This is a genomic window from Nonomuraea purpurea (genome assembly GCF_042650645.1).
Classification (GTDB): domain Bacteria; phylum Actinomycetota; class Actinomycetes; order Streptosporangiales; family Streptosporangiaceae; genus Nonomuraea; species Nonomuraea purpurea.
This window is the reverse complement of the sequence record NZ_JBHSBI010000038.1, coordinates 54,941-109,788: the sequence shown is the minus strand read 5'-3', so window position 1 is coordinate 109,788 and position 54,848 is coordinate 54,941. Positions and strand designations below refer to the sequence as shown.

Genomic DNA, 54,848 nt, shown 5'->3' with positions numbered 1-54,848 from the left:
TCGGCCCAGCGGCGCCACCCGGCCGGGGCCGTTCCCCTGGCGTCGATCTCGGCGGCGACGGCTCGGGTGAGCAGCTCGCGTTCCAGGGCGGTCATGACGCTCGGGCCGGTGAACGGGGCGCGGCCGCAGGCCACCAGATGGTCTGGCACGTCGATGAGGTCCAGCAGGTCGGCGTACCGTTCGGCCAGCAGGCCCTCGGGGAGGCCGAGCGCGTCGGGGGAGACGGCCTCGGCGGGGGCGCCTTCCAGGTCGTCGTTGATCTCGGCGTCGGCGGCGCGGTCCCAGCGCAGGGTCTGGTCCCGGTACGGCTCCGCGCGGGTGTGGTGGTCTCTGAGCAGGTGTCCGACCTGGTGGAGCAGCCACCAGCCGAGTTCGGGGACGGGGGTGTCGGCGGTGGAGCCGGGGTTCAGGTGGACGTTCCAGTTCTCGTCGGAGGGAAGGCGCGGCGAGGCGGCCGGGTCGATCAGCGGGGTGAGGGCGAAAAGGGCGGAGGTGAGGTACGGGGCGCGCGCGGCGGCCCAGAGCCGTGCCGCGGCGAAACGTTCCTGGGCGTTCATGGCATGAGTCCCGCGGAGCGGAGGATCGGCGTCAGCTCCAGCACCGTCGTGGGCAGGACCGCGCCGTGCGGGCGGCGGACGGCCAGGGCGCGGGCCGCGCCGGCCGCCACGTCGGGGGTGCGCCGGGCCACCCGGCCGATGAGCGTCCAGGCCCGCTGCCAGGAGTCCGCGCCCCCGTCGGCGCTCACGTGGGCGACGACCGAGCCCAGAACGGCGTGCACCCGGTCCACCCGGTCGGGCAGCGGCGCGGCCGGGTCGGCGAGCAGCGTCTCGGGATCGGGCAGGTCGAGGTCGCGCAGCCAGGACAGGAACTCGAACCCGGCCGCCTCCCCGACCGCCCCGATCACCAGCTCGGCCCGCACCCGCTCAGCTCCAGCCCCAGAGGCCCAGGTCCAGGTCCAGGCTACGGCGGTTGCCGCGAGCTCCCACGTACGGGGGCTCGGCCAGCCGCGCGCGGCCCCGTCGGGCACCGCCAGCACGAGCTCCGGCCGTACCCGCAGGAACGCCCCCACCAAGGCCCGCGCCCGTGCCGGGCCGGCGGGGTCGGGGTCCCACCGCATCGGGGGCGGAGCGGCGAAGCCGGCGGTGAAGCCCTCCGCCACGGAGGCGGCGCTGACCGTCCAGTCCAGGTGGATCAGCCGGTTGGCCAGCGGCGCCGACAGGTCCCACCCGTCCGCCGCCTGCTCGGGAGGGTTGGCCGCGGCCACGACGCGGACCGACGGCGGCAGCGCCAGGTCCCCGACGGCCCGCTCCAGCACCACCCGCAACATCGCGGCCTGCACGGCGGGCGGCGCGGTGGTGAGCTCGTCCAGGAAGAGGATCCCGGACCCGGCCGAGGCCAGCCGGGTGGCCCACCGGGGCGGCGCGAACCAGGTCTCCCCGTCGCGCAGCACCGGCAGCCCGGCGAAGTCGCTCGGCTCCCTGATCGAGCCCACCACGACCTCGACCGGCAGCCCGAGCCGGTCGCCGAGTGCCTGCACGGCCGACGTCTTCCCGGTCCCCGGCGCTCCCCAAAGGATCACCGGCAGGTTCGCCGCGACGGCGACGGACAACGCATCCATGAACACCCCTGAGCGTCAACTTTGATTGACCCGATGAGGGTCAACGTAGGTTGACGGAAGGGATTCTGTCAAATCTCCAGGACGAGCTTGCCGACGAAGTCGCCGCTCTCGATCAGCGCGTGCGCCTTGGCTGCCTCGGCCAGCGGAAAGATCCGGTCCACGTGCGGGGCCAGCTTCCCGTCCGCCGCCAGCGCGGCCAGCTCCGCCAGCGCGGCGTGGTCGGGTTCCACGCTGAACGAGCCGAACCGCAGCCCTGCCTCCGCGTACGCCGCCTCGTCGGCGGGCGTCATCCCCGCGGCCCCGATGAACGCGCCCCCGGGCCGGAGCGCCGGCAGCGACCGGGCCGGATAGTCGCCGCCCACCAGGTCGAACACCACGTCCACGTCCGGCACGGCGTCGGCGAAGTCGACACTGGTGTAGTCGATCACCTCGTCCGCTCCGAGGCCGCGCACGAACGCGTGCTTGGCCGCCCGAGTCGTGCCGATCACGTACCCGCCGCGCAGTTTGGCGAGCTGCACGGCCATATGCCCGACCCCGCCCGCCGCCGCGTGGACGAGCACCCGCTGCCCGGAGGAGACGTCGGCGATGTCGGAAAAAGCCTGCCATGCGGTCAGCCCCGGCATCGCCAGCGCCGCCGCCCGCGCGTGGTCGACGCCGGACGGCTTGCGGGCCAGCTGCCGCGGCCTGGCCACCACGTACTCGGCGTAGGCCCCGGCGTAGAGGGGGAAGTTGACCATGCCGAAGACCTCGTCGCCGGGCTTGAATCGGCCGACGTAGCCGCCGATTTCCTCCACGACGCCCGACACGTCCCAGCCGGGGATCAGGGGCGGCTCGGTGTAGTCCGGCGGGTACGGGGTGCGCCGCAGCTTCCAGTCCGGCGGATTCACCGCTGCGGCCCGCACCCGCACCAGCACCTCGTGCGGTCGGGGGACGGGCCGCGGCACCTCGGCGAGCTCCAGCACCTCGGGCTCGCCGAAGGAGCGATAAACGATGGCACGCATGTTCTCTGTCATGCCGCCCATGCTGGCCGCGGCCGGTACCCATTGTGAAGAAGGCACCTGTTTGGTATTCAGGTACCTGATGGATACCACCTTTCCCGACCTCAGGAAGTATGGCGGCGCCGACGCGTTCCTGCGCGCCTGCAAGCCCCGCACCGTGCTCGACATCTTCACCGGCAAGTGGACGGGGCTGGTGATGGGCGCGCTGCTCGACGGGCCCAGGCGGTTCAACGAGCTGCGCAGGATGCTCGACGGCATCACCCAGAAGATGTTGTCGCAGAATCTGCGCACCCTGGAACGCGACGGCCTGGTCACCCGCACCGTCTACCCGACGATCCCGCCCCGCGTGGAGTACGAGCTCACCGGCCTCGGCCACAGCGCCATGGGCGTCCTGCGGGCGATCGGAGACTGGGCCGGCGAGCACGCCGACGACGTCCTCACCGCCAGGCAGACCTACGACGAACGCGCCCGCGAACCGGTCAGGGCCGTCTGAGCCGGACGCCACCCGCTGCCCACGAAGACCGCGCGCAGGCGTACTGTCAGGGAGTGGACGTCGCCGACCTGAGCCCCGCGCAGGCCCGGGAGCGCTTCCGCGCCGGTCAGCGGGCGCCGACCGCGGGCTGGTGCCGGGGCTGGACGCAGGCCAACCTGATCGCCGTGCCCAAGGCGCTGCGGTACGAACTGCTGCTGTTCGCCCACCACAACCCCCAGGCGTGCCCCGTGCTCGACGTGGGAGAGCCCGGCGCCTGGGCCACCCGGCTGTTCCCCGGCGACCTCCGTACCGACCTGCCCGGATACCGGCTCTACCGCGACGGCGTGCCGGTGGCCGACCTCGACGACGTGGTGGCCGAGTGGCGCGCGGACCTGGTGCCGTTCCTCATCGGCTGCAGCTTCACCTTCGAGCGGGCCCTGCTGGCCGAGGGGGTGCCGGTGCGGCACCTGGAAATGGGGACGAACGTGCCGATGTACCTCACGAACGTACCGTGCAGGGCCGCGGGCCGGCTGTCAGGGCCGCTGGTCGTGTCGATGCGGCCGGTGCCGCGCGACCTCGTCCCGGTCGCCGTCGAGGTGACCGGGCGCTACCCGATGGTGCACGGCTCGCCCGTGCACACCGGCGACCCGGCCGCGATCGGGATCCGCGACCTCGGCGAGCCGGACTTCGGCGACCCCGTCGAGGTGCGGACGGGGGAGGTGCCGCTGTTCTGGGCGTGCGGGGTGACGCCGCAGGCGGCGATCATGGCCAGCGGCGTCGAGTACGCGATCGGCCATCTGCCGGGGCACATGGCGATCACGGACGCGCGAGATGAGGACTACCGAGTGGCTTGACGCCGGCACGTCTCGGCCGACCGCGGTATGCCCGCCGCCGTGAGCTGTTCCCCCACGGACGGCGCGCCCCGCCGGTTGTCGATCTCCAGATGCGGGACGACCGGCGGCTCGTCCACCCGGATGTTCCTCAGGTAGTCGTCGAAGGCCGCCAGCTTGCCCGCGTCCTTCCCGAACCCCCTGGTCACCAGGCGCTCGAGCAGCGTCGGGCCGTCGGAACGCACCCACAGCAGCCGCACCTGCGGGCCGCCCAGCTCCGCCACCCACCGCTCCCACCGGGCCGCGTCGTGCACCTGGGCGGTGAACGGGCCGTCGAGCAGCACCGGGCAGCCGTGGCCGCGGATCTGCCCGGCGAGTCTGGTCAGGCCCGCGTATTCGTGCCGTTTGACGTGCTCGTCATACCAGGGACCCTCGCGCTCGCCGTCCGGCCTGCCATGGTCACGCAGGACCTGGGCCACGAAATCGCCGTACACCGTGTCCTTGTCGAGCAGGGCGGGCACGGGGGACAGGCGCTCCAGCAGCGCGGCCGCGACCGTGGACTTGCCCGCCCCCGGCGGGCCGCTGACCACCCACACAGTGCTCATGCGATCACCGTATACGCGGATTTGCGTACACCGACGCCTCGTCTCAGCGGACGACTCCCGGGGCGTCCCCGGCCAGACTCCTTGACCATGCTGACCGTCTTGACCAGGGCGTTCCGGGTGCCGGAGCTGCGTAAGAAACTGCTGTTCACACTGGGGCTGATCGCCCTGTTCCGCCTGGGGCAGACCCTGCCGTCGCCGGGCGTGGACGTGGTGGCCGTGCGGGAGTGCGTGGGGTCCGCCAAGGGCGGCGTGTTCGACATGATGCAGATGCTCAGCGGGGGCGCGATGCTGCAACTGTCGGTGTTCGCGCTGGGCGTCATGCCGTACATCACGGCCAGCATCATCATGCAGCTCCTGGCCGTGGTCGTGCCCCGGCTGGAGACCCTCAGGAAGGAGGGGCAGCGGGGACAGGCCAAGATCACGCAGTTCACCCGTTACCTGACCGTCGGGCTCGCCGTGCTGAACGCGGGCACGGTCGTCGCACTGGCCCGCACCGGACAGCTCCTGCCCGGCTGCACCCGGCCGCTGCTGCGGGACGACAGCCTGCTCGGCGTCCTCGTGATCGTGATGACCATGGTCGCGGGCGCGTGCGTGGTCATGTGGCTGGGCGAGCTGATCACCGACCGGGGGATCGGGAACGGCATGTCCATCCTGATGTTCACCCAGGTCGTCGCCGTCTTCCCCGGCTACATGGCCAGGATCTTCGTGCTCACGCCCTTCGGGTTCGTGGTGATGATCGTGTCGGGGCTGTTCCTGGTGGCGGCCGTGGTGTTCGTGGAGCAGGCGCAGCGGCGGATCCCGGTGCAGTACGCCAAGAGGATGCTGGGACGGCGGATGTACGGGGGGAGCAGCACGTACATCCCGATGAAGGTCAACCAGGCGGGCATCGTGCCGGTCATCTTCACCACGTCCCTGCTGTACCTGCCCACGCTGGTCGCGCCGCTGGCGGGCGGCGAGGTGGAGGCGTGGGTCGCCCGCTACCTGGCCTCCGGCACGCATCCGCTCTACATGATCGTGTACGTGCTGTTCATCGCGGCCTTCGCCTACTTCTACGTGTCGATCACCTTCAACCCCGTGGAGGTGGCGGATAACATGCGGCGCTTCGGGGGGTTCGTCCCCGGCATCCGGCCTGGGCGGCCGACAGCCGAGTACCTGGCGTTCGTCCTGTCCCGGCTGACCGCGCCGGGGGCGGTCTACCTGGGGGCGCTGGCGCTGCTGCCGCTGGTGGCGTTCGCGATCCTGCGCGATCCCGGGACCCAGCAGAACTTTCCGTTCGGCGGCACCAGCGTGTTGATCATGGTGGGGGTGGGGCTCGAGACGGTCAAGCAGATCGAATCCCAGCTCCAGCAGCGCAACTACGAAGGCTTTCTGCGGTAAGAGGGCTCGTGCCGGATCGGCTCAGATCGGCGGGGCGAGGCCCGCTCGGATGGCGAACACCACGAGCTGAGCCCGATCCCTCGCCCTGAGCTTGACCATGGCGCGGCTGACGTGGGTGCGCACGGTGTCGGGGCTGATCACCAACTCCCTGGCGATCTCGTCGTTCGACCTGCCGGTGGCCACCCACGCCACCAGCTCCCGCTCACGGGGCGTCAGCGTCTCCATCCCCTCGACCGGCTCGGCGCCGTGCCGCCCGAACAGGCCGACGACCTTGCGCGTGATCGCCGGTGACAACAGCGCCTCTCCGGCCGCCACCACGCGCACGGCGTTGAGCAGCTCGTCGGGGGCGCTGTCCTTGAGCACGAACCCGCTGGCCCCGGCCTGGAGGGCGGCGAAGACGTACTCGTCGACGGCGAACGTCGTCACCACGACGATCCGCGTGGCCCGCAACTCCGGATCGCCCGCGATCGCCCGCAGCGCGGCCAGGCCGTCCATGCCGGGCATGCGGATGTCGAGGAGCAGCACGTCGGGACGGGTCCGCCGGATCAACGCCACCGCCGCGCCACCGTCACCCGCCTCGCCGACGCACTCCATGCCGGGCTCCCGCTCCAGCAACGCCCGCAACCCCATCCGCACCACGGCCTGATCATCGGCCACCGCCACCCTGATCACCCCGCCCGGCGGGGCCGGGGTCTGCTGCGGGGACGGGCCGTCGGAAGGTGTGGGGCCGTTATGAGGGGTCACGTTGCGACCTGCGGGAACGTGGCCACCACCCGGAAGCCGCCGCCTTCGCGGGGTCCGGCGGCGAAGTGGCCGCCGGCCTCCGTGACCCGGGCGCGCATCCCGGCCAGCCCGCGCCCCTCGTCCGCGCCCGTCCATCCCACGCCCCGGTCGGCCACCTCCAGCATGAACGCCTCCCGCTCTCCGCCCGCCCGGACCAGCGCCCTGGTCGGGCCGGCGTGGCGCAGTACGTTGGTCAGCGACTCGCGCACCACCCGGTAGACGGTCCCCTGGAGGTGGGAGGGCACGACGAGGTCGGCGGGTTCGACGTCCACGGGCAGCCCGGCGGCCCGGACGCCCTCGATGAGGCTCGGCAGGTCGCCGCCCGGCGGGTCGATCCCGTCGAGCGCGGCCCGCAACTGGGCGAGCGCCGTCGTACTGGTCTCCCGGATCGCCCGCAACGAGGCCCGCGCCTGCTCAGGGTCGTCGTCGAGGGTGACGAGCGCGATCCCGGCCTGCATGGCGATGGCCGCCAGCCCGTGACCGGCCGCGTCATGCACCTCCCCGGCGATCCTGGCCCGCTCCGACGCCACCACATCCGCCCCGCCCGCCTCGCCCGCGAACCTGGGCGTCCAGTGCGCAGGTTCGGTTGTCCCTTCCGCAGGGGTCGGGCGCTCGCGGGAGGGGCGGACCGTCGTGAGGTGGGCGCTGTGCGCGGCGGGGATGCACCACGGCGACGCCGCGCGACGCCCGGCCTCCGCGTCAGCCCATCGCGCCTCGACGGCGCCCGGGGACGTACCGCTGGATGGGGGTCCGTCGGGTTGGCCTAAGGGGGTGTGGCCGCCCACAAGGGCGGCGGAGTGGCGAGGTGGTGTGGCGGGTGGTTGGTGGGTGGAGTCGGCTTGGAGGGCGGGGGGTTCGGCGTCGGCGGCGGCTGCCGCGGCGGCGGCGCGGGCCTGGGCGAGGCCGTTGAAGGACCAGGGGACGGCCAGCCAGCCCGCCCAGGCCAGCATCACCACGACCGGGATGTCTCCGAGGCGGGTCAGCCGGGAGAGGGCGGCGAGCGGCCGGCGCAGGCGATCGCTCCCGCGCGGCGGGCAGCCGCCCCTGTGCGTGTGCTCGGTCACCATCCCCCACCAGGCCCAGGCTCGTACAGGCTTGATCCTAGCGAGCTTTCACACCGTGCGGCTCGCCCGCGGGCCGTTCGGACCCCAGAAGATGATCTTGATTGGGGCGACCTCGAGAAGATAGGGCGCGGTCAGCTCAGTCCGCTGGTCAGCCAGCGCAGCGGGTTGTCGTGGGTGATCAGGCGGATGGTGTCCTCGCCGGTCCCGGCCTCGCGCAGGCGCGGCAGCAGGGCGTGGAACAGGTGGGCGTAGCCGGGGCCGCCGTACCGCTGGACCTGGCTCACCCGGTTGAGCCCGGTGCTGAGCAGCAGGCGTTCGGCGTGGCCGTCCTCGATGAGGGCGAGCGCGGTCCTGGCCGCCTGGTCCGGGCCTGCGCCGAGGGAGCTCAGGGACACGTACGCCCCGGTTTCGGCGATCTTCCTGGCGGTGGCCGGGTCCGAGCCCGACAGGCCGACGGCCACACGGGGGCCCGGCAGGTTCTGGCCGAGGAGGATCTCCAGCAGGTCCAGCCCGTTCTGGCCGTGGGTGGCGACGGGCAGGCGCGACTGCGAGGAGGCCTGGGCGGCGGCCACCAGGCAGCGCTCCTCGCGCGGCGTCAGCTCGGCGCCCCAGGAGCCGACCTCGCCGATCACGCCGGGGAAGACCCCCGTGCCGTCGATGCCGTTGAGGATGTCCTCCAGCAGCAGCCTGGTGAGGGTGTCCACGTCGGAGTCGTCCACGTTCGTGAACGGCTGGGCGAACAGCCCGGTCGAGGCGATCACCGGCACCCGGCTGCCCGCCGCGACGCGGGCCAGGGTGGCGGCGTCGCGGCCCATGCCCATGCAGGAGAGTTCGACCACCAGGCCGAGCTGATCGGACTGCCGCAGCTCGCGGAGTTCGGCGGTGACGGTCGTCTCCTCGTCGAGCCAGCGGTGCGGGTCGGAGTCGATGCCGACCGCCCAGCGCATGTCGGTGCGCAGGTGCTCGTGGGGGAGCACGGCGCCGTTGACGGCGGCCGCGCGTACAGGACCTGTGACGGTACGGAGCAGAACCTCGGGCATAGCCGACATTAACCGATGTTTGCCGCAAGAAGCCTGTTCAGGCATGAAATTTTACCCCCCGTCGCGTTTGGTGGTTTGCTCGTCGCCTGCAACTGACCACGGGAGCCGGACCGTATCCTGGGTGGCACACCGACTGCCGGGGGGAATTGTGCAGATTCAGAACTCCGACACCGGCGACGCCGACGTGATGAAGGACGAGGCCGCCGGCCGTTCTAGCGTGCCCGAGCGTCGTACGGGCATCCACGGATGGCTTGACGGCGTCAGGTCCACCCGGACGGGCGCGCTCACGCTGAAGATCGTGATCGGCGTGATCGGCACCATCATGGTGGTGGGCGGTCTGATCATGGTGCCGCTCCCCGGGCCGGGGTGGCTGGTGGTGTTCGCGGGGCTGGCGGTGCTGGCGACGGAGTTCCACTGGGCGCACAAGGTGCTGGAGTTCGGCAAGCGGACGCTGCACGCCTGGACGGAGTGGTACAAGCTGCAGGGCTGGTTCGTCCGCATCGTCGTGTTCATCGTCACCGCGGCCGCGGCCGCGGTGATCGTGTACTGCGGGCTGCTGACGATCGGCGTCGACGTCATCGAGATCGCCCGGCGGTTCATCTAGACCCGGTGGTTATCGCGCGGGAAAACCCGGGATTCCGCGCTCTATTCTGCGGGGCGTGATCGCCGAAATCGCCCTCGCACTGTCCCTGACGCTTTCCGGCCAGGCCGCGTTGCCGGTGGCCGCCCGCGCGGATCTGGCCCTCCCGGGCACTTCTGGCGTGAAATACCGTGAAAAAGCGGGAGATCCGGTACGCCTGACCGCCTACGGTCTCGGCACCAAGCGCACCTACCTCAGGTCCACGACCGGCGACGGCTTCGCCTGGGAGAAGACCCTCTCCGAGATCTCCGTCGCCCCCGGCGGCCGGCTGACGGCGGGCGTGCCCACGTCGTACCGGTCGGGCTATGACACCCTGGTCGTCACCGACCGGGTCTCCGGCGCCACCAGCAGGATCCGCACGGTCAAAAAGCCGCAGACCGCCTCCTACGCCTCGTGGTCGCGCGACGGCAAGAAGGTCGCCCTCACGGTCGAGCACAAGGAGGCGGGAAAGTGGCGGGTGATCGGGTTCACGGTGGTCGACGTGGCCGCCAAGAGCGCGCGCACCGTCCGAGTCACCGGCCTGCCCCCGAACGCCGGCTTCTGGTGGAGCCCCGACGGCAACCTCGTCTCGATGCACGGTACGGGCCTGCGCATCTACCGGCCGGACGACGGCGCGGTCGTGCGCACCTACGCGGGCATCGGCCGGCCGACAGGGCCCGAGGACTCGTTCGCGCCCTCGGGCAAGCGGCTGACCACGTGGTGCCCGTCGCGCTTCAAGGAGCAGGTCTGCCTGATCGACCCGGCCGCAGGCAGGATCGTCCGGCGGATCGACGTCCGTCCTGAGGCGATGTTCGGCTGGTGGGACGAGAGCCACCTCATCGCCGCCATGGCCCACGGGAACGCCTACAGGCTGGTGGTGCTCGACCTCGACGGGAAGACCACGCGCATTCTGGCGGACGTGCCCGCCAAGACGTGGTCGGGAGAACTCTGGCTCTCTTTCACCAGGAACTCAAAGGTATAGGCCGGTGCCGTGGTCGGTCTCCTGGGTGGCCACGGCGTGCAGGTCGCGCTCGCGCATCACCAGGTAGACCTTGGCGTGCACCTCCACCTCGTACTGCTCCTCCGGGTTGAACAGCACCTTGTCGCCCACCTTGACCGAGCGTACGTTCGTGCCGACGCCGCAGACCTCGCCCCAGGCCAGGCGGTTGGCCATCTTGACCGTCGCGGGGATGACGATCCCGGAGCCGCTGCGCCGCTCCTCGGCCTCCTGCTCCAGCCGGATCATGACCCGGTCGTGCAGCATCTGAATCTCGAACTTGGGCTCTACCACAGGCCCAAGTTTACGAGCCGCGGGAGAGGCCCCGGGACGGTCGGCGCTCCTATCCGGCCGGTCCCCGCCGTGACAGGATGAGGTCATGATCATGGCCTTCGGCGAGACGGGCTGGCAATGGCTGAACGCCCCGCGCCAATGGACCGCCGACGACGGCCTCAGCCTGTTCTGCGACCCCGGCACCGACCTGTGGCGCAAGACCCACTACGGCTACACCTACGACACCGCCCACATCTTCGCCCGGCCCGCCACCGGCGACCTGCGGCTCACGGTGACCTTCTCCGGCGACTACGCCGAGCAGTACGACCAGGCCGGAGCCGTGCTCAGGATCGACCAGGAGAACTGGATCAAGGCGGGCGTGGAGTACGTCGACGGCGGATTCCACCTCAGCACGGTCGTGACCCGCTCGTTCTCGGACTGGTCGGTGCTGCCGGTGGAGGTCCTGGCCGAGCGGGTGACGTTCGAGCTGGAGCGCGCGGGCGACGCGGTGACCGTGCGCTACGGGCTGAACGACGAGCCGCCGCGGGCCATGCTCCGCCTGGCCTACTTACCGCCCGGCGGCCCGGTGCTGGCCGGCGCCATGGCCGCCGCCCCCGTCGGCAAGGGCTTCGCCGTGCGGTTCCGCGACATCCGGATCACCGCCCCCTGCTAAGGGCAGCCCCCGCCGACGTTGTCGGTGCCGCATGAGAAGGTGTGCACCATGAGCGACGCGGAAGCCCGGGTTCTCAATGCCATCGACGCGGCCGAAACCGTCCGGTTGCTGGCCGAGACCGTCAGCGTGCCCAGCATCACCGGCTCCGACGCCGAGTCCGACCTGCAGCACCGCTTCGCCCGCCTGCTCACCGAGGCGGGCATGGACGTCGACGTCTGGAAGCTCGACCTCGCCGACCTGACCGGCCGTCCCGGCTTCCCCGGCACCGAGGCGCCCAGGGCCGAGGGGTACGGCGTCGCCGCCGTGAGCGCGGGCGAGGGGCCGCCCGCGCTGGCGCTTCAGGGCCACGTCGACGTCGTCCCCACCGGCGACCTGGCCAAATGGGCGGGCAGCGACCCGTTCGCCGCCCGGATCACCGGCGACGTACTCCACGGCAGGGGCGCCTGCGACATGAAGGCCGGGCTCGTCGCCAACCTGGCCGTCGCCAGGGCGCTGCGCAGGTCCGGGGTCAGGCTGGCCAGGCCGCTGGCTGTCCACTGCGTGATCAGCGAGGAGGACGGCGGGCTCGGCGCGTTCGCCACCCTGGCCAGAGGCCACACGGCCGAGGCCGCGGTCATCACCGAGCCGACCAGCGGCGCGGTCATCACGGCCAACGCGGGGGCGCTGACGTTCCGGCTGGAGATCGCCGGACGGGCCGCCCACGGCGCCACGCGCTACGAGGGGGTCAGCGCGATCGAGGTGTTCTGGCCGGTGTTCGAGGCGATCAGACGCCTGGAGGCCGAACGCAACAGCGACGTGCCCGGCGTCTTCGCGGGCAACCCGATGCCGTACCCGATCGAGGTCGGCGCCGTGCGTGCGGGCGACTGGGCCAGCAGCGTGCCCGACCTGCTGATCGCCGAGGGGCGGCTCGGGGTCCGGCTCGACGAGGACCCGGCGCCGGCCAGGGCCGCCTTCGAGGAGACGATCGCCGGCGTCGCGCACCCCTGGCTGCGGGAGCACCCACCGGTGGTCACGTGGCCGGGCGGCCAGTTCGCCAGCGGCCGGCTGCCCGCGGGGCACGTGCTGCTCGACGAGGTCACACGGGCGGTGGCCGACGTCACGGGCCGGGCTCCCGCCGAGTCTGCGGCGCCGTACGGGAGCGATCTGCGGCTGTACGCGGCGGGCGGGATCCCGACCCTGCACTACGGGCCCGGCGACGTACGGTTCGCGCACGCGCCGAGGGAACAGGTCGACCTGCGGGAGCTCCACGAGGTCACCCGCGCCCTGGCCCTCCTCACCGTCCGCCGCTGCGGCACCCTCTGACAGACCGACGGCGGCTCAGCAAGGGGCTGCGACGGGAGGGCCAGGAGAGCGCCCATGTGTCTCAACACCCCGCGTGTGGAGGGTTCTGGACGAGTTGAGGAGCGGTACGACCGCCCGAGGGCCGAAGCAGGCCTTTTCACGCTGGCCGGCTGAGCTGTAGGCCTCGGGCGCTTGCTGAGCTGCGCTGAGGTACTGGCCCGGTGCTGGCTGGGCCGCATCGAAGCCCTGGTTACCGTGCCGACCGGCTTGGTTGCGCCGAGATGCCGAGACCGGTCGACTGAGTCCTCACTGAGATGCCGAGATCGGTGCAGGCTGGGCCGCTGCTGGGATGCCAGAGTTGGCTGGTTGAGCGCCGCAGAGATGCCGCTGGGATTGCTGCCGGGGAGGTTGGGGGTGGTCGGTTGGGCCCTCCGCCAAGATGTCGGGATTCTGGGTCGACCGAGTCGGGCGGACGCGGTGATGCGGTGGCGGGGCTCCGGAACGCGGGTTGAGGAGGACAGTGTCGGTGTCCGGCGGATATTTTCGCTCGCATGTTCCACTCGAAAATGTAAACTCTTGGTAGTGTTGTGATTACATATCGTGGAGGTTTGGGCAGGATGCAGGCTGAGTTGCAGGCTGGGCGGTGCGTACGTCGATGCCGCCGCCTGACCGGGGGCGGTGCGTGAGCAAACTCACGGCGACCGCTCCCTGCATCGCTCACGCCGCCACGGTGGAGGTAACGGGCGAGGTCGTCCGGCAGCCGCCGCCTGGTGGAGGCGATTGTGGCGACCTGGTCGCGGAATGCGGGTGCGCGCACCGACGCCGAGTGGGACGCGCTACGCGCAGTGCTGCCAGACCGGGTGACCTCGGCGGAAGTCCGCAACCGGACCCGGCAGATCCGCGTGTATCTCAACGAGCACGGCACGCTCCCTGCCGATCTGACCGAACTGGAGGAGCCCCCCGCCTGCGCGGCACAAATCGTGCTGGCGGCGGCTGACAGGCAACTGATCACGCTGGAGCGCGCTGGGGGCCGGAGCGCTCGGTTGCGGGTGCGGCTTCCCCTGACCGAGTTTCCCGCCTCCCGTGCGGACTGGGCCTGGCACATGCTGCCGATAATGTTGCCGCCGACCGTCCCGGCAGAGGCGACGCTGTGCACGCCCACCTTGCGGGTGGCAGAGGGCCGGGTGCACGTGGATCTGCCGTTCCGGACCCCGATCGGGTTTGCACCCGCCACCGGTCACGTGGTCGCGTGTGGCTTCGACTGGGGCCTCAACACGCTGCTGACCGGCGCGGCAGGGCAGCTGGCCGACGGTCGGGTGATCTCCGACGGGCGACCGCTGGTATATGATGCTGCACCGGCTACGGGCGGGGCGTGAACACCTGGCTGCCAAGCACGAGCATCTGGAACGGCTGCTGGCGGGTATCACCGCCGCCGACTCCCGCTACGCCGCGTTGAGTGCGGCCTGCCTGCGCGTCAGCGTCGAACACGAGCGCGTGTGTGCCCGCATCCGCCGTCTGAACAGGGCGCTGGCCTGGTCGGCGGCCCGGTGGGCGGTCGATCAGGCCGTCGCCGTCGGGGCGACGGTCATTTACCTGGAAGACCTGGCCACCCTGGAAACACGCGGACGCCGGTCGAGGGTGAACGCGCGCCTGTCAGGGCAGGTGCGCGGAAAGATCGTCGAGGCGGTCCGGCACCTGGCCGCCAAGCACGCCATCGCCGTGGTCACCGTCCCCGCACGCGGCACCTCCCGATATTGCCCTCGCTGCGGAGAAGGCACCTCGCCGCTCAAGCACTGCCCGGCGCCCGACCGGCTCGCCGAACGGGGCTGGAAGTGGGCGTACTGCCCGGCCTGCGGCCTGTCCTGCGATCGGGACTGGGCCGCGGCCGAGCGGATCGTCGCACGTGGTCTGCTGGCCCAGCACGCCACCCGCACTAACCGGGCCACCGGAGCCCGCACCATCTCCAAGGTCGTGGAGGGGAACGTGGCCCGCGCCCGCTGGACGCGTACGCCTGCCCGGGTGACCCGGCGCGCCCGCCGCACCCGAATCGACCTGCATCCCCGCCCGGCAGCGCGGGACAGATCCAAGAACCGTCCCACCCCGAAACGACCGAAACGCACCCGCAGCAACGCGATGAACACGTCGATGACCTCCAGCCGTGTGCCCGACCGGCGCACGGTGCCCGCCCTGCCGCCCACTGGCGGTGGACAGCGTCCGGCGGGCCATGCACCCAAGCCGGGACGGCCCGAGCCGCACCGGACAGGGCATGTCAGGAATTCGCACCACCGGACCGGCTTCCACCACGCCAAAGCCACCCCCGTGCTCAGCCTCGCCAAGCCCGGGGCAGCCCAAAGCAGGCCACGCCCGTCCGAGCTTCCTGATTCATACAGGGAACTACAGCGAATTCAAGACGCTAGAACCCTCCCCTGACCTCCACGATCTCGGCGAGGGGGAACTCCAGGTAGTCGCCCGCCTCCTCGCACCAGGCGTCCAGCGCGCCGCCCTTGAGCTCGCCGTGGCTGATCGTGGCGGTCAGCCCGTCGGTCAGGGTGATGCCCGCCCGTACGCCGCGGTCGACCACGAACCCCAGCAGCGACTGCTGGGCCGTCGGCAGCCTGGTCGCCATCCTGCCGATGACGGCCCAGGTGCGGCCGTTCTTCTCCGCGTCGGGGCGGTCGGTGGCGAGCAGGCGGCGGGCGTGCTCGTACGGGTCGGGCGTGGGCTCGCCCACCATGTAGGGGGGCGCCTCCAGTTCGTCGAGGTAGTCGGCCACCTCCGCCACCTGGCCGCCCGGCAGCAGGACCAGCTTGCCGTGGTGCGGCTCCTCGGCCCTGACCCGGTGGATGATGGTGATCTCGCCGCTGTCGGAGACCGGCACGGGGGAGTAGCCGTTCTCGCGCAGCAGCGCCAGCGTGCGTTCGGAGTCGGCTGCGCTCACCAGCACCGTGGGCGCCAGCAGCCGCAGTCCCAGCCGGATCAGCCGCCGGTGCGCGGCGATCTCGGCGAGCAGCGCCGCATCGCCGGCCTGGATGACGCAGCCGACCGTGGAGACCGTGACCTCGCCGTGCCTGCGGGCGGTGTCGCGGACGAGGTACTCCAGCGGCTGCGGGATCGTGCCGACCCCGGCCAGCTCGTCGAGCAGGTCGTCGGGCTCGTAGCCGTGGTCGAGCGCGCGGCGCACGCTCTCGGTCGTGAATCGCCACACCGAGGCCGCGCCGCGCGACTCGCGCTCGGCGACGTGGTCGAGCAGCGCCGCCAGCTCGGCCGAGGGCGGCCCGGTCACGACGGCGGTCAGGTCGGGCCCGAACAGTGCGCTCCTGCGCACGCTGGCCAGCGCCCGCGTGGCCGCCTCGGCCAGCACGGGATCGTGCTCGACCAGGGGCACGGCGTCGTCGTTCTCGTTGCCGGCCTTGGCCGTCAGCCCCGCCAGGGCCCTGCCGAGGTCGGTGAGCGCGTTGTTGGCCAGCAGGCCCAGCAGTGTGGCCTCGTCGAGCACCGCGGGCGCGCAGCTCAGCAGCAGTTCCCCGTCGATCAGCGGGGCGTGCCAGTGGACGTTGGCCAGCAGGCTGTCGCGGTCGGCGAAGGCCGTGCCGTCCGGGAGGTAGGTCAGGACCGACAGCACGGCCCTGCGGATCTGGGCGACCGCGCTGCCCGACGGGTCGTCGCCGAGCACGGTGGCGTACTTGCCGTCGATCTTGCGTAGCGAGGAGCGCTCCATGCGCCACCACGCCGACAGCAGCACCCGCAGCCGGGCCGAGCCCTCGTCGAGCCGCCACCGGTCGAAGCGCTCGGTGGGGATCATGCCGCCCGTCTGCTCGTCCCAGGCCAGCAGCCGGGCCACCGTGCAGACCTCTAGCAGCAGGCGGGTCTCGTCCTCGTCGCAGCCGGTCTCCTTGGCCACCCTGCGGACCTCGCGTACGCCCACGCCGCCGGTCTTGAGCAGCGGTAGCGGCGTCTTGGAGGTGTTGTCGAGCAGGGCCGCGCAGCGCTCGACCACGTGTGGCGCGGCCAGCGTCATCAGGTGGTCGACCTCCTCGGGGTCGACCGGGATCGTGGCCACCTCGGGGGCCGCGGGGCGGAAGGGCGGGTGGTAGGAGGGGCCGCGCCGGCCGAGCGCCACCTCGCGGGGGATCTCGGCGACGTGCCAGTTGGGCCGGAAGAGCAGGCCGTGGTCGGCGCACCACTTCTCCGGTGTGCCGGGGGTGACGAACCTGCCGCCGTCGACGTCGAGGACGGGGCCGTCCCAGGCGAAGCGGTCGAGCAACGCCCGTGTGCCCTCGGGGGCGTTGCCGAGCAGTGACTCGACGCGTCCGGCGTCGGAGAGCACCTCGATGACGCGGGAGATCGTGCGGCGCTTGTGGCCTCCGGCGGGCAGGCCGAGGCCGCGGGCCAGGGCGCGCAGCGCGTCGTTGCTGATCGTCCAGGTGTTGAGATGGTGGTCGATCGGCTCGCCCAGGCCGAGCGGCGCGGCCCACCAGCGGGCGACGCCCTCGGCGAGATGGAGCAGACCGTCGTCGCCCGGCCAGGCCAGCGCGTGGTCGTACAGGTGCTCCAGCCAGGGGGCCACGTGCTCGGGCGGCAGGTCGAGGAAGTCGGCCAGCCCGGTGGCGGTGGGGCGGTTCATGGCCAGGGCCGCCTCGGCGAGTTGCAGGCACGGCAGCGGCAGCCGGCGCAGGGTCTCCATCACGGCGAATCCGTTGCCGAGCCGCTGCGCCAGAGTGTCGAGCCGGCGCGGCCAGGGCGCGGCGATGGCGTCAGGCCGGTTGGCCAGGATGCGGCCGAGCCTGTCTTCTTCAAGTGTTCGCAGCCAGCCGAGCAGGTGATCTTCCATCTGTCAGCACTCTCGTGGGGTCGCGACGCGGGACTCACCGTGAGCCATGACCATCCACGGTAATGCAGATCACCCCCGGTCAGGAGAGGACTGCCCAGACGATCTTTCCGTGTGGTGCCAGGGCGGACCAGCCCCAGCGGTGGCTGAGGGATTCGACGATGTGGAGGCCGAGCCCGCCGGTGTCGAGGGGGCCAGGGTAGCGCAGGACGGGGACGGAGGAGCCTGGATCGGTGAAGGCGCTGGTCACGAGGGGGCCGTGGCGGACGAGGGACATGTGGACCGGACGCTGGCAGAGGGGCTCTTCGAGGCGCATGCCGTGGCGCAGCGCGTTGGTCGCCAGCTCGGAGACGACCAGCTCCATGTTCTCTATCAGTTCGGCGAGCCCCCAGCCTGTCAGCGCGCCTGCCGTGAAGCTGCGGGCGGAGTGGATCGAGGACGGGGCGGGCGGGAGCACGAACGTGGCGCTCGCGGTCGGGCCTGGGACCAGGAGATCGCGGGCCGCCTCCGGCCACCAGCCGAGGGGAGGCCACCAGTCGAACGTGGTCCACTGGCCGTGGGCCGTGGTGGATTGCACATTGATCATTCTGAAGCAAACTCTCGTGCAGGTGCAAGAGCGAATGCACGTGCAGACTGTCCGTGCACGCGCTACGGTTGCCGTCAAATGGTCAATATGGGGGAAAGGGGATCTTGTCCGCGGCCCATGATCTTTCGGCCGTGAAGTGACAGACTGTATGTGTATACCCCGCTACATGCGGTGGGCCGCTCAACGCGGCCTGCCGTAGGTGCATACTCCGCTACCTGCGGTGGTCAGCTGGACGCGACCCACCGCGTGTCAAGGAAACGACCAAGGAGCAGCACGTGTCCATTGATCCGCCCGGTTCCGGTTCGACCGTACGGCGCATCATGCTGGGGGCGAGCCTCAGGCGCCTCCGCGAGGCCAGCGGGCTCGACCGGGCCCAGGCCGGATTCCATATCCGGGCGTCCGAATCCAAGATCAGCCGTATGGAGCTCGGGCGCGTCGGGTTCAAAACACGTGACGTGGAAGATCTGCTCACCCTGTACGGCGTCGTCGACGATGCCGAGCGCCGTGCCCTGCTGGAGATGGTTCGCGAGGCCAACACCCCGGGGTGGTGGCACAAGTACTCGGCCGAGCTCCCTTCGTGGTTCACCACGTACGTGGGCTTAGAGGAGGCCTCCAGCGTGATCCGCACCTATGAGGTGCAGTTCGTGCCCGGCCTGCTGCAGACGGCCTCGTACGCGCGATCGGTGTTCCAGCTCGGCAACCCCGACGCGAGTCCCGAGAAGATAGAACGGCGCGTGCATATGCGCATGCAGCGCCAGGAGCGCTTCACCCAGAAAGACGGACCCCGCCTGTGGGCCGTCATCGACGAGGCGGCGCTCAAGAGGACCATCGGCGGGCGGGAGGTCATGTCCGAGCAGCTCCAGCATCTGCTGGAAGTCGCTGCCCTTCCCAACATCACCATCCAGGTGATGCCCTTCAGGTTCGGCAAGCACGCCGCTGAAGGGGGCGCGTTCAGCATCTTGCGGTTTCCCGAGTCCGACTTGTCGGACGTTGTCTATGTCGAGCAGCTCTGGGGTGCCCTGTACCTCGACAAACGTGAGGACATCGACCCGTATCTCACGGCTATGGAGCAACTGTGCGTGGAGAGCACCACGCCAGGGGGCACCGTCGAGCTCATCGGCGGTCTTCTCAGAAAGATGTAGATGAACCAGACCTACAACGGCATGCCCGCGGCGGACCTGACCCAGGTCGCGTGGCGCAAGAGCCGCTACAGCAACTCGCAGGGCAACTGCGTGGAGCTCGCGCAGCTTCCTGACGGCGGGATCGCCGTCCGCAACTCGCGTTTCCCGGACGGCCCTGCCCTCATCTATACCCGCGACGAGATCCGGGCGCTGGTGCTCGGGGTGAAGGATGGAGAGTTCGACGGCCTCCTCGTGTAACAGCGTGTTAACCTCCGGCGCGTCCGCTTAACGGGGGCGCGCCGGAGGCGTAACCGCCCGGCCTCGTCCGGCCGAGAGGATCAGGTCATGCTCGACCAGATGACCCTGTATCCGATCGCCGACGACGTGCTGTTCGCGCCGGGCGGCAAGGTCGTGATCCGCACGTATGGCGTGGCGCCCGCCACCACGGGGGCCTCCGTCTCCTACCGGACCTGGGTGACCGGCATCCGGGACCAGCCGCGCTATTGGCACTGGGGCCATTTCGAGGACGCCACCTCCGGGCACCGCCGAGTGCTCGAGTGGCTCACCGGACGGGGGCCGCAGCCTTCCCAAGCGCCGGCCTGATCGCTATCCTCAAGCCGAGCAACCGCTTGGTAGAGGAGGCGTGGTGCGGCGCGCGATCCACCTGCTCGAAGAGGTCGACTTCAGGCCCATGAACTCCAAGCGTCCGCTGGAGTACCTCACCTGGCTGACCCGCTACAAACGCGAGGACGAGACCCGCACCGCGCCCTCGCTCACCTCGGGCATGTCGATCAGGTCGCGCGAGATCGACCTCGTCGGCGCCTTCTACGCGGTGGGCATCACCGGCCACCCCCAGTTCAAGGCCGTCACGCTGTGGGACTGCCACGGCGGCTGGGACGGCGGCTGGCGCCAGATGATGGAGATCTACCAGGGCGTGGACGAGCGCCTGTTCCTGTCCGACATCGACGACCTGCGCTTCTCGGCCTTCTCCAGGCCGCTCGGCGCCGCGCCCGGCTGCCCGCCGCTCGCCGGGGCGCCCGCCGCCGAGCTCTACCTCTTCGAGAGCGCCCGCGTACGCCCGGGAGCCGCCCTCGACTACCTGGAGGCGGCGCGCACCGAGCGGGCGCCCCTGCTGGCCGAGCACGGACACACCCTGGTCGGCCTGTACGAGGTGCTGTTCTGCGACACCGAGGCCGTCACCGTCTGGGCCGTCTCGCTCGACGACCACCTGGCCACCCAGCGCGCCCGCGACGCCGCCCTCGGCCTCGACGACGAGGTGAGCCCCGATTCCCGGCTTCTCGACTGGAGTAAGCGGGCTCGTGACTACCTTGACGGCCCCTGGCGTGAGACGCTTCTGGCACCGTTCCCCGGTTGCCGCCTGGCTCTCGGGAGCCAGCCGGGTTAGCGTCGGCTGCGGAGGTGGCCATGACGGACCCGTACCTCTACAACGGGCAGAGCCCCGACGAGCACGTCGCCTCGTGCCCCGACTGCGGCGCGGCCATCGCGCTCCTCGACCGGCCCGGCACGGCCGCCGAGCCCTCGCCCGCCCTGCGCGAGGCCGTCCTGTCGATGGCGCGCCGCCGCCGCGACCCCGCCGTGACGGGCGTGGCCTCCGTGACCGTTCCCTACGCCGAGCAGGTCGCGCTCATGGACGGCCTGCTCCGCGAGCTGAGCGAGCCGCAGTGGGACGCCCCGATCGCCAAACACGGCACGATCAAGGGCCTGGTGGCCCACCTGGCGGCCAACGACGCGACCGTGGCCCACTTCATGGGCGTGCCCGGCATGGGCGCGGCGCCGGTGCACCGGCGCTGGCGTGAGCAGGCCGGCGCTCTCCTGGAGCGGGTCTCCGCCGGCAGCGAGGTGCTGCTGGGCGTCGAGGTGGCGCTGGCGGGGGCGCGGCCCGCCCGAGCGCCGCTGCGTCAGGCCCTGATCCAGCGCACGTTCGAGACCTGGACGCACGCCGACGACATCCGCGCCGCCACCGACCGCGACAGGGCCGCCCCGCGCGACGAGCACGTGCACATGATCGCGGAGTTCGGGCTGGCGCTGCTGCCACGGGCCATGAAGGGGCCGCGCCGCGACGTCTCGGTCACCATGGTGCTCACCGGCCCCGGCGGGGGCACCTGGACGATCCCGCTCTCGCCCGCCTCCGAGCGCGTCGCCGTGCTCATCTCGGCCCAGGCGGTGGACTTCTGCCGGCTGCTGGCCAACCGACGGCCGCCCGACAGCTTCCCCTACGCCGCCGAAGGCGACCCCGCCCTCGCCCGCGACGTCATCCACACCGCCGCCACCCTGGGCTGCGACTGATGACGCGGCGGCGTTGGGCGACCGACCACGCCGAACGGAGTGAGGCCATGAGCAGGGAGCTGTGTGCGCGGGTGGCGGCTGGTGACATCGATGCGCTGGGGGACGTCTACGACGAGCATGGCTCGTATGTGTACGGGGTTGCGGTCAAGGTCACCGGCAGTCAGGCGTACGCCGAGGAGATCACCCAGAATGTGTTCGTCTCCCTCTGGGAGCAGCCTCTGGCCTACGACCCGGGCCTCGGCTCGTTGCGCGGCTGGCTGGTGAGCCTGGCCCTGCACGAGTCGGCGCTGCGCTCCAAGGTCAGTTGACCAGCGGGGCGTTCCAGGCCAGCAGCACCGGCTCGGCGTGCTCGAAGCCGAGCCGGGAGTAGGTGCCCGTGTCCAGTTTCAGCAGCCGGCCCGCCTGCGGCTCCAGGTTCACCCAGCGGGCGGCCAGCACGCGCAGGAAGTGGCCGTGCGCCACCACGGCCACCCGCCCCTCGACGGCCTTGGCCCGCTCGATCACGCGGTCGGCCCTGGCGCCGACCTCCTCCACGCTCTCGCCGGGGTGCTCGGCGTCGCCCGGGATCACGCCGTCACGCCACAGGAACCACCCGGGCCGCGTGCGGCGGATGTCCGGCGTGGTGATGCCCTCGTAGCCGCCGTAGTCCCACTCCCACAGGTCGGGATCGACCTCGCAGCCGGTCAGGCCGGCCAGCTCCGCGGTGCGGAGGGCACGCTGGGCGGGGGAGACCAGCACCAGGTCGAACGGCTCCTTGGTGAGCGGCGTCAGCGCCCTGGCCTGGTCTTCGCCGTGCTCCGTCAAAGGCAGGTCGGTACGGCCGGTGTGGCGGCCCGCCTTGCTCCACTCGGTCTCACCATGGCGAAGCAGCAGCATCTCGTTCATGGGGTCAATCATGCTTCAGGCGGCCAGTTCCTCCACGACGGGGGTGAAGGCGGGAAGGTCACGCTCGTGATGCACCACAAAGTACGAAATATCGTGCTCATCTCGCCAATAGCGGAGCTTGTCGGCTATGTCGTGACGCGTTCCGAGCAGGACCTGCGGCGTCTCCTCCAGCGACGAACTGTCGGCCGCGCTCCACGACTCCTCCGCCTTCCGCTCGCCCACCTGCATCACGCTCGTCCCCAGCTCCAGCCGGTCGTAGCGGCCCGCGGCGGCCGTGCGCACGGTCGCCAGCTTGGTCAGGAACGCCTCCAGCCCGCCGTCACGCGCGTCCGGCCCGCCGCCGTCGCCCCGCACCCGCATCCCGATGTTCACCACGTCGGCCTGCTCGGCGGCCAGCCGCAGCACCCTCGGCCCGCCCCCGCCCAGCGCCAGCGGCGGATGCGGCCTGGTCAGGGGCTTGGGCCGCTGGTCGAGCGCGTCGATCGTGTAGTGCTCGCCGGCGAAGCTGAACGCCCCCTCACCCCACAGCCCCTTGAGCACGGCCACGGCCTCCCGCAGCCGCGCCACCCGCACCCCCGGCGGGTCCAACGCCATCCCGGCCCCCGCGTAGTCGCCCGCCATCCAGCCGGTCCCGATCCCGACCTCCAGCCGCCCCTCCGACAGCAGGTCGAGCGTGGCGCACTCTTTGGCCAGCACGGCAGGGTGCCGGAAGTCGTTGGCGAAGACCAGCGTGCCCACGCGCAGCCTGGCGGTGACGCACGCGGCCGCCGTCAGCGCCGCGATGGGCGCGAACCTGGGCCCGACCAGGTGATCGGGCACCAGCAGCACGTCGAACCCGGCCCCCTCCAGCCGCCTGGCCTTCTCGGCCCACGCCTTGCCGCTCCCGGCCTCGCGCACCACCGCTCCGAACCTGAACCGCCGCACGTTTCCCCTCCGTCTGATTCGAGCAAGCGCTTGGCATCAAGCGTAGTACGAGGGCTTACCAAGCGCTTGCTTTAGGTGCGAGACTGTGGGGCATGGAGATCCCGGTACGCCAGGTGACGGACGACGAGGTCGCCTTCTTCGAGGAGTACGGCTGGGTACGCCTCGGCCGGCTGGTCGACCCCGGCGCCGCGCGGGCGCTGCGCGAACGGGCCGGCGGATACCTGGCCGATCGGGCCAAGGACAAGCGCACCCTGGTCGACCAGGCGTTCGGGCAGTCGAGGGACGTCGCCTCCTGCGACGAGATGTTCGGCGCGCTGACCATGAGCCCTGCGATGGGCCGCAACGCCGTCCGGCTGCTGCACGGGGTGCGGGCCGTGCGCGTGCAGGTCACCAACCTCCTGGTCAAGGAGGCGGGCGAGCACGGCGCCACCGAGTTCCACCAGGACTTCCCTTGGATGCCGATGGACCGCTCGGCCATGCTGACCGTCTGGCTGGCCCTGGTCGACGTGCCCGCCGACATGGGCTCGCTGCGCTTCTACGACGGCTCCCACCGCCAGGGACTGCTCGGCAGGAGCTTCACGCGGCCGGGCGACGACCAGCTCAGCCAGCACCCCTGGCTCAAGGCCCTGGAGGTGTCGCCGCCGCTCGACCTGGAGGCCGGGGACGCGACCGTGCACCACGCGCTGACCGTGCACGGCGCCCCCGCCAACCGCCACGACCGCCCGCGCCTGTCGTTCACCGTCACCTACTTCGACGCCGACGCCCTCTACACCGGTCTGCCCTACAAGCAGACCGACGGGCTCGGGCTCCGGGTGAACCGGCCGTTCGAACACGAGAGGTTCCCGTGCCTGAAACCGTGAGGGGCCCGGTCGCCGACCTCGGGGCGACGCTCATGCACGAGCACGTCTTCGGGCTGAGCCCGGAGATCCTGTGGAGCTGGCCGGACATCCCGGAGGGATGGGAGGAGGAGACGCGCGTCAGGGAGGCGGCGGGCAAGCTCGACGCGCTGAAGGCGGAAGGCGTCGACACGATCGTGGACCTGACGGTGGCCGGCCTCGGCCGCCACGTCCCCGCCGTGCGGCGGGTGGCCGAGCTGACCAGCGTGAACATCGTGGCCGCCACGGGGCTCTACACCTACGACGCGCTGCCCCCGTACTTCGCCAACCGGGGGCCAGGGTCGCTGTTCGGCGGGCCCGACCGGCTGGCCGAGTTCTTCGTGCGCGACATCCGCGAGGGCATCGGGCGGACCGGGGTCAAGGCGGCCATGCTCAAGTGCGCCTCCGACCACCTGGGGATGACCAAGGGGTGCGAGCGGGTGTTCCGGGCGGTCGCCGCGGCCCACCTGGAGACCGGGACGCCGATCACGACCCACTCGCACAGCGCCTCCAAGGGCGGGCTGGAGCAGCAGAGGCTGCTGGCCGCGCTGGGGGTGGACCTGAGCCGGGTGGTGATCGGGCACGCCGGGGACTCGACCGACCTGGCCTACCTGGAGGAACTTATCGCGAACGGGTCTTACCTGGGCATGGACCGCTTCGGGATCGAGACGATCAGCTCGTTCGAGGACCGCGTGGCGGTGGTTGCGGCGACGTGCGAACGCGGGCACGCCGCCACGATGGTGCTCGGGCACGACTCGTACTGCTTCAACGACCGTTTCGACGCCGACGTCGTGCGGCGGCGCCACCCGAACTACCACCTCCTGCACATCTCCTGCGACGTCCTGCCCGAGCTCAGGAAGCGGGGCGTCACCGACGGCCAGATCCACCAGATGCTCGTCGACAACCCGCGGAGGATCTTCGCATGATCGAGGACTTCGACGTCAGCTCGGACTGGCACGTCGCCGCCCCCTACGACTTCCTGCGCGGGCTCAGGCGCGACCGGCCGGTGTTCCGCAGCGAGCACCTCGGCGCGTACGTGCTGACCCGCTACGCCGACGTGCGGGCCGCGTACGGCGATCCCCGCCGCTTCTCCTCGAAGGGCTCGCTGACGATCTCCCGCAGCCTGACCGCGCGGACGAGGGAGAAGCTGGGCGAGCACGGCTCGTTCCTGTCCAGTTTCGTGGCCAACGTCGACCCGCCCGATCACACCCGCCTGCGCCGGTCGGTGTCCAGGGCGTTCACGCCGAGGGCGGTCGCGGCCATGGAGGGCACGTTCCGGCGGCTCAACGAGGACCTGCTCGACCGCCTGGTCGCGCGCGGCGAGGCCGACTTCGTGAGCGAGATCGGTCACGAGCCGTCGATCAAGCTGACCGCCCGTTTCATCGGGGTGCCCGAGTCGGACGAGGCGTTCGTGCAGGCGCACGTCAAAGACTGGTTCCAGCTCTTCCTGTCGCCGCAGCCGCCCGAGCGCCAACTCGAACTGGCCGACAGTTTCCTGACTTATCTGGATTACGTGGACCGTCTGGTGGCCACCCGGGCCAAGGACCCGAAGGACGACTTCGCCTCGCTGATGACCTCGCTCATCGGCGAGGAGCTGAGCCATCGGGAGGTGGTCGAACTGATCTCCACGATCCTGCTCGGCGGCAACGACACCGTCCCCAACCAGCTCGGCAACACCGTCCTGCGCCTGCTCAGGGAGGACGCCTGGCCGGTGCGGCCGGAGCTGGTCGCGAACGCGGCCGAGGAGTGCATGCGCATCGACGGCGCGTCGCTGGGGTCGTTCCGATACGCCATTACTGATATTTCGCTACATGGTGTGGAAATTCCGAAAGGCTCGCTCGTGCTGCTCTCCACCGACTCCGCCGCCCACGACGAATCCGTCTTCCCCGACCCCGAGCGCTTCCTGATCGAGCGGCCGAACGCCGCCGAGCACATGGTGTTCGGCTACGGCATCCACTTCTGCGTCGGGGCCGCGCTCGGCCGCCTGCAACTGCGTACCGCGCTCGACGTGCTCGGCCGCCGCCTGCCGAACCTGCGGCTCGTCCCCGGCCGGCCCATCGCCTACCGCAGGTCCCTCGTCGGCCGCGGCCTGACGTCCCTGCCGGTGCAGTGGTGAGCACCCGCTTCGACGGCCGCGTCGCGCTGGTGACGGGCGCCGGATCCGGCATCGGCGCCGCCTGCGCCGCCCGCCTGGCCGCCGAAGGCGCCTTCGTGGGCGTGCTCGACCTGCGCGCGGCCGCCGCCAAGGCCGCCGCCGCCGCCATCCGCGCCCGAGGCGGCACCGCCATCGCGCTGACCTGCGACGTCTCCGACGAAAAGCAGGTCGAGGAGGCGGTGGCGACGCTGGTGGCCTCGTTCGGCCGGGTGGACGTGCTGCACTCCAACGCCGCCGCCCTCGACGCCGACGTCTACGGCCGCGATCGCGAACTCGACGCCCTCGACCCCGCCGTCTGGGACCGCACCATGGAGGTCAACCTGCGCGGGGCGATGCTCGCGGTCAAGCACACCGTCCCCGCCATGCGCGACGGCGGCGCCATCGTGCTCACGTCCTCGGTGTCGGCGCTGGTCGGCGACACCGTCCACGCCGCGTACGGCGCCTCCAAAGCGGCCCTGATCGGCTTCACCCGCTACGTGGCCACGATGTACGGCTCGCGGGGCGTCCGCTGCAACGCCGTCGCCCCCGCGCTCGTCCTGACCCCGGCGGCCAGGCGGGCGCTGTCGCCCGCCCAGCTCGCCGACAAGGCCGCCGAACGCCTGCTGCCGTGGCCGTGCACGGTGGAGGACGTGGCCTCCCTGGTGTCCTTCCTGGCCTCCGACGAGGCGCGCTGCATCACCGGCCAGACCGTCGTCATCGACTCCGGCACCCTGGCCCACCGGCCGCAGCACGCCGTCCAGCAGTGGCGCGAGAACCAGTGACGCTCGGTGGGCGGGCGACAGGAGGGAACACCCGCCCACCGGCGTCGGCTCAGTGCAGCGGCCGGCCGGTCGCCGACACGGGACGGCGGTCGTCGGTCGCCTTGGTCGTGGCGGGGGGCTGGGCCGGGTATTCGGCGGCGCAGCGGGTGCCGGGTGGCGGGAGCTTCAGGCTGGTGAGGTAGGTCTCGATATGGGTGCGGGCGCAGGTGCTGTTGCGGTACTGACCGTGGCCGACGCCGTCGTGTTCGAGGATGCGGGAGTTCGGGATCTGGGCGGCGGCGGCGTAGTTCCACGCTGCCGGGGTGCCGACGTCGTAGCGGCCCTTGGAGACCAGGGTCGGGACGAGGGTCGCGGTGATGTCGAGGCGGCGCTGGGGGTTGGTGACCTTGCCCTGCCAGTTGAGGCAGGTCATCACGTCGGACCAGAACGGGGAGAGCTTGGTGTGCGGGTACTGGGCTTCCAGGCGCTTGCGGTACTGGTCGAGCTCGGCGAAGCCGCTGACGTTCCACTTCCAGTCCGAGCACCAGATGGCCGGGTAGGCGTAGTTGACCGTCTCGGCCTTCGTCGTGGCCGTGGCGCCGAGCTTGGCGGCCTGGCCGCCGGCCAGGGCCTTGAGCTGGGCGGCGAGGTCGAACCAGGAGCCCGCGGGGTCGTACATGGACTCGAACAGCAGCACGCGCAACTGCTCGGCGGTGATCGGGTCGCCGGTCTCCGGGTCCTTCAGCGAGCCCTCGGTGGCCTGCTTGTGCAGCTTGTCCCACACCGCGGTCACGTTGTCGCCGTTGAGCGCGCAGGCCGAGGTCTGGCCGCACCACCGCGCGAACGCCTTGAAGGAACCCTCGAGGTCTTCCGTGGTGGTCTGCAGGTAGCGGTAGGCGGAGGTGATGCTGTGGTCCATGTTGGAGTCGATCGCCATCGCCCGCAGGTTCTGGGGGAACAGTTCGGCGTACTGCTGGCCGACCTGCGTGCCGTAGGAGAGGGCGAAGAAGCTGATCTGCTTCTCGCCGAGCGCGGCGCGGACGGTGTCGACGTCGCGGGCGGCGTTGGTGGTGTCGACGTGGTCGAACAGGGGGCCGGTCTGCCGGCGGCAGTCGGTGGAGAGCTTGGCGTTGTAGGCGAGCCAGGACTGGTACTCGGCCTGGGTGGCGGGGAAGGCGGTCGGAGCCTGCTCGACGACGTCGAGGCTGCACTTGATGGGGGTGCTGCGGCCGACGCCCCGGGGGTCGAGACTGACGAAGTCGAAGTTCTGGCGCAGGGCGCTCTCGGCGGGGATGGCGTTGCGCAGGATGAACGGGTTGATGCCGGAAGCGCCGGGGCCACCGGGGTGGATGATCAGGACGCCGGCGCGCTTGGCGGGGTTGAGCGCTTCGATGCGGCCGATGGCCAGGTCGAAGGTGGGCCCGTCGGGGTCGGAGTAGTCGATGGGGACCTTCAGGGTGGCGCATTCACCCCCGTAATCGCCGCAGGCCGTCCAGTCGATGGGGGCTGCGGCCTGCGGTTTCTGCTCGACCGTGGCCGAGGCGGTGGTGGCGCCGGCGGTGGTGGCGGCGAGCGCTAAACCGGCCAAAAGCACACTAACTATGCTTTTCCGCATTAAATCTCCGCGTGGGTAACTGCGGCCCTTACTCGGATTAAGGGCCTTGGTGGGCGTAATGCTATTAATCCGGTCTGCCTGAAATGCGGAAATAGGCGGGATTTCTTGAGAATTAAGGATCCTCGGTTAAGAGGGGTGTCCACGAGTTAAGGTGATCACCGAGGCAGATGTCCTCTATGGTGGCTTTAGGCATACTTGGGAGGTTTCATGGAGCCGGTGGCGGTCGGACTCATCGGAGCGGGACCGTGGGCCGAGAGAGCGCACGCGCCGATGCTTTCCAAGGGGCCGCACACGCGGCTGGCCGGGGTGTGGGCCCGCAGGCCCGAGGCGGCCGCACGGCTCGGGGCGCCGGTGTTCGAGCGGATCGAGGAGCTCTTCGACGCCTGCGAGGCCGTGGCGTTCTGCGTGCCGCCCGCCGTCCAGGCCGAGCTGGCCGTCCGCGCCGCCCGCGCGGGCAAGGCGCTGCTGCTGGAGAAGCCCCTCGCCGACTCGCTGGAGGGCGCCCAGCGGGTGGCCGACGCCGTGGCGGAGACCGGCGTGACCTCCCAGATGGCGCTCAGCATGCGCTACACCGCCGCGAGCCGCGCGTTCCTGGCCCGCTGCGCCGAGATCGAGCCGATCGGCGGCCACGCCGCCGCCATCTCGGGAGCGCTGCTCGACGGCCACCACTTCGCCACCCCGTGGCGGCTGAAACGCGGGGCGCTGCTCGACGTCGGGCCGCACGTCATCGACCTGCTGGACGCCGCACTCGGCCCGGTGACGGGCGTGCGCGCGCACGGCGACCCGCTCGGCTGGACCGGGCTGCTGCTCGAACACGAGGGCGGCGCGGTCAGCGAGGCGTCCCTGTGCATGGTCGCGGGCGGCGAACGGCCGCCGTCGATCTTCGCCGCGTACGGCCGCTCGGGCAGCGCCGTGCTCGGCCCCTTCGAGGACGACCCCAAGGCCAACCTCGTCGAAGAGTTCGCCAGGACCGTGCGCCAAGGCGGCGGCCACCCCCTCGACGCCGCCCACGGGCTCCGCCTGCAGCGGATCATCGCCCAGGCGGAGGCGCAGCTCACCCCTTGACGCGGTCGGCTTCCGGGGGATTGATAACGTACGTCCGACGCGCAGTGCGCAGCGAAGTCCGGTGTGAGTCCGGCGCTGTCCCGCAACTGTCATAGCCAGGTCGCCTGTCTCTGCGCCGACGCACATCAACCCTCGTGGAAAAGGGTGATCCGTCGCTATCTACGCGGGTCTCTCGGTTCCGACAGTGTGAAAGGACTACTCGTGAGGCCCGTACGCACGGCCTTCGCGGGCGCGCTGCTGGGAACGCTCCTCCTGGCCGGTTGCGGCCAGGGCGGAGCCCCCACGGCAGCCACCGCCTCCTCCGCCCCCGCATCCTCCGCTCCCGCCTCCGCCTCCGCCGACTTCCCCGTCACCATCGAGGCCGGCAACGGCAAGGTCACCCTCGACAAGAAGCCGGAGCGAATCGTCTCGCTGTCGGCCACCCACACCGAGACGCTCTTCGCCATCGGCGCGGGCCCGCAGGTCGTCGCGGTCGACGACCAGTCGAACTACCCGCCCGAGGCGCCCAAGGGCGACCTGTCCGGCTTCAAGCCGAACGTCGAGGCCATCATCGCCAAGAAGCCCGACCTGGTCGTCATCTCCAACGACCTCGACAAGATCGTCGCCGAGCTGGGCAAGGTGAACGTCCCCGTCCTCCTCCAGCCCGCCGCCACCAAGCTCGACGAGGCCTACGAGGAGATCACCGAGCTCGGCGCCGCCACCGGCAACAAGGCCAAGGCCGAGGAGGTCGTCACCGGGATGAGGACGGCCATCGACAAGCTGGCCGCGCAGGCGCCCAAGGACCGCAAGCTCACCTACTACCACGAGCTCGACCAGACGCCGTACGCGGCCACGTCGCAGACGTTCATCGGCCAGATCTACGGCCTGTTCGGCCTGACCAACATCGCCGACAAGGCCCCCGACGCGGCGGGCGGCTACCCCAAGCTGTCAGCCGAGTTCGTGGCCCAGGCCGACCCCGACCTCATCTTCCTGGCCGACGTCAAGTGCTGCCAGCAGAGCAAGGACACCCTGGCCAAGCGGCCGGGCTGGAAGGACCTGTCGGCCATCGGCAAGGACCAGGTGATCCAGCTCGACGACGACCTCGCCTCCCGGTGGGGGCCGCGCGTGGTGGAGCTCGCCGAGGCCATCGGCGCCGCGGTGGCCAAGGCCGGCGCGAGCTGAGACATGCGCACGCAGGCCGGCCCGTCCAGGGCCAGACCCCTGTGGGTGGCGGGCGCCCTGGGCGTGCTGGCCGTGACGATGATCGCGGGGCTGCTCGACGGTGCCGCCGACATCTCACCCTGGCAGGTGGTGCTCCAGGCGGCCGACTGGCTGCCGTTCGTGCACGTGGACTCGGGCCTGGCGCCCGTCGAGCAGGGGCTGCTGTACGAACTGCGGCTGCCCAGAGTGCTGCTCGCCGCCGTCGTCGGCGGGCTGCTGGCCATGGCAGGGGCCGCCTACCAGGGTGTGTTCCGCAACCCGCTCGCCGACCCCTACCTGCTGGGGGCCGCCGCGGGCGCGGGGCTTGCGACGACCGTGGCCATCGTGCTGCTGCCGTCCGTGGCGGGCAGCATCCCCGTCGCGGCCTTCCTCGGTGCCGTGGGCGGCGTGTTCCTGGCCTACACGCTGGGCAACACGGCCGGGCGCGCGGGCGGCACCGCCACGCTGGTGCTGGCCGGGGTGGCGGTCACCTCGTTCCTGACCGCGATCCAGACGTTCGTCCAGCAGTTCAAGGTCGAGGAGCTGCAGCGCGTCTACTCGTGGATCCTCGGCGACGTCGGCGGCGGATGGGAGCAGATCTGGCTGGTGCTGCCGTACGCCGCCGTCTCCGCCACCGTGCTCCTGCTGCACGGGCGGATGCTCGACGTGCTGTCCGTGGGCGATGAGGAGGCCACCAGCCTGGGGCTGCGGGCCGCGCGCGTGCGCTTCGTCGTGCTGCTGGCCGCCTCGCTCGCCACCGCGGCGGCCGTGGCGGTGAGCGGGCTGATCGGGTTCGTGGGCATCGTCGTCCCGCACGTGGTCAGGCGGCTGGCGGGCGGCTCGTACCGGATCGTCCTGCCGCTGTCGCTGATCGGCGGCGGGGCGTTCCTGGTGCTGGCCGACCTGCTCGCGCGCACCGTGATCGCGCCCGCCGAACTGCCGATCGGGGTGGTGACCATGTTCGTCGGGGCGCCGTTCTTCGTGGGCGTCCTGCGCATGACCCGGCGGGCGGTCGCATGATCCGCGCTACCGGCCTGTCCGTACGGCTCGGCGAACGCGAGGTCGTCACCGAGGTGGACCTGACGGTGCGCCCGGGGGAGTGGCTGGCGATCATCGGGCCCAACGGGGCGGGCAAGTCCACCCTGCTCAAAGCCGTCATGGGGCTGGTCGCGCACCGGGGCGAGGTCACGCTCGACTCCCGCCCCTCGGCCGGGATGAAGCCGCGCGAACGGGCCAGGCTGCTCGCCTACGCCCCGCAGAGCCCGTCGCTGCCGCCCGAGATGACCGTCTTCGACTACGCGCTGCTGGGACGGACCCCGTACATCCCGTATCTGGGACGCGAAAGCGGGCACGACCGGGACGTCACCGCGTCCGTGCTCGACCGGCTCGACCTGACCGCCCTGGCGGGGCGGCACGTCGGCGAGCTGTCGGGCGGGGAACGGCAGCGCGTGGTGCTGGCCAGGGCGCTGGCCCAGCAGGCGCCCGTGCTGCTGCTCGACGAGCCCACGACCGCCCTCGACCTCGGGCACCAGCAGCAGGTGCTGGAGCTGGTGGACCGGCTGCGGCGGGCCGACGGGCTGACCGTCGTCACCACCCTGCACGACCTGACCGTCGCCGGCCTGTACGCCGACGCGCTGCTGCTGCTGGCAGAGGGCCGCGCGGCCGCCTCGGGCAAGCCCGCCCAGGTGCTGACCGAGTCATTGGTGGGACGGCACTTCGAGGCGCATGTGAAGATCGAGCCAGGGCCGGACGGCCGGCCTGTCGTGCATCTGGTCAGGGGGGCGCGGTGAAGCTGACCTATCGGGTCGAGGACGGGGCCAGGCTCGGGGCGCTGCTGTGGGAGTTCGGGCCCGGCTGGCGGATGATCTCCTCGGCCATGCTCGGCGGCGGCATCGGTCCCCGCTCATGGGTGCTCAACGCCCAGGTCGTGGCCGGGTATTCACGCATGGACCCGGTCGAGCACCTCCTGTCGCTGGGGCCCGACGGCGACGGGGTCGGCATGATGACCGCCGCCTCGGTCGACGGCGTCGTGCGGGCCGAGGACGGCGGCGTCGAGACCTTCGCCACGGTCGGCTTACGCGTCCCCACCTGGGCCGCCGCCCCTGAAGGGACCCAAGACCCGGAGCTGGCGCCGATGCGGGTGGGCACGGTCAACATCGTCACGGTGATCCCCGCGGCCATGACGGACGCCGCCCTCGTCAACACGGTGATGACGGTCACGGAGGCCAAGTCGCAGGCGCTCATCGAGGCCGGCTTCCCCTGCACCGGCACGGCCTCTGACGCGGTCTGCGTGGCCGTGCGCTCGGACGGGCCGCAGGAACTGTTCGGGGGGCCGCGCTCGGAGTGGGGCGCACGGGCGGCGCGCGCCGTCCACGCGGCGGTCCGTTCCGGTGCCGAAGCGTGGCGGCCTCGTGACTTCAAGTGAGGAAAATTGGGCAAGTAGCATGTGGGCGAGGGCAAGATTCCCGATACTGAGTGGGTGACCGCAATGGCGATCGAACCGACCACGAAGCGCACGGTTCTCCCAGGGCCGGCGCCGTACACTGTCGACGACCTGCTCAAGCTCCCGGACGACGGGAACCGTTATGAGCTGTTCAACGGGAGCCTAGTAGTGAGCCCTGCCCCCACTCCCCCGCACCAGGACGCGATCTTCCTCCTGCAGACGATCCTCTATCAAGCGGTGCCTCGGCACCTGAAGGTGCTCTCGACGGTAAATGTCCGTAAAAGCGATCGAGACCTCTACATACCGGACATCGTCGTGCTTCCGCGGGACAGGTTCAAGGAGACGAAGCTGGAGTTCTCGTCCAACGATGTGGCGCTGGCCGTCGAGATCGGCAGCCCCAGCACCAGGGCACGTGACAGGGGGATGAAGACCGAGGCTTATGCCAGCGCGGGCATCCCCAACTACTGGCGTGTCGAGCTCGACGAAGGGCCGACGCTCTACGTCTACGAACTCGACGGTGACTCCTACAAGCCACCCACTGCCTACAAGGCGGGCACCACGGTCACCCTGTCAGCGCCCTATCCTGTCAGCTTCGACCCCGCCGATTTGGTCGAGGACTGAGTGTCGAAGCCGTAATCGTCCTCCGCGCCCCGGGCGGTGATCCGGCCCGCCTCCAGGTCGGCCTCGATCGCCGCCCGATCGCGTTCGGCCGCAGGGCCGAGGCCGCCGCCGCCCGTCGTCTCCACGATGAACGCCTCCCCGGCCGCGAAGCGCACGTTGTTCACCTTGGACGCCAGCCGCTCCACGCGCCCGTCCAGGTGCCGTTTGAAGAACCCGCCCAGCCGTCCGGGCAGGCCGCCGTCGCGGCCCGGTGGCGCCAGGCGGAGGCGGTCGCCGCGGGTGGTGACGTGGCAGTCCGCCAGGAAGCGGTAGACGGTGCGTGAGCCCAGACCGCCCCGGTGCCGGCCAGGCCCGCCGGAGTCGGGGATCGTCTCGATCGATTCGACGATGAGGGGGCAGCGGCTCTCGACCGGCTCGGCCTGTGGCACCGAGTTGCGGCCGATTCCGAAGTGCACGCCCGTCGCGTCCGGCCCGTCGAGGCCCTGGCGTGCCCCGACGCCGCCGAAGTCGTACGAAAGGTGGATCCAGTACGGCGCCCCCACAGCCGCGATCGAGAACGGCTGCAGGATCCCGCTGGCGGCGATCGCCCGTTCGGGCACCGCGTCCGACAGGGCCTGGAAGACGGCCTCCATGGCGGCGTAGATCGGGACGTACCGGCCGCCGCACGGGTAGGGGGAGCGGGCGTTCAGGAGGGAGCCCTCCGGGAGGCGGACCTCGATGGCGCGCAGGCAGCCGTCGTTCATGGGGATCGTGGGGTCCAGGAAGCAGCGGACCGCGAAGACGGCGGCGGCCATGGACTGGGAGGCCGAGGCGTTGACGGCCGCGGGGACCTGCGGGTCGGTGCCGGCGAAGTCGAGCAGGGCTTGGGTGGCGTCGAGGGTGACAGCAACCCGGATGTGGTGTGATTTTTCGGGGTTTATGCCGTCGTCGTCGATCGGGTACGCCGCCTCGAACCGGCCCTCCGGCAGCTCCGCCAGCGCCGTCCTGGTCCTGGCCTCGGTGTAGTCCAGGTAGTCGTCGATGCCCTCGGCCAGGCCGCGCTCCCCGTACTCGGAGATCAGCGCCCGCACGCGGGCGGCGGCCACCGCCGTGCCTGCCACCAGGGCCCGCACGTCCCCCATGACCTTGTCCGGGGTACGGCTGTTGGCCCGCAGGATGGCCTCGATCGCCGGATCGACGCCGTCCTCGGTGGCCAGGCGGACCGGCGGGAGCTGCAGGCCCTCCAGGAAGATGTCCGTGGCCAGCGGGGCCATGCCGCCCGCCGACAGGCCGCCCAGATCGGAGACGTGGATCATGGTGGCGGTGAAGTACGCGGGGGCGTCGCCGACGAACACTGGGCGGTAGACGAGCAGGTCGTTGGTGTGCACGCCGCCCCGGTAGGCGTCGTTGAGCACGTACACCTCGCCGGGGCGCATCGACGACGGCGGGAGGTCCTTGATCAGTTCGGGCAGGGCGACCTTCAGCGCCATGCTGTTCATGAGCGTGGTGGCCATGGAGTGGGCGATCAGGCGGCCCCGGACGTCGAGGATCGCGGCGGAGGCGTCCGAGCCCTCCACGATGAAGGTCGAGTACGCCGAGCGCACCACCACGATGCCGGCCTCCTCGGCGGCCACGACGAGGGCGTTCCTGAGAACCTCCGCGGTCAGCGCGTCCGTCATGAACCCTCCTAATGAGTTCGGGCCCATGTTTCCCTGCTCACTGATGACCTCGACAGGCTCGGTCATGAATCCGTCCTGGTCAGGTGGATGGCGCGGGTGTCGGTCAGGGTCGCGGTCCAGCCGGGCGGGACGACGATCGTGGACTCGGCGTCCTCGACGACGGCCGGGCCGGGGACGGCCCGCATGGTGTCCCTGGTGTGGACGGGGACGTCGGTGTAGCCGCCGCGTTCTGGGAAGTACGCCTGCCTGCTGCCCGGCCGTGAGGGACCGCCGGATGGGTGGGAAGGAGGCGGCGCGGCGCGGCCCGCCAGGGTCGTGAGGCGGACGCGGTAGCTGACCAGTTCGATCTCGCCCCGCTGCGTGATCCCGTACACCTGGGCGTACCTGGCGAAGAAACGCGCCTCCAGTTCCTCGCGTGAGGGCGTCCAGTCCACGGTCAGGTCGTGCGACTGGCCCTTGAAGCGGACGTCCACAGAACGCAGCACCCGCATGTCCGTGCCGACCTCAGCGACCCCGAGGTCGGCGGCGGCCTCGGCGGCCAGTGCGGTGAAGATCTCCTCCGGCTCGTGCGCGTCCAGGCGGGACAGCACCCGGTCCGTCGAGAGCTCGCCCGACAGCAGCCCCGCGGCCGAGGCCACCCCGCAGTACGCCGGCACGACCACGGTCCCGATTCCGAACCGCTCGGCGATTCTGGCCGCGTGCATGGGCCCGGCCCCGCCGAAGGCCACCAGGGCGAAGCCCCGCGGGTCGATCCCGCGCTGCACCGTCACCACGTGCACCGCCGAGGCCATCGAGGCGCTGACGATCTCGTGCACCGCGTACGCGGCCTCCTCCCTGGACACCCCCAGAGGGCCGGCGATCCGGTCGAGCGCCTTGTCGGCCGACGCGGGCGCCAGCGGGATCGAGGCCGAGGAGAGGTAGCCGAGCACAAGGTTCGCGTCCGTGACGGTCGGTTCGCAGCCGCCCAGCCCGTAGCAGGCGGGCCCGGGGGACGAGCCGGCCGAGTGCGGGCCCACGCGCAGCGCGCCCGCCGGGTCGAGCCAGGCGATGCTGCCCCCGCCCGCCCCCACCTCCGCCAGGTCGATGGCGGGCGTCTTGATCGGCACGCCGGTGCCGGCCCGCCGCCCGCCGAAGCTGCCCTTGCCGCCGACGTGGAACTCGTGGGTGACCTCGGGCCGGCCGCCGCGCACCACGCACGCCTTGGCCGTGGTGCCGCCCATGTCGAACGAGATCACGTCCGCGAACCCGGTTCTCGCCGCCGCCAGCACCCCTGCCGCCGGGCCCGACTCGATCGTGGCCACCGCCCGCCTGGCGGCCAGTTCGGCGGAGATCACGCCGCCGCTCGACTCCATGACGTGGACGGGCGCCTCGATCCCGATCCCGGCCAGCCGCTCACGCAGCCGCGACAGATAGGAGGCCATCAGCGGGCCGACGTAGGCGGACATGATGGTGGTGGTGGCGCGTTCGTACTCGCGGATCTCCGGCCAGATCTCCGACGAGGCCACCACGTTGGGGACGACCTCGCGCAGGATCGCGGTCACCCGCCGCTCGTGCTCCGGGTTGGCGTAGGAGTGGAGCAGGCACACGGCCGCTGACTCGATGCCGCGCCGCGCGATCTCCGTGGCGGCCCGCCGCGCCGACTCCTCCTCCAGCGGCCTCAGCACGGCCCCGCGCGCCGAGATCCGCTCCGCCACCTCGAAGCAGTCGCCCGGCGACACCGGCGGGGGCGGCGGGGAGAAGCGCAGGTCGTAGCGGTCCTCCTCGACGCGGGCGTAGCGGCCGAGCGGGATCGCCGCACGGAAGCCCTGCGTCGTGACATAAGCGACGCGGACGCCTTTTCGTTCGAGGACGGCGTTCGTCGCCAATGTGGTGGCGTGGACCACCCGCGTGACCCGCGCCGGGTCGAGGCCGTCGAGCACGCGCGTAACGCCGGTCAGGATGCCCGCGATGGGGTCGTGGGGGGTGCTGAGGCATTTGGCGACGGAGATCGCGCCGGACCGGCGCTGCAGGACCACATCGGTGAAGGTGCCGCCGACATCGACGCCGATCGCGTAACCCATTCAGGTACGTTATGTCCCCGAGCAAGCGCTTGTCTATGTAGCGGTCTATTGACTTACGCCATGTACCAGGGACCCTGGTCGTATACCAGCGTTTGGAGCGGAGAGATGGCGCGCCTCACAGCTCTTGCCGGTGGTGTCGCGGCGGCGATAGTGCTGCTCGCGATGCCCGCGGTGGCGCACGAGCACCCCAGCGGGATCACGGACCTGGTGACGCCGGCCGTGGTGCGCTTGGAAGCCGTGTCCCACGTGGAGATCACCCTGCTCGACCACGTCGGCGAACTCAAACATGTGGAGCGGTCCTACGACATCCCGTTCGGCGCGGGCACGGGGACCGTCGTCAGCCCCGACGGGACGATCGTCTCACTCCGTCGCCTGGCGGTGAACCCCGATGACGTCGCGGTCTACGCGGCCAACAAGATCTTCGCCGAGCACCACAAGGTGAAGATCCCCGTCGACTACAAGAAACACAAGCTCCCTGACGACCTGCTCAACCGCCACCTGCAGGAGTGCTACCCGCCCAAGACGAGCACCGCCACCTGCATCATCGACGTCACCACCGAGATCACGGCCTTCCCGAACGTCTCCCCGGCCAGCGCCGAGGGATTCAAGGTCAAGTGCGTCAAGGCGGGCCCGGACCCCGACAGCCCGGCCGTGCTCGTGCCGGTGACCCCGATGACCGGCAGCGTCGGCATGCCCACCGCGCCCCTGGCCGACAAGGTGCCGGAGAACACGGGCGCGCCCACCAACGTGGCCGGCTTCCTCGGCAGGCCGGGCCCGAACGTCCACCACACCGTCGAGATCGCCCACCTGGGCAAGGGCGGCGCGGCGGGCGGGGCGGGCAGGCCCTTCTCCGACCCGGAGAACAAGGTGGACGAGCCGGTCAAGCTCGGCGGCCTGGCCGACAAGGGCCTCATCGGCGCGCCGATCATCGGCGACAAGGACGGCCACGTCATCGGCCTGCTGGTCGGCGGCGGCAAACAAGGCCGGATGATCGGCATCAGGGAGGTCACCGGCATCCTGGCCGAGGCCAAGGTGGCGCCCCGCAGGGGCGCGATCGACACGGCGTTCGAGGCGGCGCTGACCCGCTACCACACCCGCTACTACACCGAGGCCGCGCCCGGGTTCCAGCGCGTGCTGGAGCTCTACCCCGGCAACGTGGTGGCCTCGGGACTGCTGAAGACCTCGCTGGCCAAGCGCGGCGGCCCCGAGGACCAGGGCACGAAACAGGCCGGGAGCCCGCCGTCGGGATCCATGCCGCTGTGGCCGTTCATCGTGGCGGCCGCGGCCCTCTGCATAGCCGCCGGGGGCGGGGCGTATCTGCTGTGGCGCCGCCGCGCTCCGGACAAGGCGACAGAACTGCCACAGCCGGTCGCGGCCGGCTCACCGCTCGACGACGGCGCCAACCAGACCGTGGTCGTGCGGCGGTCCCAGTCGTTCCAAGTGGTCCCGCAGCAGCAACAGGTGATGACGGCGCCCGACCCGGCCGTCAAGTACTGCACCTCGTGCGGTATGCGGCTCGGCCCCGCGCATCGTTTCTGCGGCTACTGCGGCCACCCCATCGAGACGTGATGCAATTGAACGAAAGATCGCTCATCGGCCAGGAGGTGGCCGGGTACTACATCGAGGACATCGTCGGCAAAGGCGGCATGGCCGTCGTCTACCTCGCGCTCGACCCCCGGTTGAGCCGCCGCGTGGCGCTGAAGATCCTCAACCCGGTGCTCAGCGTCGACGACCGGTTCAGGCAGCGGTTCATCCTGGAGTCCAGGACGGTCGCCAGCATCGAGCATCCCAACATCATCCCCATCTACGAGGCGAACGCCGACGCCGACGGCGTGCTCTACATCGCCATGCGCTACGTGGACGGCCTCGACCTGCGCCGCCTCATCTACGACCGGGGCCCGCTGCCGATCGGCCAGGCCAACCAGATCTTCGCCCAGGTCGCCGCTGCGCTCGACGCCGCGCACGCGCACGACCTGATCCACCGCGACGTGAAACCGGCCAACATCCTGCTGGCCGACAACCACGTGTACCTGACCGACTTCGGCATCACCAAGCACCGCTCGTCGATCTCGGGACTGACGCAGACCGACCAGTTCATCGGCACGCCCCGCTACATGTCGCCCGAGCAGATCAACAAGGAGCACATCGACGGCCGCTGCGACCAGTACGCGCTGGCCTGCGTGGTCTACGAGGCGCTGTCGGCGCGGCTGCCGTTCCAGCGCGAGAACGACATCGCGCTGCTGTGGGCCCACCTGGCCGAGGAGCCGACGCCGCTGTCGCAGCTCAGGCCCGAACTGCCCGCGCAGGTGGACGAGGTGATGGCGCGGGGGCTGGCGAAGTCGCCGGACCAGCGCTATGAGACCTGCGCCGAGTTCGTCACCGCGCTGCGCGACGCGATCAGCGGCCCCCAGGTCGACGCCGTGAACGGCCCGTACCACGGCCCCCAAGCGGCCCCCTACTCCGGCCCTCAGGCCGCCCCCATCTCAGGTTCCGAAGCGACCCCAGGTCCCGAGGCGACCCCCTACGCCGGTCCTCAGGCCGCTCCCACGTCGGGCGCCCACGCGGCCCCCTACGCCGGCCCTCAAGCCGCTCCCACGTCAGGTGCCCACGCGGGCCCCAAGTCCGGTTTCCCGCCGGGCCCGCACCTGGTGCCCCGTCCCAGCCCGAGCCCGCATTCCGGCCCGCAGTCCGTGCCCCGGCAGGCTTCTGCGCAGGCGGGGGCCGGGCAGCGGTTCACGCGTTCGCCGTCCGGACGTTCGGCAGGGGCGCCCGCCGAGCCCACGCAGCCCTCCGCGCCCAAGGGCCGCCCGGGCCGTGTCCCGATCGTGGCCGCGACGCTGGTCGCCGCCGTCGCGGCGCTCGCCCTGGTCGTGATGATCATCATGAGCCATCGCGGCGACACCTGGTCCCGCTACCGGACCAGCTCCGCCGCGCCGCTCACGTTCGAGTACCCGGGCGATTGGACGATACGCACCCACCAGGACCTGTTCGCGGTGGCCTCCCCGCACGCCGAGGAGTTCGAGTCGCTGTTCGTGGCCGGCCCGGGCGCCGACTGGTCGGCGATCTCCGCGGTCGTCGCCGACGACCCCGACAGCGCCTCCGGCGTGTACGTCCAGGTCTCCGACACCCTCGACGCCGGCGGCACCTCCGAGCAGATGAAGGCCAAGATGGAGGCCCTGCTGCCCGGCCAGGTCGACGTCGGCAAACCCGTGCAGGACCAGGCGGGAAACAGCCCCGCCACCCGGTTCGACGGCGCCCTGCACGACCCCGCCACCGGCACCAGGCTGGGCTTCGTCAGCTACGTGATCGACCGGCAGCCCAAGACGATGCTCGTGATGTACTTCTGCGCCAAGGCCACCTGCGACGACGCCACCCAGACCCGTATCAGGCAGAGCGTCCAGGTCTCCTGACTTGCAGCTCACTTGTGCCCGGCTGGGCCTGGGTGTTCAAGCCGGGCACCGGAGGTCTACCCTCCCGCCTGTGGGCATTCGTATCGTCATCGCCGACGACCAGGCGATGGTCAGGGCCGGGCTGCGCATGGTCGTCGACAGCGACCCCGGCATGGAGGTCGTCGGCGAGGCGTCCGACGGGCGCGAGGCCGTCGCGGTGGCCAGGCGGACGCGGCCGGACATCGTCCTGATGGACATCTCGATGCCCAGGCTCGACGGGCTGTCGGCGGCCAGGGAACTGCTGGACACGCCGTCGCCGCCGAAGGTCATCACGCTGACGACGTTCGACACCGACGAGAACCTCTACGCCGCGCTGCGCGCCGGCACCAGCGGGTTCCTGCTGAAGGTGTCGCCGCCCGAGCAGCTCCTGGAGGCGATCAGGGTCGTGCACGCCGGCGACGCGCTGCTCGACCCGGCCGTGACCAGGCGGGTGATCGCCACGTTCGCGGGCCGGGCCGAGCCGACGCCATCGCCCCGGCTGGCCGAGCTGACGCCGCGCGAGCTGGAGGTGCTGCGGCTGCTCGCCCGCGGGCTCACCAACGCGGAGATCGCCAGGGAGCTGTACGTGGGGGAGGCCACGGTCAAGACGCACGTGGCGCGGGTGCTGATGAAGCTGGCGCTGCGGGATCGGGCGCAGGCCGTGGTGTTCGCGTACGAGTCGGGGGTCGTTCGGCCGGGGACGTCCTAAGCGATTTTCGGACATAGCGTTCCAATGTGTATATTTTTCGCCAGAAGGTGGTAGCTACAGGAGATATTTCATGCTTTCGTTTCCCCAGGTGTTGTTCGACGAGGCCCACAGCGAGTCGTGGACCGTTCGTCGCGAGGTGGCCGAGGCCATCAACCCCGCCCATCCCGACGACAACAGCTACGCCCGCGCCGCCGACGTGCTGCGGCGCCTGGGGCACACGGTCACGGCCCGCACGTCGGGGGAGCTGTCCTGCGAGACGCTGTCCGGGCAGGACGTGCTGGTCATCGCGCACCCGTCGGGGGAGCGGTGGGAGCGGACCACCGGGCAGGGCAGCCCGATCTTCTCCGCCGCCGAGCTGGACGCGATCGAGACCTTCGTCGCCGGTGGCGGCGGGCTGGTGGTTCTGGCCGAGGAGGAACAGGACAAGTACGGCAACAACCTGGCCGAGCTGCTCGGGCGCTTCGGGGTGGGCGTCGCGCACACCACCGTGCGGGATCCCCGCCATGCCCACCGCGGCGTGGCCACCTGGGTGCTCGGCGACCGGGTCGGCGCGGACGGGCTGCTGGCCGGCGTCAAGACCGCCTGCTTCTACCGCTCGGGCGTGCTGACCCTCAAGGCCGGGGTCGGGGAGCCCGCCGGACCGGGGGCGCATGCCGAGGGCGGGCGCGTTGCCGGAGAAGGACCGGGGCACGGTGCCGCGGCCGCCGACGTGAGCGTGCTGTTCGCGACCTCGGCGGACGCCGACCCCGCGGGTGCGCCGCTGGCCGTCGCGCTGCGGCACGGCCTCGGGCGGGTCGTCGTCTTCGCCGACTCCGACCTGTTCGGCGACGACTCCATCGACGACTACGACCACCGCGTGCTCTGGGGGAACGTCGTCACCTGGGCCGCCCGCGTCCCCTCCGACGGCGCCGGCGCCGAGGCGGACGAGGTCAAGGCGGCGGCCTTCGCCCGGCTCAAGGCGGTCGTCGAGGAGCTGCGGCCGCTCCAGGTCAAGGACGGCTCGGTGCCGGAGGAGAAGGAGCGGGCCAAGGCGCTGGTGACGGCGATCGCCGAGGAAATACGCGAAATTTCCGCGTATTTCCCGCATGACGCCGCCTACCTCGACACCGTCCGGCACGACCTCGCCCGATGGGCCGACCAGGACCTCGGCGTCCCCGACTTCCTGGACTCCCTGGAGCAGTTCCACCCCGACACCCAGCGCGTGGACGGCCTGGAGCACGTCGTGGTCTTCCCCATGTACACCCAGAACGGCAACCAGAACCGCAACCTCGAAGCCGTCTGGATCCGCACGATCTGGCCCGACTGGCTGGCCGCGCTGGAGGCGGGCGGCTACGACAACCCGATGTTCGTGCCGATCGCCTTCCAGGACTTCACCTCCGGCTACGACACGCACTCGGCCGTGCTGTTCCCCGAGACGGTCGCGGTGCGGCAGGCGCCGGAGCGGTTCACCTGGGGCGGGATCTTCGCCGACCGCGAGGCCGCCCGCTTCCGCAGGGTGGCCGGGGCCGCCGCCGCGACGCTCAGGCTCGACCTGCCGCCCGGCGCGGCCAGGCTGCTGCACTCCCAGCGGCTGGCGCAGGAGACGTTCGTGTTGTGGGATCTGATCCACGACCGCACCCACAGCCATGGCGACCTGCCGTTCGACCCGTTCATGATCAAGCAGCGGATGCCGTACTGGCTGTACGCGCTGGAGGAGCTGCGCTGCGACCTGACCGCGTTCGGCGAGGCGGTGAAGCTGGAGCGGCAGGGCGTGCCGCACGCCCGCCACGTGCAGGACGCGATCCTGTTCGACCGGCTGTTCAGGTTCCCGATCACCGGGGCGCGGGTGCGCAACTACGACGGGCTCGGCGGGCAACTGCTCTTCGCCTACCTGCACCGCAACGACATCGTGCGCTGGACGGACAACCGGCTCTCGATCGACTGGGAGCGGGTCGCCGACGGCGTGGCCGACCTGCGGGGCGAGGTCGAGAAGTTGTACCGCGACAGCATCGACAGATCCAAGCTGGCCCACTGGCTGGCGGCCTACGAGCTGGTGAGCGCGTATGTGCCCGCGCACCCCGGCTCCACCTGGGCCAAGGGCGTCCAGGCGCTGCCGGAGGAGCAGAAGGCCAAGGTGGACGCGGTGCTGCCGGACGAGTTCCCGCTGAGCATGTTCTACGAAGCACTGCGCCGTAAGCTGACCGATGTGGTCGAATCGACTAAGGGACTCCGGGCATGATCATTCTGGTAACCGGGGCGGCAGGCCCCACTGGTGAGGCCGTTTGCCAATATTTCGGGAAAAATGGTCACACCGTGATCGGCGTCGACAAGAACGACGTCGACCTCCTTGACCGCGCCGCCGTCCACGACCTGGCGGAGCGGATCGCCCAAGAGCACGGGCGCGTCGACGGCGTGATCCACCTGGTCGGCGGCTGGCGCGGGTCCAGCACGTTCGCCGAGACCAGCCTCGACGACTGGAACCTGCTGCACGACCTGCTCATCCGCACCCTCCAGCACGTCTCGCTGGCCTTCGAGCCGCTGCTGCGCCGCAGCGACAACGGCCGCTTCGTGATCGTCTCGGCCAAGGCCGCCGAGCGTCCGAGCGCCGGCGGCGCCGCGTACGGGGCGGCCAAGGCGGCGGCGGAGGCGTGGACGCTCTCGCTCGCCGACGCGCTCACCGGCACGCCGAGCGCCGCGACCATCCTGGTCGTCAAGGCCCTGGTGAACGACGCCATGCGCGCGGCCAAACCGGACGCCGCCTTCTCCGGCTTCACCGACGTCAACGACCTGGCAGCGGCGATCGGCGGCCTCTACGACCGCCCCGCCGCCGAGATCAACGGCACCCGATTGGACCTCACTTCTTGATTCCCCGGCACGACCCCCAGCTCAAGACGTTCGCCAGCGACAACTACGCGGGCGTGCACCCCGAGATCCTCCAGGCCATCGCCACGGCCAACGGCGGGCACCAGACCGCCTACGGCGACGACGTCTACACCGAGGCGCTCCAGGAGGTCTTCCAGCGGCACTTCGGCGAGCAGGCGCGGGCCTGGCCGGTCTTCAACGGCACGGCCGCCAACGTCGTCTCCCTGCGCGCCATGACCGCGCAGTGGGAGGCCGTCATCTGCGCGGAAAGCGCCCACATCAACACCGACGAGGGCGGCGCGCCCGAGGTCGTGGGCGGGATCAAGCTCCTGAGCGTGCCCACGCCCGACGGCAAGCTCACGCCCGAGCTGATCGACAGGCAGGCGTGGGGCTTCGGCGACGTGCACCGGGCCCAGCCGCGCGTGGTGTCGATCTCCAACAGCACCGAGCTGGGCACCGTCTACACGCCCGACGAGATCGCCGCCCTCTGCGCCCACGCCCACGAGCGGGGCCTGCTCGTCCACCTCGACGGCTCCCGCCTGACCAACGCCGCCGCCGCGCTCGACGTCCCGATGCGGGCGCTGACCACGGACGCGGGCGTGGACGTGCTCTCCTTCGGCGGCACGAAGATCGGCCTGCTGTATGGCGAGGCGGTCGTCGTGCTCAACCCCGACGCCGCCCGGGGCATCGACTATCTGCGCAAGACGTTCATGCAGCTTTCGTCGAAGATGCGCTTCGTGTCGGCGCAGTTCGAGGCGCTGCTCTCCGGCGACCTGTGGCTGCGCAACGCGCGGCGGGCCAACGCCATGGGCCGCCGCCTGGCCGAGGCCGTCGGGGACATCCCCGGCGTCGAGGTGACCAGGCCGGTCGAGGCCAACGCGGTCTTCGCCGTGCTGCCGCCCGACGTCATCGGCCGGCTGCAGAAGCGTATGCGCTTCTACACCTGGGACGAGGCCAGGAACGAGGTGCGCTGGATGTGCGCCTTCGACACGACGGAGGCCGACGTGGACGCCTTCGCCGAGGCCGTCGCCGAGGAGATGGGCTCAGCTCGCTCCTGAGAGCGCCGCCCCTACGACGTCGATCCTGACGGCGCCGCCCCCGACAGGGCCAGGCGGGCGGCCTGCCAGCCGCCCACGCCGTGCACCGACGCGCCCGGCGGGGTCGAGGCCGAGCAGAGGAACACCCCGGGCAGCGGCGTGCGCCACGGCGCGGGCGACCAGACCGGCCGCCTGACGAACTGCGTCAGGCTCGCCAGCCCGCCGCCGATGTCGCCGCCGACGAGGTTGGGGTTGCCCGCCTCCAACTCGGCCGGGCCCATCGTGTGCCTGGCCAGCACGCGGTCGCGGAAGCCAGGGGCGTACCGCTCGATCTGCGTCTCGATGGCCTCGGTCATGTCCGCGCGCGAGCCGTTGGGGACGTGGCAGTAGGCCCACAGGGTGTGGCCGCCCCGCGTCGGATCGGCCGCGTACGGCTGCACGAGCAGCACGTACGGGCGCGGCGACCGGCGCCCCGCGGCCGTCTCGGCCTCGCTGAGCACGATCTCCTCCAGCGTCCCGCCCAGGTGCACGGTGCCCGCGCCGGCCACCGAGGGGTCCCGCCACGGCACCGGCCCGTCGAGCGCCCAGTCGACCTTGAACACCCCCGGCCCGTAACGGAAACGCTCAAGGCGGCGGCGGTAGGCGGGCGGCAGGTCGGCCAGCTCCAGGAACTGCCTGGGGGTGACGTCGAGCACCACGGTCGGCGCGTCCAGCTCCGCCAGGCGACGCACCCGGTGGCCGGTGACCGCCTCGCCGCCGAGCGACCTGAACTCGGCCACGAGCGCGTCGGCCAGCACCTGCGAGCCGCCCCGCACCAGCGGCCAGCCCACCAGGTGGGCCAGGGACGCCAGCAGCAGGCCGTAGCCGGCCGTGATGGGGGCGCGCAGGTCGAGCATCGAGTGCGCGGCCATGCCCGCGATCAGCGCCCGCGCCTCCACGGTCCTGAACGCCCGCCGCGCGAACGTCGTGGCCGGCAGCAGCCCCGCCGCCCCGAACCTGGCCGCCCGCAGGAACGTCGCCGGTGGCACCCGCCACGGCCCCAGCGGCTTGAGCAGCAGCTCCACCAGCGGGAACCCGCCCTTGGCCGTCGCGCCGACCGTGGCCAGCCACGCGCCCGCGTCGCGCCCGAGCCCTTCTGCGGTGCGGCGCGGGTCGCGGTGCACGAGCACGGCCGGCCGGTCGTCGAGCGGATGCGCGGCGGCCACCGGCGGATGGGCGAACTCGACCCCCTTGAGCTCCAGTTCGCGGAAGGCCGGAGAGGCCAGCGCCATGGCCATCACGGTCGCGCCCAGGTCGTGGACGCGCCCCGGCAGCGTCAGCTCACCGGAACGCAGCCCGCCGCCGAACCGGTCGGCGGCCTCAAGCAGCAGCACCTTCCGCCCGGCGCGGGCCAGCAGGACGGCGGCGACGAGCCCGTTGGGGCCGGAGCCCACGACGACCGCGTCGGCGCTCATCGGCCTACTGCGGTTTCAGGATCGACGGATAGGGCTGCGCGCCGCGCTTGTTGAGCAGGTCCGTCATGAGCTTGATCTCCCCGCTCTGCCCCTCGACGATGTTGCGCGCCATGCCGACCACCTCGCCCCGGGTGGAGAGCTTGAGCAGGCCGTCGGCCATCTGCACGCCGCCCTCGTGGTGGCGGATCATGAGCTGCAGGAACAGCACCTCGGCCACCTGACCCTGCGCCTGCTTGAGCTTGGTCAGCTCTTCTGGGGTGGCCATGCCCGGCATCGAGCCGGGCGCGGTCTTGGCCCCGGCATGGCCGTGACCGCTCATCCAGGCCATCGGCCGCTGGTCGGTCGCCTGGGTGAGCTCCCACTGCTGCAGCCAGCCCTGGAACATGCCGCGCTGGTTGGCCTGGGTGTTGATGATGTCGAAGGCCAGGTTCCTGATCTCGGGGGCGGAGCTTCTGTCCCTGATGATGAACGCCATGTCGACGGCCTGCGCGTGGTGCGCGGCCATGTCGCGGGCGAACCCGGCCTCTGGTGAGTTGTCGCCCGGAGTGCCTTCTGGGCCGAACAACACGAACGCGGCGACGGCGAGCACCAGCACGCCGCAGACGACGAGAAGTGGTTTTCTCACGGGCTTTTCCATGACCCGTCCAGCGTACCCACCCGCCGGACACGGTCGTGATCGGACGCTTATGCGCCCCTTATTCTCCGCATACGCCTGGAGGGCATAGGGTGACCCGGAGTTGGTACGCCGATGGAGGGACGATGACGAAGGAGAAGGCGCAGGCGCGGCGCGAGCATCTGCAGAAGATGCGGGCCGAGCAGCAGCGCAAACAACGCCGCGCCGCGTTGCTCATGTGGGGGACGGGCGGGCTCATCATCGTCGTGCTGGTCGGTTTGGTCGGGTTCTACCTGGTCAACCAGGCCCGTGAGACCTCGCTCGACGCCGTGAGCAGCGTCAAGTACGAGGCCGGGAAGCACGTGTGGACCTCCGTCAAGTACAAGGAGACGCCACCGGTGGGCGGTGAGCACAACAACTACTGGCAGCAGTGCTCGACCTACGACAAGCCCATCCACCCCGAGCACGCCGTGCACTCGCTGGAGCACGGCGCGGTCTGGATCACCTACCGGCCCGACCTGCCCAAGGAGCAGGTCGACAAGCTGAGGGAAGTGACCTCCTCCACGGGCCAGCAGGACTACATGCTGGTCAGCCCCTTCCCCAACCTGCCCGCGCCGGTGGTCGCCTCGTCCTGGGGCCACCAGCTCAAGCTGAACAGCCCCGACGACCCCAAGCTCGGGGCGTTCATCAAGCGCTACCAGAACGGGCCCGACACGCCTGAGGCCGGTGCCAGCTGCAGCGGCGAGTACGCCATCTCCACCACCGCCGACCAGGCCCCGCTGCCGCCGGAGCCCAAGGGCGAGCAGCAGCAGCAGACGATGCCGACGGAGAGCCTCGCGCCGCAGCCCAGCCAGTCGCAGCAGCAGTAGGGGGCCCGGAGCCCGCACAAGCGCCCGTCAGCCGCCCGGCTGACGGGCGCTTCGTCAATTCAGCACGTCCTGCGGCGGCGTCCACTCCAGCCCGTGGGCCTCGGCCACGGGGCGGCTGGTCAGCCGGCCCCCGTGGGTGTTCAGGCCGTGCGCCAGCGCGCGGTTCTCGCGCATGGCCTGCCGCCAGCCCAGATCGGCGATGGCCAGCGCGTACGGCAGCGTCACGTTCGTCAGGGCGAAGGTCGAGGTGTGCGGCACCACGCCCGGCATGTTGGCCACGCAGTAGAAGATCGACTCGTGCACCCGGTAGGTCGGGCTCTCGTGCGTGGTCGGCCGGGAGTCCTCGAAGCAGCCGCCCTGGTCGATCGAGACGTCCACCAGCACCGAGCCCGGTTTCATCCGGCTGACCAGGTCGTCGCTGACGAGCTTGGGCGCCTTGGCGCCGGGCACCAGCACCGCGCCGATGACCAGGTCGGCCTCCAGCACCGCGCGTTCGATCTCCAGGGTGTTGGAGGCGACGGTCTGGCAGTGGCCCTGGTAGATCAGGTCGGCCTGGCGCAGCTTGTCGATGTTCCTGTCCAGCAGCACCACCTCGGCCTGCATCCCGAGGGCGATCGCGGCGGCGTTCATGCCGGAGACCCCGGCCCCGATCACCACGACGTGCGCCGCGCGCACGCCGGACACGCCGCCCATCAGCACGCCCCTGCCGCCCTCCGAGCGCATCAGGTGGTAGGCGGCCACCTGGGGCGCCAGCCGGCCCGCCACTTCGGACATGGGCGCGAGCAGCGGCAGCGCGCCGTCGGGGGTCTGCACGGTCTCGTAGGCGATCGCGGTGCAGCCGGACTCCAGCAGGGCGCGCGTGCAGGCTCCCGAGGCCGCCAGGTGCAGGTAGGTGAACAGCACCAGCCCCTCGCGCAGCCGGTGGTACTCCTCCGGCATCGGCTCCTTGACCTTCATGACCAGGTCGCAGGCGGCCCAGAGCATGTCAGCCTCCGGGATCATGACCGCGCCCGCCGCGGCGAAGTCGGCGTCGGGGATCGAGGAGCCCGCGCCCGCCTCCCGCTCCACGTAGACCTGGTGGCCGTGGCGGACCAGCTCGTGCACCCCGGCCGGGGTCAGCGCCACTCGATATTCGCTGTTCTTGACCTCACGGGGAACGCCGACCTTCATGGGCAACTCTTCTCGACTTGCTGCGATCCTGCCCCCATTCTTCCTCCCCCCTCGCGGATGAGCGTGGATCGCCCGGCTGATTACCTCGCTCGCGCCTGCGCTCGATAGGCTCTCCGGCAGCCCGAACGTCAGGATGGGGTCCTCATCGATGGACAAGCCCGAAGAGCCGCAGACCGCGGACCCGGGGGAGCCGAAGGCCAGCAGACTCACCACCATCGTGTTGATCGTCTCGCTGGTGCTCGTCGTGTTGGTCGCAGGGGTGCTCGGCACCATCGCCGTCCTGATGACCAGGAGCCCCGACACGCCCCTCATCGGCGCCACGGCCCCGCAGCGGCTGTCGGTGCCCATCCACTTCGCGCCCGTCAGAGACACCAAGACCGCGCCATGCCCCAACGACCCGGCCGTGCTCGACGCGGAGCAGCGCACGTGCTACCTGCTGGAGGACGGGGTCACGGTCGAGTCCGTGCAGCGCATCGAGGCGGTGCGTGAGAAGGACGGCCTCTACTCCGTGCGCATCGCCATCGCCCCGGCCTTCAAGACGCGGGTGATCGAGCTCGTCGACGAACTGGTGTCCCAGCAGCGCCAGGTGGCGATCGTGCTGGCGCCCCCGCAGCCCGACCAGCCCAAGACCGTGCTGGCCGCGCCCATCGTCACCCAGGCCATGGACGGCGACAGCCTGAGCGTCGCCGGCTACACCAAGGAGCAGGCCGAGGCGCTGGTGGCCCGCCTGCTCGGCACCGCGCCCACCGGCGGGGCCACACCGCCCGTAGGCACGGGCGCCCCGTCCCAGCCCGCCACCCCGCCCGGCACCGACCCTGGCACCACGGGGACGACAGGCACAACGGGGACGACCGGAACCACGGGCACCACCGGGACCACGGGCACGACGGGGACGACCGGAACCACGGGGACCACGGGCACGACGCCAGGAGCAGCGACCCAGCCGGGCGTGACCAACCCGGCCGGAGGCGACCGGCGCACCCCCGACAAGCGCTACACGAGCTGCAAGGAGGCCGTGGCCGCCGGCGACGGCCCCTACTCCCGGGGCACCCACGAGGAATACTCCTGGTACACCGACGTCGACAACAACGGCGTGGCCTGCAACAGCGGCGACATACGCTGACCGAACGGCTCCTCCGGCCCGTCGATGCCGAAGCAGGCCAGGAAGATCAGCCAGTCGGCCGCGCACCTCACGACGGCGGTGCCCCGCCGGGTGAGCTCGAAGAAGCTGTCCCGGCGGGGAACAAGATCACGCCTTTTCGTGCCGTCCGTGACCCACCAGGCCGACGAACTCCTCGAGCCCGATCGTTCCGTCTCCGTCGCTGTCGGCGGCGGTGATGAAGTCTTCGATCTCGCTCTCGGACGCGCCGTGCCCGCCGAGCGCCTCGTTGGCCTTCCTGATCTCTTCGGCGGTCAGCAGGCCGTCGCCGTCGGTGTCGAAGCGCCGGAACTCAGCCTCGGCCGCTTCGCGCGCGGTTGCCATCGGTAGCCCCCCTTGTCGTGCCGGTATCGAACAGGGCGATATCTTCCGGCCTAATCGGAACGCGAGTCAACCGGAGCCCGGTCGCCGCGCGGACCGCCGCCGCGATGGCGGGGGTGGAGGACAGGGTGGGAGGCTCGCCCGCGCCGCGCAATCCGTACGGGGCGGCCGGGTCTGGATTTTCCAGGATTTTCAGTTGCATGGGCGGCATGTCGAGGATGGTGGGAATGAGGTAGTCGGTGAACGACGGGTTCAGCACGCGGCCGTCGCGGATCTGGATCTCCTCCATCAGCGCCAGCCCCAGCCCCTGCGCGGACCCGCCGTGGATCTGTCCCTCCAGCGCCTGTGGGTTCATGATGTGGCCCACGTCCTGCACGGCCGCCAGCTCGACCACCTTCACCAGGCCCAGCTCCACGTCCACGTCCACGACCGCCCGGTGCACGCACAGCGCGAGCTGCGTGTGCGAGTCGCCCTGCCCGGTGACCGGGTCCATCGGGTACGTCGGCCGGTGCCGGAACTCGCGCGTCTCCTCGATCGGCCCGAACCGCTCCAGCGCCTCCCGCGCGGGCAGCCCCTTGAACCGCTCGCGCACGGCCTCGCAGGCGGCCTTGACCGCGCCGCCGGTGACGTACGACTGGCGCGAGGCCGACGACGAGCCCGCCGAGCCGACCGCGGTGTCGGCGGTGGCCACGGTGACGTGCTCGACGCCCAGCTCGGAGCGGGCGATCTGGGCCTGGATCGTCACCAGGCCCTGGCCCACCTCGGCCGCCGCCGTGTGCACGGTGACGTGCGGCTCCCCTGCCATCAGCTCGGCCCGCACCCGGGCCGTGGAGAAGTCGTCGAAGCCCTCGGAGAAGCAGATGTTCTTGATTCCGACGCCGTAGCCGACGCCGCGCAGCACGGACTCGCCGTGGGTGGTCTGGGAGACGCCGCCCGGCAGCGCCCGCAGGTCCTTCTCGGCGGGGGCGGGCAGCGGCATGGCCTCCAGGTCGCGCAGCATCGCCGCGAGCGGCGCGGGCGAGTCGATGAGCTGGCCGGTGATGAGCCGGTCGCCCTGGGAGACGGCGTTGCGCACGCGGATCTCGACCGGGGACAGGCCGCACGCCTCGGCCAGGCGGTCCATCTGCGACTCGTAGGCGTAACAGGCCTGGACCGCCCCGAACCCGCGCATCGCGCCGCACGGCGGGTTGTTGGTGTAGACGCCGGTGGCCTCCACGCGCACGTTCGGCACCACGTACGGGCCCACACCCAGCGAGGCCGCGTTGCCGACGACGGCGGGGGAGGAGGAGCAGTAGGCGCCCCCGTCCAGCAGGATGTCGGCCTTGACGTAGACGAGCTTCCCGTCGCGGGTGGCGCCGTGCTCGTAACGCATCCTGGCCGGGTGGCGGTGCACGTGGCCGAAGAACGACTCCTCGCGGCCGTAGACGATCTTGACGGGGCGGTTCAGCCGCAGCGCCAGCATGCAGGCGTGCGCCTGCATGGACAGGTCTTCGCGGGCCCCGAACGCGCCGCCGACGCCGGACAGGGTCAGGCGCACCTTCTCCGGCGGCAGGCCCAGGCAGGGGGCGAGCTGGTCGCGGTCCACGTGCAGCCACTGGGTGGCGATGTAGAGATCCACGCCGCCGTCCTCGGCGGGGACCGCCAGGCCCGACTCCGGGCCCAGGAAGGCCTGGTCCTGCATGCCGACCTCGTACTCGCCGGTGACGACCACCTCGGCCTCGAACGTGTCGCCCACCCGCACCGGCTGGCGCCTGACGACCTCCCTGGCCTGGCGGGGGTCGGTGATCGCCGGGCGCACCTCGTAGTCGACGACGATGGCCGCGGCCGCCCTGCGGGCCGTCTCGGGGTGGTCGGCGGCCACCAGCGCCACCGGCTCGCCCTGGTAGCGGACCTGGTCGATGGCCAGCACCGGCTGGTCCTTGTGATCCAGGCCGTAGAATTTCTCGCCCGGCACGTCCTCGTGCGTCAGGACGGCGAGCACGCCCGCCGTCCGCAGCGCGGGACCCACGTCGATCGAGCGGATCCACGCCGACGGATGCGGGCTGCGCAGCGTCACGCCCCACACCATGCCGTCCAGCCACAGGTCGGAGGCGTAGGCGAACTCGCCGGTCACCTTCAGCGTCGCGTCGGGACGCCGGGCGCTGACGCCCACGCCGCTCAGGGCCGTGCCGACCTGCGTCTCCGTCATCCTCCGAGTAGAGCACCGCGGCCGGGCCGCGTCCTATGCGCATCACGTGAAATCCCGGTCAGCGGTTGGCCGGGCGGGCTTGTATATTCCTCCAAGTGCGCATCAGTGACCTGCTGGACCTCGACGAGCTGCGCCTGACCCTGCTCACCGGCGACCCCGCCCGCGAGTTCACCACCGTGCACATCACCGACCTGCCCGAGCCGGGCCGCTACCTGTCCGGCGGCGAGCTGGTGCTGACGGGGCTGATGTGGCGCCACGAGCCGGAGGACTCCGCCCGGTTCGTGGCCGCGCTGGCCGAGGCGGGGGTCGCCGCGCTCGGCGCGGGAGCCGCCCTGCTGGGCCACGTGCCCGCCGACCTGGTCGCCGCCTGCCGGGCGGCCGGCCTGCCGCTGGTCGAGGTGCCGACCGAGGTCTCCTTCCGCACGCTGGCCGAGCGGGTCGTGCCGCGCCTGGCGGGCGACGTGCGCGACGCGCTCGGCCGCCACCGCAGGCTCGTCGCCGCCATCGCCGAGGGCGCCGACCTGCGCGAGCTGTTCGAGCTGACCGCCGCCGAGCTGGGCGTCACCGGCGCCGTCCTGTCCGCCTCGGGCGAGGTGCTCGTGGGCGCGGCCGACGATCCGCCACGCCTGGCCAGGGCGTACCTGACCGCGCCCCGCCTGCCCGCCCGCGTCGGCGGAGTCACGCTCTTCGCCGTCGGGCGCGGCCACCGGGCCGCCGGATGGGCGCTGGCCTGCGACGGCGACCTCCTCAGCCGGGCCGACCTGGGCTACGAGCTGGCCGCCTGCGTCGGCCTCGAACGCAGCCGCATGGAGGAGGGCCGCAGGGTCGAGCGCCGCCTGGCCGAGCAGCTCATCGTGGCCGCGCTGGCCGAATCCGACGCGGCCGAGCTCAACGCCAGGCTCAGGACGTGCGGGATCGACGCGGCGCAGCCGTACGCGATCGTCAACGCCACCGCGCTCAGAGCGGGCGCCACCCGCGGGCCCGACCCCGCCACGCTCGGTGGCCAGGTCGTCGAGGAGTTGCTCGGGCGCGAGGTGGTGGCGGCAGCAGGAGCCGACGGCGCGGTCGCCGTCGTGCCGCTGCGCGAGCGCACCGCCGCCGACCTGGCCGGACGGCTGCGCGCCGGGGCCGAGGTGCTCGCCGTTCTGCCCGACACCCGCCTGTGTGTCGGCGTGAGCGGCGCGCTGACCGGGGCCGCCGCCGTCAAGGGCGGAGTGGAGGAGGCGGGGCACGCCAGGCGGCTGGCCGAGGCCCGCTCAGGCGGCGTCGTGACCAGCGACGAGATCTACACCCATGCGCTGCTGCTGGCCACGGTTCCGGGAGACGTGCGCCGCTCGTTCACCGCCCGGCTGCTGTCGCCGCTGCTC

The 54,848-nt window shown here is 71.4% G+C and carries 54 protein-coding genes (2 of these 54 running past the window's edge); 34 read left to right on the top strand and 20 right to left on the bottom strand.

What is annotated here, in order from left to right; genetic code table 11:
- The 3 genes from ACFOY2_RS47440 to ACFOY2_RS47430 all read right to left on the bottom strand — a co-directional run.
- Nucleotides 1-557, bottom strand: the 5' portion of a protein-coding gene (locus tag ACFOY2_RS47440; RefSeq protein WP_379534748.1) for a vWA domain-containing protein. Its footprint begins 538 nt before the window's first position; only the first 557 of its 1,095 coding nucleotides appear in the window; its start codon is at nucleotides 555-557; its stop codon lies beyond the left edge, outside the window.
- Nucleotides 554-1,618 carry an AAA family ATPase gene (locus ACFOY2_RS47435; protein WP_379534747.1) on the bottom strand — a complete coding sequence of 355 codons (1,065 nt, stop codon included), beginning with the start codon at nucleotides 1,616-1,618 and terminating at the stop codon, nucleotides 554-556. Before ACFOY2_RS47435 ends, ACFOY2_RS47440 begins: the two co-directional genes overlap by 4 nt.
- A gap of 68 nt (nucleotides 1,619-1,686) precedes the next feature.
- Complete coding sequence (locus ACFOY2_RS47430; RefSeq protein ID WP_379534746.1) at nucleotides 1,687-2,631, bottom strand: NADP-dependent oxidoreductase; 945 nt, start codon at nucleotides 2,629-2,631, stop codon at nucleotides 1,687-1,689.
- A gap of 67 nt (nucleotides 2,632-2,698) precedes the next feature.
- On the opposite strand from ACFOY2_RS47430, the gene ACFOY2_RS47425 reads away from it, so the two are divergent.
- The gene (locus ACFOY2_RS47425) at nucleotides 2,699-3,109 is read left to right on the top strand and encodes a winged helix-turn-helix transcriptional regulator (protein ID WP_379534745.1); all 411 of its coding nucleotides are present in this window, start codon (nucleotides 2,699-2,701) and stop codon (nucleotides 3,107-3,109) included.
- Nucleotides 3,110-3,162: 53 nt separating this feature from the next.
- Nucleotides 3,163-3,942, top strand: coding sequence for a putative hydro-lyase (locus ACFOY2_RS47420; protein WP_379534744.1), 780 nt, complete (start codon nucleotides 3,163-3,165; stop codon nucleotides 3,940-3,942).
- On the opposite strand, the gene ACFOY2_RS47415 is transcribed toward ACFOY2_RS47420, so the two are convergent.
- Complete coding sequence (locus ACFOY2_RS47415; protein ID WP_379534743.1) at nucleotides 3,927-4,523, bottom strand: AAA family ATPase; 597 nt, start codon at nucleotides 4,521-4,523, stop codon at nucleotides 3,927-3,929. The two genes, ACFOY2_RS47420 and ACFOY2_RS47415, sit on opposite strands and share 16 nt — an antisense overlap.
- Nucleotides 4,524-4,610: 87 nt before the next feature.
- On the opposite strand from ACFOY2_RS47415, the gene secY reads away from it, so the two are divergent.
- The gene (secY, locus tag ACFOY2_RS47410; protein WP_379534742.1) at nucleotides 4,611-5,900 is read left to right on the top strand and encodes a preprotein translocase subunit SecY; all 1,290 of its coding nucleotides are present in this window, start codon (nucleotides 4,611-4,613) and stop codon (nucleotides 5,898-5,900) included.
- A gap of 21 nt (nucleotides 5,901-5,921) precedes the next feature.
- Here secY and ACFOY2_RS47405 read toward each other — a convergent pair whose 3' ends face one another.
- The 3 genes from ACFOY2_RS47405 to ACFOY2_RS47395 form a co-directional block, all read right to left on the bottom strand.
- Nucleotides 5,922-6,572 carry a response regulator gene (locus ACFOY2_RS47405; protein WP_379534760.1) on the bottom strand — a complete coding sequence of 217 codons (651 nt, stop codon included), beginning with the start codon at nucleotides 6,570-6,572 and terminating at the stop codon, nucleotides 5,922-5,924.
- A 68-nt stretch (nucleotides 6,573-6,640) separates the two neighbouring features.
- Complete coding sequence (locus tag ACFOY2_RS47400) at nucleotides 6,641-7,750, bottom strand: sensor histidine kinase (protein ID WP_379534741.1); 1,110 nt, start codon at nucleotides 7,748-7,750, stop codon at nucleotides 6,641-6,643.
- A gap of 128 nt (nucleotides 7,751-7,878) precedes the next feature.
- Complete coding sequence (locus ACFOY2_RS47395; RefSeq protein WP_379534740.1) at nucleotides 7,879-8,787, bottom strand: phosphotriesterase family protein; 909 nt, start codon at nucleotides 8,785-8,787, stop codon at nucleotides 7,879-7,881.
- A 148-nt stretch (nucleotides 8,788-8,935) separates the two neighbouring features.
- Here ACFOY2_RS47395 and ACFOY2_RS47390 point away from each other — a divergent pair, with 148 nt between their 5' ends.
- Both ACFOY2_RS47390 and ACFOY2_RS47385 read left to right on the top strand, forming a co-directional pair.
- Nucleotides 8,936-9,391, top strand: a complete 456-nt coding sequence (locus tag ACFOY2_RS47390) for a TIGR02611 family protein (RefSeq protein ID WP_379534739.1) — start codon at nucleotides 8,936-8,938, stop codon at nucleotides 9,389-9,391.
- Between the two features lie 55 nt (nucleotides 9,392-9,446).
- The gene (locus ACFOY2_RS47385) at nucleotides 9,447-10,388 is read left to right on the top strand and encodes a hypothetical protein (RefSeq protein ID WP_379534738.1); all 942 of its coding nucleotides are present in this window, start codon (nucleotides 9,447-9,449) and stop codon (nucleotides 10,386-10,388) included.
- Here ACFOY2_RS47385 and ACFOY2_RS47380 read toward each other — a convergent pair.
- Nucleotides 10,377-10,697 (bottom strand): GroES family chaperonin, encoded by a 321-nt coding sequence (locus tag ACFOY2_RS47380; RefSeq protein WP_357805505.1) that lies wholly within the window; start codon nucleotides 10,695-10,697, stop codon nucleotides 10,377-10,379. The two genes, ACFOY2_RS47385 and ACFOY2_RS47380, sit on opposite strands and share 12 nt — an antisense overlap.
- Nucleotides 10,698-10,782: 85 nt before the next feature.
- On the opposite strand from ACFOY2_RS47380, the gene ACFOY2_RS47375 reads away from it, so the two are divergent.
- The 4 genes from ACFOY2_RS47375 to ACFOY2_RS47360 all read left to right on the top strand — a co-directional run bounded on the left by ACFOY2_RS47375 (nucleotide 10,783) and on the right by ACFOY2_RS47360 (nucleotide 15,060).
- The gene (locus ACFOY2_RS47375) at nucleotides 10,783-11,349 is read left to right on the top strand and encodes a DUF1349 domain-containing protein (protein WP_379534737.1); all 567 of its coding nucleotides are present in this window, start codon (nucleotides 10,783-10,785) and stop codon (nucleotides 11,347-11,349) included.
- 48 nt (nucleotides 11,350-11,397) lie between these two features.
- A complete protein-coding gene (locus tag ACFOY2_RS47370) occupies nucleotides 11,398-12,651 on the top strand; it encodes an ArgE/DapE family deacylase (RefSeq protein ID WP_379534736.1) in 1,254 nt (417 codons plus the stop codon).
- Nucleotides 12,652-13,400: 749 nt separating this feature from the next.
- The gene (locus ACFOY2_RS47365; protein WP_379534735.1) at nucleotides 13,401-14,006 is read left to right on the top strand and encodes a hypothetical protein; all 606 of its coding nucleotides are present in this window, start codon (nucleotides 13,401-13,403) and stop codon (nucleotides 14,004-14,006) included.
- The gene (locus ACFOY2_RS47360) at nucleotides 13,975-15,060 is read left to right on the top strand and encodes a zinc ribbon domain-containing protein (RefSeq protein WP_379534734.1); all 1,086 of its coding nucleotides are present in this window, start codon (nucleotides 13,975-13,977) and stop codon (nucleotides 15,058-15,060) included. The genes ACFOY2_RS47365 and ACFOY2_RS47360 overlap by 32 nt, the downstream gene beginning before the upstream one ends.
- On the opposite strand, the gene ACFOY2_RS47355 is transcribed toward ACFOY2_RS47360, so the two are convergent.
- Nucleotides 15,044-17,461 (bottom strand): helicase-associated domain-containing protein, encoded by a 2,418-nt coding sequence (locus tag ACFOY2_RS47355; protein WP_379534733.1) that lies wholly within the window; start codon nucleotides 17,459-17,461, stop codon nucleotides 15,044-15,046. The genes ACFOY2_RS47360 and ACFOY2_RS47355 overlap by 17 nt on opposite strands.
- 79 nt (nucleotides 17,462-17,540) lie before the next feature.
- Nucleotides 17,541-18,044 (bottom strand): ATP-binding protein, encoded by a 504-nt coding sequence (locus ACFOY2_RS47350; RefSeq protein WP_379534732.1) that lies wholly within the window; start codon nucleotides 18,042-18,044, stop codon nucleotides 17,541-17,543.
- 320 nt (nucleotides 18,045-18,364) lie between these two features.
- Here ACFOY2_RS47350 and ACFOY2_RS47345 point away from each other — a divergent pair, with 320 nt between their 5' ends.
- From ACFOY2_RS47345 to ACFOY2_RS47320, 6 genes are all read left to right on the top strand, one after another.
- A complete protein-coding gene (locus tag ACFOY2_RS47345) occupies nucleotides 18,365-19,186 on the top strand; it encodes a helix-turn-helix domain-containing protein (protein WP_357806590.1) in 822 nt (273 codons plus the stop codon).
- Complete coding sequence (locus ACFOY2_RS47340; protein WP_357805527.1) at nucleotides 19,187-19,423, top strand: DUF397 domain-containing protein; 237 nt, start codon at nucleotides 19,187-19,189, stop codon at nucleotides 19,421-19,423.
- A gap of 87 nt (nucleotides 19,424-19,510) precedes the next feature.
- A complete protein-coding gene (locus tag ACFOY2_RS47335) occupies nucleotides 19,511-19,768 on the top strand; it encodes a hypothetical protein (RefSeq protein WP_127931727.1) in 258 nt (85 codons plus the stop codon).
- A gap of 43 nt (nucleotides 19,769-19,811) precedes the next feature.
- Entirely contained in the window at nucleotides 19,812-20,570 is a 759-nt protein-coding gene (locus tag ACFOY2_RS47330; RefSeq protein WP_379534731.1) for a hypothetical protein, read from the top strand.
- Between the two features lie 20 nt (nucleotides 20,571-20,590).
- Complete coding sequence (locus ACFOY2_RS47325) at nucleotides 20,591-21,472, top strand: maleylpyruvate isomerase family mycothiol-dependent enzyme (protein WP_379534730.1); 882 nt, start codon at nucleotides 20,591-20,593, stop codon at nucleotides 21,470-21,472.
- The gene (locus ACFOY2_RS47320; RefSeq protein WP_379534729.1) at nucleotides 21,472-21,780 is read left to right on the top strand and encodes a sigma factor; all 309 of its coding nucleotides are present in this window, start codon (nucleotides 21,472-21,474) and stop codon (nucleotides 21,778-21,780) included. The genes ACFOY2_RS47325 and ACFOY2_RS47320 overlap by 1 nt, the downstream gene beginning before the upstream one ends.
- Here the strand turns inward: ACFOY2_RS47320 and ACFOY2_RS47315 are convergent.
- Together ACFOY2_RS47315 and ACFOY2_RS47310 are read right to left on the bottom strand one after the other, a co-directional pair.
- Nucleotides 21,773-22,357, bottom strand: coding sequence for a histidine phosphatase family protein (locus ACFOY2_RS47315; RefSeq protein WP_379534728.1), 585 nt, complete (start codon nucleotides 22,355-22,357; stop codon nucleotides 21,773-21,775). The genes ACFOY2_RS47320 and ACFOY2_RS47315 overlap by 8 nt on opposite strands.
- Nucleotides 22,358-22,372: 15 nt before the next feature.
- The gene (locus ACFOY2_RS47310) at nucleotides 22,373-23,281 is read right to left on the bottom strand and encodes a TIGR03621 family F420-dependent LLM class oxidoreductase (RefSeq protein ID WP_379534727.1); all 909 of its coding nucleotides are present in this window, start codon (nucleotides 23,279-23,281) and stop codon (nucleotides 22,373-22,375) included.
- Nucleotides 23,282-23,373: 92 nt separating this feature from the next.
- Here ACFOY2_RS47310 and ACFOY2_RS47305 point away from each other — a divergent pair, with 92 nt between their 5' ends.
- From ACFOY2_RS47305 to ACFOY2_RS47290, 4 genes are read left to right on the top strand one after another with little or no spacing between them, the layout of a single operon-like run.
- A complete protein-coding gene (locus ACFOY2_RS47305) occupies nucleotides 23,374-24,141 on the top strand; it encodes a phytanoyl-CoA dioxygenase family protein (RefSeq protein ID WP_379534726.1) in 768 nt (255 codons plus the stop codon).
- Nucleotides 24,126-25,082 carry a phosphotriesterase family protein gene (locus tag ACFOY2_RS47300; protein WP_379534725.1) on the top strand — a complete coding sequence of 319 codons (957 nt, stop codon included), beginning with the start codon at nucleotides 24,126-24,128 and terminating at the stop codon, nucleotides 25,080-25,082. Before ACFOY2_RS47305 ends, ACFOY2_RS47300 begins: the two co-directional genes overlap by 16 nt.
- Complete coding sequence (locus tag ACFOY2_RS47295; protein ID WP_379534724.1) at nucleotides 25,079-26,272, top strand: cytochrome P450; 1,194 nt, start codon at nucleotides 25,079-25,081, stop codon at nucleotides 26,270-26,272. The genes ACFOY2_RS47300 and ACFOY2_RS47295 overlap by 4 nt, the downstream gene beginning before the upstream one ends.
- Nucleotides 26,269-27,072, top strand: coding sequence for an SDR family NAD(P)-dependent oxidoreductase (locus ACFOY2_RS47290; protein WP_379534723.1), 804 nt, complete (start codon nucleotides 26,269-26,271; stop codon nucleotides 27,070-27,072). The genes ACFOY2_RS47295 and ACFOY2_RS47290 overlap by 4 nt, the downstream gene beginning before the upstream one ends.
- 49 nt (nucleotides 27,073-27,121) lie before the next feature.
- Here the strand turns inward: ACFOY2_RS47290 and ACFOY2_RS47285 are convergent, their stop codons facing one another.
- A complete protein-coding gene (locus tag ACFOY2_RS47285; protein ID WP_379534722.1) occupies nucleotides 27,122-28,645 on the bottom strand; it encodes an alpha/beta fold hydrolase in 1,524 nt (507 codons plus the stop codon).
- A 228-nt stretch (nucleotides 28,646-28,873) separates the two neighbouring features.
- Between ACFOY2_RS47285 and ACFOY2_RS47280 the strand changes: the two genes are divergently transcribed.
- The 6 genes from ACFOY2_RS47280 (at nucleotide 28,874) to ACFOY2_RS47255 (ending at nucleotide 33,974) form a co-directional block, all read left to right on the top strand.
- Nucleotides 28,874-29,731: a Gfo/Idh/MocA family protein gene (locus ACFOY2_RS47280; protein ID WP_379534721.1), complete on the top strand. Its 858-nt coding sequence runs from the start codon at nucleotides 28,874-28,876 to the stop codon at nucleotides 29,729-29,731.
- Between the two features lie 201 nt (nucleotides 29,732-29,932).
- Nucleotides 29,933-30,892: an ABC transporter substrate-binding protein gene (locus tag ACFOY2_RS47275; RefSeq protein WP_379534720.1), complete on the top strand. Its 960-nt coding sequence runs from the start codon at nucleotides 29,933-29,935 to the stop codon at nucleotides 30,890-30,892.
- Between the two features lie 3 nt (nucleotides 30,893-30,895).
- Nucleotides 30,896-31,930, top strand: a complete 1,035-nt coding sequence (locus ACFOY2_RS47270; protein WP_379534719.1) for a FecCD family ABC transporter permease — start codon at nucleotides 30,896-30,898, stop codon at nucleotides 31,928-31,930.
- The gene (locus ACFOY2_RS47265) at nucleotides 31,927-32,700 is read left to right on the top strand and encodes an ABC transporter ATP-binding protein (protein ID WP_379534718.1); all 774 of its coding nucleotides are present in this window, start codon (nucleotides 31,927-31,929) and stop codon (nucleotides 32,698-32,700) included. The genes ACFOY2_RS47270 and ACFOY2_RS47265 overlap by 4 nt, the downstream gene beginning before the upstream one ends.
- A complete protein-coding gene (locus tag ACFOY2_RS47260) occupies nucleotides 32,697-33,335 on the top strand; it encodes an adenosylcobinamide amidohydrolase (protein ID WP_379534717.1) in 639 nt (212 codons plus the stop codon). The genes ACFOY2_RS47265 and ACFOY2_RS47260 overlap by 4 nt, the downstream gene beginning before the upstream one ends.
- A 63-nt stretch (nucleotides 33,336-33,398) precedes the next feature.
- Nucleotides 33,399-33,974, top strand: a complete 576-nt coding sequence (locus tag ACFOY2_RS47255; RefSeq protein WP_379534716.1) for a Uma2 family endonuclease — start codon at nucleotides 33,399-33,401, stop codon at nucleotides 33,972-33,974.
- On the opposite strand, the gene ACFOY2_RS47250 is transcribed toward ACFOY2_RS47255, so the two are convergent.
- Together ACFOY2_RS47250 and ACFOY2_RS47245 are read right to left on the bottom strand one after the other, a co-directional pair.
- Nucleotides 33,932-35,632 (bottom strand): hydantoinase B/oxoprolinase family protein, encoded by a 1,701-nt coding sequence (locus ACFOY2_RS47250; protein WP_379534715.1) that lies wholly within the window; start codon nucleotides 35,630-35,632, stop codon nucleotides 33,932-33,934. The two genes, ACFOY2_RS47255 and ACFOY2_RS47250, sit on opposite strands and share 43 nt — an antisense overlap.
- A gap of 62 nt (nucleotides 35,633-35,694) precedes the next feature.
- Nucleotides 35,695-37,692, bottom strand: a complete 1,998-nt coding sequence (locus ACFOY2_RS47245; RefSeq protein WP_379534714.1) for a hydantoinase/oxoprolinase family protein — start codon at nucleotides 37,690-37,692, stop codon at nucleotides 35,695-35,697.
- Nucleotides 37,693-37,797: 105 nt separating this feature from the next.
- Here ACFOY2_RS47245 and ACFOY2_RS47240 point away from each other — a divergent pair, with 105 nt between their 5' ends.
- The 6 genes from ACFOY2_RS47240 (at nucleotide 37,798) to ACFOY2_RS47215 (ending at nucleotide 45,728) form a co-directional block, all read left to right on the top strand.
- Entirely contained in the window at nucleotides 37,798-39,261 is a 1,464-nt protein-coding gene (locus tag ACFOY2_RS47240) for a zinc ribbon domain-containing protein (protein WP_379534713.1), read from the top strand.
- Nucleotides 39,261-41,102: a serine/threonine protein kinase gene (locus ACFOY2_RS47235; protein WP_379534712.1), complete on the top strand. Its 1,842-nt coding sequence runs from the start codon at nucleotides 39,261-39,263 to the stop codon at nucleotides 41,100-41,102. The genes ACFOY2_RS47240 and ACFOY2_RS47235 overlap by 1 nt, the downstream gene beginning before the upstream one ends.
- A 70-nt stretch (nucleotides 41,103-41,172) precedes the next feature.
- A complete protein-coding gene (locus ACFOY2_RS47230) occupies nucleotides 41,173-41,829 on the top strand; it encodes a response regulator transcription factor (RefSeq protein WP_357805576.1) in 657 nt (218 codons plus the stop codon).
- A gap of 70 nt (nucleotides 41,830-41,899) precedes the next feature.
- On the top strand, nucleotides 41,900-44,047 hold the full coding sequence (locus ACFOY2_RS47225; protein ID WP_379534711.1) for a DUF6421 family protein: 2,148 nt from the start codon (nucleotides 41,900-41,902) through the stop codon (nucleotides 44,045-44,047).
- Complete coding sequence (locus tag ACFOY2_RS47220; RefSeq protein WP_379534710.1) at nucleotides 44,044-44,673, top strand: SDR family NAD(P)-dependent oxidoreductase; 630 nt, start codon at nucleotides 44,044-44,046, stop codon at nucleotides 44,671-44,673. Before ACFOY2_RS47225 ends, ACFOY2_RS47220 begins: the two co-directional genes overlap by 4 nt.
- Nucleotides 44,670-45,728, top strand: coding sequence for a threonine aldolase family protein (locus ACFOY2_RS47215; protein WP_379534709.1), 1,059 nt, complete (start codon nucleotides 44,670-44,672; stop codon nucleotides 45,726-45,728). Before ACFOY2_RS47220 ends, ACFOY2_RS47215 begins: the two co-directional genes overlap by 4 nt.
- A gap of 11 nt (nucleotides 45,729-45,739) precedes the next feature.
- Here the strand turns inward: ACFOY2_RS47215 and ACFOY2_RS47210 are convergent, their stop codons facing one another.
- A complete protein-coding gene (locus tag ACFOY2_RS47210; RefSeq protein WP_379534708.1) occupies nucleotides 45,740-47,161 on the bottom strand; it encodes a phytoene desaturase family protein in 1,422 nt (473 codons plus the stop codon).
- A gap of 4 nt (nucleotides 47,162-47,165) precedes the next feature.
- A complete protein-coding gene (locus ACFOY2_RS47205) occupies nucleotides 47,166-47,786 on the bottom strand; it encodes a DUF305 domain-containing protein (protein WP_379534707.1) in 621 nt (206 codons plus the stop codon).
- A gap of 134 nt (nucleotides 47,787-47,920) precedes the next feature.
- Between ACFOY2_RS47205 and ACFOY2_RS47200 the strand changes: the two genes are divergently transcribed.
- Nucleotides 47,921-48,643, top strand: a complete 723-nt coding sequence (locus ACFOY2_RS47200; protein WP_379534706.1) for a DUF3105 domain-containing protein — start codon at nucleotides 47,921-47,923, stop codon at nucleotides 48,641-48,643.
- Nucleotides 48,644-48,697: 54 nt separating this feature from the next.
- On the opposite strand, the gene ald is transcribed toward ACFOY2_RS47200, so the two are convergent.
- Nucleotides 48,698-49,813, bottom strand: coding sequence for an alanine dehydrogenase (gene ald / locus ACFOY2_RS47195; protein WP_379534705.1), 1,116 nt, complete (start codon nucleotides 49,811-49,813; stop codon nucleotides 48,698-48,700).
- Nucleotides 49,814-49,961: 148 nt separating this feature from the next.
- Between ald and ACFOY2_RS47190 the strand changes: the two genes are divergently transcribed.
- Nucleotides 49,962-50,936, top strand: coding sequence for an excalibur calcium-binding domain-containing protein (locus ACFOY2_RS47190; RefSeq protein WP_379534704.1), 975 nt, complete (start codon nucleotides 49,962-49,964; stop codon nucleotides 50,934-50,936).
- A 126-nt stretch (nucleotides 50,937-51,062) separates the two neighbouring features.
- Here the strand turns inward: ACFOY2_RS47190 and ACFOY2_RS47185 are convergent, their stop codons facing one another.
- Both ACFOY2_RS47185 and ACFOY2_RS47180 read right to left on the bottom strand, forming a co-directional pair.
- A complete protein-coding gene (locus ACFOY2_RS47185) occupies nucleotides 51,063-51,296 on the bottom strand; it encodes an EF-hand domain-containing protein (RefSeq protein ID WP_379534703.1) in 234 nt (77 codons plus the stop codon).
- Nucleotides 51,265-53,481, bottom strand: a complete 2,217-nt coding sequence (locus tag ACFOY2_RS47180) for a molybdopterin cofactor-binding domain-containing protein (protein WP_379534702.1) — start codon at nucleotides 53,479-53,481, stop codon at nucleotides 51,265-51,267. Before ACFOY2_RS47180 ends, ACFOY2_RS47185 begins: the two co-directional genes overlap by 32 nt.
- Nucleotides 53,482-53,576: 95 nt before the next feature.
- Here ACFOY2_RS47180 and ACFOY2_RS47175 point away from each other — a divergent pair, with 95 nt between their 5' ends.
- A protein-coding gene (locus ACFOY2_RS47175) for a helix-turn-helix domain-containing protein (RefSeq protein WP_379534701.1) crosses the window boundary here: on the top strand, nucleotides 53,577-54,848 show its 5' portion. 228 nt of this gene lie beyond the right edge of the window; only the first 1,272 of its 1,500 coding nucleotides appear in the window; the start codon lies at nucleotides 53,577-53,579; its stop codon lies beyond the right edge, outside the window.

Excerpts from the sequence above, each read along its gene's own strand:
- ACFOY2_RS47435 (WP_379534747.1), bottom strand. The coding sequence starts at position 1,618 with ATGGATGCGTTGTCCGTCGCCGTCGCGGCGAACCTGCCGGTGATCCTT.
- ACFOY2_RS47430 (WP_379534746.1), bottom strand. The coding sequence starts at position 2,631 with ATGACAGAGAACATGCGTGCCATCGTTTATCGCTCCTTCGGCGAGCCC.
- ACFOY2_RS47425 (WP_379534745.1), top strand. The coding sequence starts at position 2,699 with ATGGATACCACCTTTCCCGACCTCAGGAAGTATGGCGGCGCCGACGCG.
- ACFOY2_RS47415 (WP_379534743.1), bottom strand. The coding sequence starts at position 4,523 with ATGAGCACTGTGTGGGTGGTCAGCGGCCCGCCGGGGGCGGGCAAGTCC.
- secY (WP_379534742.1), top strand. The coding sequence starts at position 4,611 with ATGCTGACCGTCTTGACCAGGGCGTTCCGGGTGCCGGAGCTGCGTAAG.
- ACFOY2_RS47400 (WP_379534741.1), bottom strand. The coding sequence starts at position 7,750 with ATGGTGACCGAGCACACGCACAGGGGCGGCTGCCCGCCGCGCGGGAGC.
- ACFOY2_RS47395 (WP_379534740.1), bottom strand. The coding sequence starts at position 8,787 with ATGCCCGAGGTTCTGCTCCGTACCGTCACAGGTCCTGTACGCGCGGCC.
- ACFOY2_RS47375 (WP_379534737.1), top strand. The coding sequence starts at position 10,783 with ATGATCATGGCCTTCGGCGAGACGGGCTGGCAATGGCTGAACGCCCCG.
- ACFOY2_RS47370 (WP_379534736.1), top strand. The coding sequence starts at position 11,398 with ATGAGCGACGCGGAAGCCCGGGTTCTCAATGCCATCGACGCGGCCGAA.
- ACFOY2_RS47360 (WP_379534734.1), top strand. The coding sequence starts at position 13,975 with ATGATGCTGCACCGGCTACGGGCGGGGCGTGAACACCTGGCTGCCAAG.
- ACFOY2_RS47355 (WP_379534733.1), bottom strand. The coding sequence starts at position 17,461 with ATGGAAGATCACCTGCTCGGCTGGCTGCGAACACTTGAAGAAGACAGG.
- ACFOY2_RS47350 (WP_379534732.1), bottom strand. The coding sequence starts at position 18,044 with ATGATCAATGTGCAATCCACCACGGCCCACGGCCAGTGGACCACGTTC.
- ACFOY2_RS47345 (WP_357806590.1), top strand. The coding sequence starts at position 18,365 with ATGCTGGGGGCGAGCCTCAGGCGCCTCCGCGAGGCCAGCGGGCTCGAC.
- ACFOY2_RS47340 (WP_357805527.1), top strand. The coding sequence starts at position 19,187 with ATGAACCAGACCTACAACGGCATGCCCGCGGCGGACCTGACCCAGGTC.
- ACFOY2_RS47335 (WP_127931727.1), top strand. The coding sequence starts at position 19,511 with ATGCTCGACCAGATGACCCTGTATCCGATCGCCGACGACGTGCTGTTC.
- ACFOY2_RS47325 (WP_379534730.1), top strand. The coding sequence starts at position 20,591 with ATGACGGACCCGTACCTCTACAACGGGCAGAGCCCCGACGAGCACGTC.
- ACFOY2_RS47320 (WP_379534729.1), top strand. The coding sequence starts at position 21,472 with ATGACGCGGCGGCGTTGGGCGACCGACCACGCCGAACGGAGTGAGGCC.
- ACFOY2_RS47315 (WP_379534728.1), bottom strand. The coding sequence starts at position 22,357 with ATGAACGAGATGCTGCTGCTTCGCCATGGTGAGACCGAGTGGAGCAAG.
- ACFOY2_RS47305 (WP_379534726.1), top strand. The coding sequence starts at position 23,374 with ATGGAGATCCCGGTACGCCAGGTGACGGACGACGAGGTCGCCTTCTTC.
- ACFOY2_RS47295 (WP_379534724.1), top strand. The coding sequence starts at position 25,079 with ATGATCGAGGACTTCGACGTCAGCTCGGACTGGCACGTCGCCGCCCCC.
- ACFOY2_RS47280 (WP_379534721.1), top strand. The coding sequence starts at position 28,874 with ATGGAGCCGGTGGCGGTCGGACTCATCGGAGCGGGACCGTGGGCCGAG.
- ACFOY2_RS47270 (WP_379534719.1), top strand. The coding sequence starts at position 30,896 with ATGCGCACGCAGGCCGGCCCGTCCAGGGCCAGACCCCTGTGGGTGGCG.
- ACFOY2_RS47265 (WP_379534718.1), top strand. The coding sequence starts at position 31,927 with ATGATCCGCGCTACCGGCCTGTCCGTACGGCTCGGCGAACGCGAGGTC.
- ACFOY2_RS47255 (WP_379534716.1), top strand. The coding sequence starts at position 33,399 with ATGGCGATCGAACCGACCACGAAGCGCACGGTTCTCCCAGGGCCGGCG.
- ACFOY2_RS47250 (WP_379534715.1), bottom strand. The coding sequence starts at position 35,632 with ATGACGGACGCGCTGACCGCGGAGGTTCTCAGGAACGCCCTCGTCGTG.
- ACFOY2_RS47245 (WP_379534714.1), bottom strand. The coding sequence starts at position 37,692 with ATGGGTTACGCGATCGGCGTCGATGTCGGCGGCACCTTCACCGATGTG.
- ACFOY2_RS47240 (WP_379534713.1), top strand. The coding sequence starts at position 37,798 with ATGGCGCGCCTCACAGCTCTTGCCGGTGGTGTCGCGGCGGCGATAGTG.
- ACFOY2_RS47235 (WP_379534712.1), top strand. The coding sequence starts at position 39,261 with ATGCAATTGAACGAAAGATCGCTCATCGGCCAGGAGGTGGCCGGGTAC.
- ACFOY2_RS47225 (WP_379534711.1), top strand. The coding sequence starts at position 41,900 with ATGCTTTCGTTTCCCCAGGTGTTGTTCGACGAGGCCCACAGCGAGTCG.
- ACFOY2_RS47220 (WP_379534710.1), top strand. The coding sequence starts at position 44,044 with ATGATCATTCTGGTAACCGGGGCGGCAGGCCCCACTGGTGAGGCCGTT.
- ACFOY2_RS47210 (WP_379534708.1), bottom strand. The coding sequence starts at position 47,161 with ATGAGCGCCGACGCGGTCGTCGTGGGCTCCGGCCCCAACGGGCTCGTC.
- ACFOY2_RS47200 (WP_379534706.1), top strand. The coding sequence starts at position 47,921 with ATGACGAAGGAGAAGGCGCAGGCGCGGCGCGAGCATCTGCAGAAGATG.
- ald (WP_379534705.1), bottom strand. The coding sequence starts at position 49,813 with ATGAAGGTCGGCGTTCCCCGTGAGGTCAAGAACAGCGAATATCGAGTG.
- ACFOY2_RS47190 (WP_379534704.1), top strand. The coding sequence starts at position 49,962 with ATGGACAAGCCCGAAGAGCCGCAGACCGCGGACCCGGGGGAGCCGAAG.
- ACFOY2_RS47185 (WP_379534703.1), bottom strand. The coding sequence starts at position 51,296 with ATGGCAACCGCGCGCGAAGCGGCCGAGGCTGAGTTCCGGCGCTTCGAC.
- ACFOY2_RS47180 (WP_379534702.1), bottom strand. The coding sequence starts at position 53,481 with ATGACGGAGACGCAGGTCGGCACGGCCCTGAGCGGCGTGGGCGTCAGC.